The 55771-nt window shown below is 66.9% G+C and carries 53 protein-coding genes (1 of these 53 cut by a window edge); 29 read left to right on the top strand and 24 right to left on the bottom strand.

What is annotated here, in order from left to right:
- The 3 genes in view from ctaD to RN02_RS28130 are tightly spaced (at most 50 nt apart) and all read left to right on the top strand, a layout consistent with a single transcriptional unit that may run on beyond the window.
- Window positions 1–1561, top strand: partial view of a cytochrome c oxidase subunit I gene (ctaD, locus tag RN02_RS28140; RefSeq protein WP_009614691.1) — the 3' portion only. It extends 35 nt beyond the left edge of the window; 1561 of the gene's 1596 nt are visible here — the last part of the coding sequence; its start codon lies off the left edge, out of view; its stop codon occupies window positions 1559–1561.
- 50 nt (window positions 1562–1611) lie between these two features.
- Window positions 1612–2169 (top strand): cytochrome c oxidase assembly protein, encoded by a 558-nt coding sequence (locus tag RN02_RS28135; protein ID WP_043318505.1) that lies wholly within the window; start codon window positions 1612–1614, stop codon window positions 2167–2169.
- Window positions 2170–2188: 19 nt separating this feature from the next.
- Complete coding sequence (locus tag RN02_RS28130) at window positions 2189–3076, top strand: cytochrome c oxidase subunit 3 (RefSeq protein ID WP_043269956.1); 888 nt, start codon at window positions 2189–2191, stop codon at window positions 3074–3076.
- Window positions 3077–3174: 98 nt separating this feature from the next.
- Here the strand turns inward: RN02_RS28130 and RN02_RS28125 are convergent, their stop codons facing one another.
- Window positions 3175–3378, bottom strand: a complete 204-nt coding sequence (locus tag RN02_RS28125; protein WP_009614697.1) for a twin transmembrane helix small protein — start codon at window positions 3376–3378, stop codon at window positions 3175–3177.
- A 29-nt stretch (window positions 3379–3407) separates the two neighbouring features.
- Between RN02_RS28125 and RN02_RS28120 the strand changes: the two genes are divergently transcribed.
- The 10 genes from RN02_RS28120 (at window position 3408) to RN02_RS28075 (ending at window position 13492) form a co-directional block, all read left to right on the top strand.
- Window positions 3408–4184, top strand: a complete 777-nt coding sequence (locus RN02_RS28120; RefSeq protein ID WP_043318504.1) for an SURF1 family protein — start codon at window positions 3408–3410, stop codon at window positions 4182–4184.
- Complete coding sequence (locus RN02_RS28115) at window positions 4162–4728, top strand: hypothetical protein (RefSeq protein WP_043318503.1); 567 nt, start codon at window positions 4162–4164, stop codon at window positions 4726–4728. The genes RN02_RS28120 and RN02_RS28115 overlap by 23 nt, the downstream gene beginning before the upstream one ends.
- Window positions 4729–4765: 37 nt before the next feature.
- Window positions 4766–5839 (top strand): COX15/CtaA family protein, encoded by a 1074-nt coding sequence (locus RN02_RS28110; RefSeq protein WP_043318502.1) that lies wholly within the window; start codon window positions 4766–4768, stop codon window positions 5837–5839.
- A 28-nt stretch (window positions 5840–5867) separates the two neighbouring features.
- Complete coding sequence (gene cyoE, locus RN02_RS28105) at window positions 5868–6773, top strand: heme o synthase (protein ID WP_009614706.1); 906 nt, start codon at window positions 5868–5870, stop codon at window positions 6771–6773.
- A 239-nt stretch (window positions 6774–7012) separates the two neighbouring features.
- Window positions 7013–7648, top strand: a complete 636-nt coding sequence (locus RN02_RS28100; protein WP_009614707.1) for an SCO family protein — start codon at window positions 7013–7015, stop codon at window positions 7646–7648.
- A gap of 636 nt (window positions 7649–8284) precedes the next feature.
- On the top strand, window positions 8285–9403 hold the full coding sequence (locus RN02_RS28095) for a Re/Si-specific NAD(P)(+) transhydrogenase subunit alpha (protein ID WP_009614709.1): 1119 nt from the start codon (window positions 8285–8287) through the stop codon (window positions 9401–9403).
- Between the two features lie 62 nt (window positions 9404–9465).
- Window positions 9466–9786: an NAD(P) transhydrogenase subunit alpha gene (locus RN02_RS28090; protein WP_009614711.1), complete on the top strand. Its 321-nt coding sequence runs from the start codon at window positions 9466–9468 to the stop codon at window positions 9784–9786.
- 2 nt (window positions 9787–9788) lie between these two features.
- Window positions 9789–11240, top strand: a complete 1452-nt coding sequence (locus tag RN02_RS28085) for an NAD(P)(+) transhydrogenase (Re/Si-specific) subunit beta (protein WP_043318501.1) — start codon at window positions 9789–9791, stop codon at window positions 11238–11240.
- 190 nt (window positions 11241–11430) lie between these two features.
- Window positions 11431–12927 (top strand): acetyl-CoA hydrolase/transferase family protein, encoded by a 1497-nt coding sequence (locus RN02_RS28080; protein ID WP_043318500.1) that lies wholly within the window; start codon window positions 11431–11433, stop codon window positions 12925–12927.
- A gap of 358 nt (window positions 12928–13285) precedes the next feature.
- Window positions 13286–13492 (top strand): DUF1127 domain-containing protein, encoded by a 207-nt coding sequence (locus RN02_RS28075; protein WP_009614715.1) that lies wholly within the window; start codon window positions 13286–13288, stop codon window positions 13490–13492.
- A gap of 62 nt (window positions 13493–13554) precedes the next feature.
- On the opposite strand, the gene RN02_RS28070 is transcribed toward RN02_RS28075, so the two are convergent.
- From RN02_RS28070 to RN02_RS28015, 12 genes are read right to left on the bottom strand one after another with little or no spacing between them, the layout of a single operon-like run.
- The gene (locus RN02_RS28070; RefSeq protein WP_043318499.1) at window positions 13555–14706 is read right to left on the bottom strand and encodes a glycosyltransferase family 4 protein; all 1152 of its coding nucleotides are present in this window, start codon (window positions 14704–14706) and stop codon (window positions 13555–13557) included.
- Window positions 14707–15840 (bottom strand): glycosyltransferase family 4 protein, encoded by a 1134-nt coding sequence (locus RN02_RS28065; protein ID WP_043318498.1) that lies wholly within the window; start codon window positions 15838–15840, stop codon window positions 14707–14709.
- The gene (locus RN02_RS28060) at window positions 15824–17209 is read right to left on the bottom strand and encodes a glycosyltransferase family 4 protein (protein ID WP_043318497.1); all 1386 of its coding nucleotides are present in this window, start codon (window positions 17207–17209) and stop codon (window positions 15824–15826) included. The genes RN02_RS28065 and RN02_RS28060 overlap by 17 nt, the downstream gene beginning before the upstream one ends.
- Entirely contained in the window at window positions 17206–18459 is a 1254-nt protein-coding gene (locus RN02_RS28055; protein WP_043269935.1) for an ABC transporter ATP-binding protein, read from the bottom strand. The genes RN02_RS28060 and RN02_RS28055 overlap by 4 nt, the downstream gene beginning before the upstream one ends.
- Window positions 18459–19256, bottom strand: coding sequence for an ABC transporter permease (locus RN02_RS28050; RefSeq protein WP_043318495.1), 798 nt, complete (start codon window positions 19254–19256; stop codon window positions 18459–18461). Before RN02_RS28050 ends, RN02_RS28055 begins: the two co-directional genes overlap by 1 nt.
- Window positions 19256–20692, bottom strand: a complete 1437-nt coding sequence (locus tag RN02_RS28045; protein ID WP_043269932.1) for a mannose-1-phosphate guanylyltransferase/mannose-6-phosphate isomerase — start codon at window positions 20690–20692, stop codon at window positions 19256–19258. The genes RN02_RS28050 and RN02_RS28045 overlap by 1 nt, the downstream gene beginning before the upstream one ends.
- 3 nt (window positions 20693–20695) lie before the next feature.
- The gene (gene gmd / locus RN02_RS28040; RefSeq protein WP_043318493.1) at window positions 20696–21667 is read right to left on the bottom strand and encodes a GDP-mannose 4,6-dehydratase; all 972 of its coding nucleotides are present in this window, start codon (window positions 21665–21667) and stop codon (window positions 20696–20698) included.
- Entirely contained in the window at window positions 21664–22581 is a 918-nt protein-coding gene (locus tag RN02_RS28035) for a GDP-mannose 4,6-dehydratase (protein ID WP_043318492.1), read from the bottom strand. Before RN02_RS28035 ends, gmd begins: the two co-directional genes overlap by 4 nt.
- Before the next feature lie 60 nt (window positions 22582–22641).
- Window positions 22642–23523 carry a class I SAM-dependent methyltransferase gene (locus RN02_RS28030; protein WP_051878795.1) on the bottom strand — a complete coding sequence of 294 codons (882 nt, stop codon included), beginning with the start codon at window positions 23521–23523 and terminating at the stop codon, window positions 22642–22644.
- Between the two features lie 9 nt (window positions 23524–23532).
- The gene (locus RN02_RS28025) at window positions 23533–24705 is read right to left on the bottom strand and encodes an acyltransferase family protein (protein ID WP_043269926.1); all 1173 of its coding nucleotides are present in this window, start codon (window positions 24703–24705) and stop codon (window positions 23533–23535) included.
- Window positions 24702–26285 carry a glycosyltransferase gene (locus RN02_RS28020; protein WP_043318491.1) on the bottom strand — a complete coding sequence of 528 codons (1584 nt, stop codon included), beginning with the start codon at window positions 26283–26285 and terminating at the stop codon, window positions 24702–24704. Before RN02_RS28020 ends, RN02_RS28025 begins: the two co-directional genes overlap by 4 nt.
- A complete protein-coding gene (locus tag RN02_RS28015) occupies window positions 26282–27742 on the bottom strand; it encodes a glycosyltransferase (protein ID WP_043318490.1) in 1461 nt (486 codons plus the stop codon). The genes RN02_RS28020 and RN02_RS28015 overlap by 4 nt, the downstream gene beginning before the upstream one ends.
- A 513-nt stretch (window positions 27743–28255) precedes the next feature.
- On the opposite strand from RN02_RS28015, the gene RN02_RS34065 reads away from it, so the two are divergent.
- The 5 genes from RN02_RS34065 to RN02_RS27990 all read left to right on the top strand — a co-directional run bounded on the left by RN02_RS34065 (window position 28256) and on the right by RN02_RS27990 (window position 31627).
- Entirely contained in the window at window positions 28256–28471 is a 216-nt protein-coding gene (locus tag RN02_RS34065) for a DUF1127 domain-containing protein (protein ID WP_043269920.1), read from the top strand.
- A 95-nt stretch (window positions 28472–28566) separates the two neighbouring features.
- Window positions 28567–28884 carry a DUF2388 domain-containing protein gene (locus RN02_RS28005; RefSeq protein ID WP_043318489.1) on the top strand — a complete coding sequence of 106 codons (318 nt, stop codon included), beginning with the start codon at window positions 28567–28569 and terminating at the stop codon, window positions 28882–28884.
- A gap of 115 nt (window positions 28885–28999) precedes the next feature.
- A complete protein-coding gene (locus tag RN02_RS28000; protein ID WP_043269916.1) occupies window positions 29000–29293 on the top strand; it encodes a DUF2388 domain-containing protein in 294 nt (97 codons plus the stop codon).
- Between the two features lie 40 nt (window positions 29294–29333).
- Window positions 29334–29669 carry a DUF2388 domain-containing protein gene (locus RN02_RS27995; RefSeq protein WP_009614751.1) on the top strand — a complete coding sequence of 112 codons (336 nt, stop codon included), beginning with the start codon at window positions 29334–29336 and terminating at the stop codon, window positions 29667–29669.
- Window positions 29669–31627, top strand: a complete 1959-nt coding sequence (locus tag RN02_RS27990) for a DUF7844 domain-containing protein (protein ID WP_152623826.1) — start codon at window positions 29669–29671, stop codon at window positions 31625–31627. Before RN02_RS27995 ends, RN02_RS27990 begins: the two co-directional genes overlap by 1 nt.
- A gap of 361 nt (window positions 31628–31988) precedes the next feature.
- On the opposite strand, the gene RN02_RS27985 is transcribed toward RN02_RS27990, so the two are convergent.
- Window positions 31989–33005 (bottom strand): energy transducer TonB, encoded by a 1017-nt coding sequence (locus tag RN02_RS27985; RefSeq protein WP_009614755.1) that lies wholly within the window; start codon window positions 33003–33005, stop codon window positions 31989–31991.
- A gap of 66 nt (window positions 33006–33071) precedes the next feature.
- Complete coding sequence (locus RN02_RS27980; protein WP_043318488.1) at window positions 33072–34040, bottom strand: CobW family GTP-binding protein; 969 nt, start codon at window positions 34038–34040, stop codon at window positions 33072–33074.
- Between the two features lie 74 nt (window positions 34041–34114).
- Between RN02_RS27980 and RN02_RS27975 the strand changes: the two genes are divergently transcribed.
- On the top strand, window positions 34115–34477 hold the full coding sequence (locus RN02_RS27975) for a hypothetical protein (protein ID WP_043318487.1): 363 nt from the start codon (window positions 34115–34117) through the stop codon (window positions 34475–34477).
- Between the two features lie 261 nt (window positions 34478–34738).
- Entirely contained in the window at window positions 34739–35386 is a 648-nt protein-coding gene (locus RN02_RS27970; protein ID WP_043318486.1) for a gamma-glutamylcyclotransferase, read from the top strand.
- 1 nt (window position 35387) lies between these two features.
- Here RN02_RS27970 and RN02_RS27965 read toward each other — a convergent pair whose 3' ends face one another.
- Complete coding sequence (locus tag RN02_RS27965) at window positions 35388–35603, bottom strand: DUF3079 domain-containing protein (protein WP_009614763.1); 216 nt, start codon at window positions 35601–35603, stop codon at window positions 35388–35390.
- 188 nt (window positions 35604–35791) lie between these two features.
- Between RN02_RS27965 and RN02_RS27960 the strand changes: the two genes are divergently transcribed.
- Complete coding sequence (locus RN02_RS27960; protein WP_043318485.1) at window positions 35792–36373, top strand: alpha/beta hydrolase; 582 nt, start codon at window positions 35792–35794, stop codon at window positions 36371–36373.
- Between the two features lie 307 nt (window positions 36374–36680).
- Here RN02_RS27960 and RN02_RS27955 read toward each other — a convergent pair whose 3' ends face one another.
- The 4 genes from RN02_RS27955 to RN02_RS27940 all read right to left on the bottom strand — a co-directional run bounded on the left by RN02_RS27955 (window position 36681) and on the right by RN02_RS27940 (window position 42347).
- A complete protein-coding gene (locus RN02_RS27955) occupies window positions 36681–38225 on the bottom strand; it encodes a SulP family inorganic anion transporter (protein WP_052267908.1) in 1545 nt (514 codons plus the stop codon).
- Between the two features lie 176 nt (window positions 38226–38401).
- Window positions 38402–39118 (bottom strand): carbonic anhydrase, encoded by a 717-nt coding sequence (locus tag RN02_RS27950; protein WP_043269908.1) that lies wholly within the window; start codon window positions 39116–39118, stop codon window positions 38402–38404.
- Window positions 39119–39365: 247 nt separating this feature from the next.
- Window positions 39366–40427, bottom strand: coding sequence for a PA0069 family radical SAM protein (locus RN02_RS27945; protein ID WP_043318484.1), 1062 nt, complete (start codon window positions 40425–40427; stop codon window positions 39366–39368).
- 348 nt (window positions 40428–40775) lie between these two features.
- Window positions 40776–42347, bottom strand: a complete 1572-nt coding sequence (locus RN02_RS27940; RefSeq protein WP_052267911.1) for an inorganic phosphate transporter — start codon at window positions 42345–42347, stop codon at window positions 40776–40778.
- Between the two features lie 319 nt (window positions 42348–42666).
- Between RN02_RS27940 and RN02_RS27935 the strand changes: the two genes are divergently transcribed.
- Window positions 42667–45174, top strand: coding sequence for an EAL domain-containing protein (locus tag RN02_RS27935; RefSeq protein WP_043318480.1), 2508 nt, complete (start codon window positions 42667–42669; stop codon window positions 45172–45174).
- A 163-nt stretch (window positions 45175–45337) separates the two neighbouring features.
- Here the strand turns inward: RN02_RS27935 and RN02_RS27930 are convergent, their stop codons facing one another.
- Together RN02_RS27930 and prlC are read right to left on the bottom strand one after the other, a co-directional pair.
- Window positions 45338–45604: a YheV family putative zinc ribbon protein gene (locus RN02_RS27930; RefSeq protein WP_043269901.1), complete on the bottom strand. Its 267-nt coding sequence runs from the start codon at window positions 45602–45604 to the stop codon at window positions 45338–45340.
- A complete protein-coding gene (prlC, locus tag RN02_RS27925) occupies window positions 45604–47649 on the bottom strand; it encodes an oligopeptidase A (RefSeq protein ID WP_043318478.1) in 2046 nt (681 codons plus the stop codon). The genes RN02_RS27930 and prlC overlap by 1 nt, the downstream gene beginning before the upstream one ends.
- A gap of 78 nt (window positions 47650–47727) precedes the next feature.
- On the opposite strand from prlC, the gene RN02_RS27920 reads away from it, so the two are divergent.
- From RN02_RS27920 to siaD, 7 genes are all read left to right on the top strand, one after another.
- Window positions 47728–48270, top strand: a complete 543-nt coding sequence (locus tag RN02_RS27920) for a gamma carbonic anhydrase family protein (RefSeq protein ID WP_043269897.1) — start codon at window positions 47728–47730, stop codon at window positions 48268–48270.
- 114 nt (window positions 48271–48384) lie between these two features.
- Window positions 48385–48567 (top strand): hypothetical protein, encoded by a 183-nt coding sequence (locus RN02_RS34795; protein WP_407733109.1) that lies wholly within the window; start codon window positions 48385–48387, stop codon window positions 48565–48567.
- A 211-nt stretch (window positions 48568–48778) separates the two neighbouring features.
- Window positions 48779–49429, top strand: coding sequence for an HAD family hydrolase (locus tag RN02_RS27915; RefSeq protein ID WP_009614777.1), 651 nt, complete (start codon window positions 48779–48781; stop codon window positions 49427–49429).
- 212 nt (window positions 49430–49641) lie between these two features.
- Window positions 49642–51636, top strand: a complete 1995-nt coding sequence (siaA, locus tag RN02_RS27910) for a biofilm regulation protein phosphatase SiaA (protein WP_009614786.1) — start codon at window positions 49642–49644, stop codon at window positions 51634–51636.
- 9 nt (window positions 51637–51645) lie between these two features.
- Complete coding sequence (gene siaB, locus RN02_RS27905; RefSeq protein ID WP_009614787.1) at window positions 51646–52188, top strand: biofilm regulation protein kinase SiaB; 543 nt, start codon at window positions 51646–51648, stop codon at window positions 52186–52188.
- 25 nt (window positions 52189–52213) lie between these two features.
- Entirely contained in the window at window positions 52214–52594 is a 381-nt protein-coding gene (siaC, locus tag RN02_RS27900) for a biofilm regulation phosphoprotein SiaC (RefSeq protein WP_009614788.1), read from the top strand.
- A 4-nt stretch (window positions 52595–52598) separates the two neighbouring features.
- Complete coding sequence (siaD, locus tag RN02_RS27895) at window positions 52599–53396, top strand: biofilm regulation diguanylate cyclase SiaD (protein WP_009614789.1); 798 nt, start codon at window positions 52599–52601, stop codon at window positions 53394–53396.
- 308 nt (window positions 53397–53704) lie between these two features.
- Here siaD and RN02_RS27890 read toward each other — a convergent pair whose 3' ends face one another.
- Both RN02_RS27890 and RN02_RS27885 read right to left on the bottom strand, forming a co-directional pair.
- Complete coding sequence (locus RN02_RS27890; RefSeq protein WP_009614790.1) at window positions 53705–54808, bottom strand: GlxA family transcriptional regulator; 1104 nt, start codon at window positions 54806–54808, stop codon at window positions 53705–53707.
- Between the two features lie 363 nt (window positions 54809–55171).
- On the bottom strand, window positions 55172–55771 hold a 600-nt coding region (locus RN02_RS27885; protein ID WP_043318476.1), incomplete at its 5' end, for an L-serine ammonia-lyase.

Below are 55771 nucleotides of genomic sequence, written 5' to 3'. Positions count from 1 at the left end.
CGCCGGCGAGCACCACCACGGCCCGGCCAAGGGCCTGATGCGCTGGGTCCTGACCACCAACCACAAGGACATCGGCACCCTGTACCTGTGGTTCAGCTTCTGCGCCTTCCTCCTCGGCGGCTCCTTCGCCATGGTGATCCGCGCCGAGCTGTTCCAGCCGGGGCTGCAGATCGTCGAGCCGGCCTTCTTCAACCAGATGACCACCATGCACGGCCTGGTGATGGTGTTCGGCGCGGTGATGCCGGCCTTCGTCGGCCTGGCCAACTGGATGGTGCCGCTGATGATAGGCGCGCCGGACATGGCCCTGCCGCGCATGAACAACTTCAGCTTCTGGCTGCTGCCGGCGGCCTTCGGCCTGCTGGTCAGCACCCTGTTCATGCCCGGCGGCGGCCCCAACTTCGGCTGGACCTTCTACGCCCCGCTGTCCACCACCTTCGCCCCGCACAGCGTGACCTTCTTCATCTTCGCCCTGCACATGATGGGGATGAGCTCGATCATGGGCGCGATCAACGTGATCGCCACCATCCTCAACCTGCGCGCTCCGGGCATGACGCTGATGAAGATGCCGCTGTTCGTCTGGACATGGCTGATCACCGCCTTCCTGCTGATCGCGGTGATGCCGGTGCTGGCCGGTTGCGTGACCATGATGCTGATGGACATCCACTTCGGCACCAGCTTCTTCAGCGCGGCCGGCGGCGGCGACCCGGTGCTGTTCCAGCACGTGTTCTGGTTCTTCGGCCACCCCGAGGTGTACATCATGATCCTGCCGGCCTTCGGCGCGGTCAGCGCGATCATCCCGGCCTTCAGCCGCAAGCCGCTGTTCGGCTACACCTCGATGGTCTACGCCACCGCCTCGATCGCCTTCCTCTCGTTCATCGTCTGGGCGCACCACATGTTCGTGGTCGGCATCCCGCTGGTGGGCGAGCTGTTCTTCATGTACGCCACCATGCTGATCGCCGTGCCCACCGGGGTGAAGGTGTTCAACTGGGCCTCGACCATGTGGCAGGGCTCGCTGACCTTCGAGGCGCCGATGCTGTTCGCCGTGGCCTTCGTCATCCTCTTCACCATCGGCGGCTTCTCCGGGCTGATGCTGGCCATCGCCCCGGCGGACTTCCAGTACCAGGACACCTACTTCGTGGTGGCGCACTTCCACTACGTGCTGGTGCCCGGGGCGATCTTCGGCATCTTCGCCTCGGTGTACTACTGGATACCCAAGTGGACCGGGCACATGTACGACGAGACCCTGGCCAAGCTGCACTTCTGGCTGAGCTTCATCGGCATGAACATGGCCTTCTTCCCCATGCACTTCCTGGGGCTGGCCGGCATGCCGCGGCGGATTCCGGACTACAACCTGCAGTTCGCCAACTTCAACATGGTCTCGTCCATCGGCGCCTTCCTGTTCGGCACCACCCAGCTGCTGTTCCTGTTCATCGTCATCAAGACCATCCGCGGCGGCAAGCCGGCCCCGGCCAAGCCCTGGGACGGCGCCGAAGGCCTGGAGTGGACGGTGCCCTCGCCGGCGCCCTACCACACCTTCAGCACCCCGCCGGAAGTGAAATGAACCGGCACCCGCGGGAACGGCCCTGGCCGTTCCCGCAGGAGGGATAGAACATGAGCGACGGCAATATCGAGACGCGCAAGCTGGTCACCCGCCTGCTGCTGGTGGTGGTGGCCATGTTCGCCTTCGGCTTCGCCCTGGTGCCGATCTACAACGTCATGTGCAAGGCCCTGGGCATCAACGGCAAGACTTCCGGCAGCGCCTACCAGGGCGGCCTCCAGCAGGTGGACATGGCGCGCCAGGTGAAGGTGGACTTCGTGGCCAACAACAACATCGACATGGTCTGGGAATTCCGCCCCGAGAGCGAAATGATCGTGGTGCATCCCGGGGCGGTGAACCAGATGCTGTTCGTCGCGCAGAACCCCACCAACAAGCCGATGACCGCCCAGGCCATCCCCAGCATCGCGCCCTCCACGGCCGCGCGGTACTTCCACAAGACCGAGTGCTTCTGCTTCACCCAGCAGGTCCTGCAGCCCGGCGAGCGCATCGAGATGCCGGTGCGCTTCATCGTCGACCGCGACCTGCCGGCGGATGTCCACCGCATCACCCTCGCCTACACGCTGTTCGACATCACCGCACGCAAGCCACCGGTGGCCAGCAACGACCGCTGACCGGCCCAGGAGAACAAGAATGGCAACCCACGATCCCTACTACGTTCCCGCCCAGAGCAAATGGCCGATCATCGCCACCATCGGCCTGCTCACCACGCTGTTCGGCGTCGGCACCTGGATGAACGACTACAGCGCCGGCAAGGAGGCCTCCCACGGGCCCTGGATCCTCTTCGCCGGCGGGCTGATCGTCGCCTACATGCTGTTCGGCTGGTTCGGCAACGTGATCAAGGAGAGCCGCTCCGGCCTCTACAGCCCGCAGATGGACCGCTCGTTCCGCTGGGGCATGAGCTGGTTCATCTTCTCCGAGGTGATGTTCTTCGCCGCCTTCTTCGGCGCGCTCTTCTACATCCGCCACTTCGCCGGGCCCTGGCTGGGCGGCGAGGGCCACAAGGGCATCGCCCACATGCTCTGGCCGCAGTTCCAGTACACCTGGCCGCTGCTGAGCAACCCGGACAACAAGCTGTTCCCGCCGCCCAAGGAAGTCATCGAGCCGTGGAAGCTGCCGCTGATCAACACCATCCTGCTGGTCACCTCCAGCTTCACCGTGACCTTCGCCCACCACGCGCTGAAGAAGAACCACCGCGGCCCGCTGAAGCTGTGGCTGGCGATCACCGTGGCGCTGGGCGTGGCCTTCCTGTTCCTGCAGGCCCACGAGTACCACGAGGCCTATAGCGAACTGGGCCTGACCCTCGGCTCGGGCATCTACGGCACCACCTTCTTCATGCTCACCGGCTTCCACGGCGCCCACGTGACCATAGGCGCGCTGATGCTGAGCATCATGCTGATCCGCATCCTGCGCGGGCACTTCGACGCCGAGCACCACTTCGGTTTCGAGGCGGCCAGCTGGTACTGGCACTTCGTCGACGTGGTGTGGATCGGGCTGTTCATCTTCGTGTACGTGCTTTGAGGAGGCACGCCCTGTAGGAGCGAGCTTGCTCGCGAACCAGCCCCGCTGCGGAGTCGTTCGCGAGCAAGCTCGCTCCTACGAAGAGCAAGAGCAGGAACTCAGAAGGTAGCGGAAGTGACCAACTGCCCGGAGTAGAAGCCCCAGGCGACCAGGGCGAGGGTGAGGGCGGCGAGGATGACCCGCACGGTAAGGGCGTTGACCACACGGGAACCGTGGCCCTCGTCCTTGACCAGGAAGAACAACCCGCTGAACAGGCTGGCCACGGTGGCCAGCAGCAGAACGACGATCGCGGCCTTGAGCATGACCTGGCTCCGATTGCTGAGGGGGTAACTTGCAGTATAGCCAGCACGCCATCGACTCCCGCCCGCGCCACGGCGTGGCGGCGGTCTTCCGGCCGGGCCTGGCGCCGACCCTGGTGGTCCTGGCGCTGCTCCCGCTGCTGGTGGCCCTGGGCTGCTGGCAGCTTTCCCGCGCCGCCGAGAAACGCGTGCTGCTGGCCGCCGCCGAAGCGCGCCGCGAGGCCGCGCCCATCCCCGCCGCGCAGCTCGAACGCCAGGCCAACCCCGCCTACGTGCGGGTGCGCCTGCAGGGCCGCCTGGACGCCGAACATACCCTGCTGCTGGACAACCGCACCCGCGACGGCGCCGCTGGCGTCGAGGTGCTGCAACCCTTCCATGACAAGGCCAGCGGCCTCTGGCTGCTGGTCAACCGCGGCTGGCTGCCCTGGCCCAACCGCCGCGTGCCGCCGGCCTTCGACACGCCCGCCGGCGACCTGCTGCTCGACGCCTGGGCCTACGTCCCGCCGCCCGGCGGCCTGCAGCTGGCCGATGCGCGGCAGCAGGCCTGGCCGCAACTGATCACCCGCGTCGACCCGGACGCCACCTGGCAGGCCCTGGACCGTAACGGCCTGGCCCTGGAGCTGCGCCTGGAACCGGGCGACGCCGCCTTCGAGACCAACTGGCCGGTGGTCGCCATGGCCCCGGAACGCCACACCGGCTACGCCGTGCAGTGGTTCGCCATGGCCACCGCCCTGTTCGCCCTCTACCTCTATCTCGGCATCCGCCGCGCACGGGAGAAGCCCGCCCATGACCAGCCTGACCCTCGATGAAACCCAGCTGCGCCGCCGCAACCGCGGGCGCCTGCAACTGCTGCTGATCCTCGCCGTGGTATTCGGCCCGATGCTGCTGGCCACCGGCATGTACAAGTTCCGCTTCTGGGTGCCGGAAAGCCGCAGCTACCACGGCGAGCTGATCGCCAACGGCAGCACGCCCGCCGACCTGGGCGTGCAGGCCGACGCCGCCAGCGACCGCTGGCAACTGCTGGTCACCGCCCCCGCCGCCTGCGCCGCCGACTGCCAGCAACTGGTGTACCTGGCGCGGCAGATCAACATCGGCCTGAACCGCGACGCCAACCGCGCCGAGCACGCCCTGGCCGCCGCCCAGGCGCTGCCGGCGGAATTCCAGGCGCAACTGGACAAGGACTACCCGCGCCTGAAGCGCTACGCCCTGCAACCGGCCGCCGGCGAGCAGGCGCCGCAGCTGTGGATAGTCGATCCCCACGGCAACCTGGTGCTGCGCTACGCCGCCGGCGCCAACGGCAAGCAGATCCTCGGCGACCTGCAACTGCTGCTGAAGCTCTCCCACATCGGCTGAGCGCAGGCCACGACAACGACAAGAACGGGGGCTGTGCATGACGAACACACCGCGTAAACCCGGCTTCTACGTCGCCGCCTTCGCCACCGCCCTGGCGCTGGTGGTGGTGCTGCTCGGCGCCTACACCCGGCTCACCCACGCCGGCCTGGGCTGCCCGGACTGGCCCGGCTGCTACGGCTTCATCCACGTGCCCAGCAGCGAGGCGCAGCTGGCCCACGCCGAGCAGCACTTCCCCGAGGCCCCGGTGGAAGCGCAGAAGGGCTGGAACGAGATGATCCACCGCTACTTCGCCGGCACCCTGGGCCTGCTCATCGCCGGCCTGGCCGTGCACGCCCTGCTGCGCCGCGGCCGCGACGGCCAGCCGCTGCGCCTGCCGTTGCTGCTGCTGGGCGTGGTGATCGCCCAGGCCGCCTTCGGCATGTGGACGGTGACCCTCAAGCTGTGGCCGCAGGTGGTCACCGCGCACCTGCTCGGCGGCTTCACCACGCTGTCGCTGCTGTTCCTCCTCGCCCTGCGCCTGTCCGGCGCCGTGCAACCGCTGCAACGCGCCGGCGCGCCACGCCGCCTGGCGGCCTTCGCCCTGGCCCTGGTGGTGCTGCAGATCGCCCTGGGCGGCTGGGTGAGCAGCAACTACGCGGCGGTGGCCTGCATCGACCTGCCCATGTGCCACGGCCAGTGGTGGCCGCAGATGGACTTCGCCAACGGCTTCCACCTGACCCAGCACATCGGCCCCAACTACCTGGGCGGGCAGCTCGACAGCGACGCCCGCACGGCCATCCACATGACCCACCGCATGGGCGCCTTCTGCGTGGTGGCGGTGCTGCTGGTGCTGGCCTGGCGCATGCAGCGCGTCGGCCTGATCTACCCCACCGCGCTGATGCTACTGGCGCTGTCGCTGCAGGTCGGCCTGGGCATCAGCAACGTGCTGCTGCACCTGCCGCTGCCGGTGGCGGTGGCGCACAACGGCGGCGGCGCCTGCCTGCTGCTGAGCCTGGTGCTGGTCAACTACCGCCTGCGCGCGCCGGTCAGCGTCGCCAAGGTCGCTGCGGCCGGCAGAGCGCGCGCACTGCCGGCGCTGGAGCGGCCGGTGGCCTATCCCTCGCAAGGCTGAACCCCCTTCAACGAACGGAGAGTCGAACATGGCCAGCGTACTGAGCGGCACCCGCAGCCAACCCGGCTGGCGCGATTACCTGGAGCTGACCAAACCCAAGGTGGTCCTGCTGATGCTGATCACCTCGCTGATCGGCATGCTGCTGGCCACCCGCAGCGGCGTGCCCTGGACGGTGCTGCTGTTCGGCAACCTGGGCATCGGCCTGTGCGCCGGCGCGGCGGCGGCGGTGAACCACGTGGTGGATCGGCGCATCGACTCGATCATGGCGCGCACCCACCGCCGCCCGCTGGTGGAAGGGCGGCTCTCGCCCAGCGTGGCCCTGGGCTTCGCCCTGCTCCTGGCGCTGGCCGGGATGAGCCTGCTGCTGACCTTCACCAACGCCCTCACCGCCTGGCTGACGCTGGCCTCGCTGCTGGGCTACGCGGCGCTCTACACGGGCTTCCTCAAGCGCGCCACGCCGCAGAACATCGTGATCGGCGGCCTGGCCGGCGCCGCCCCGCCGATGCTCGGCTGGGTGGCGGTGACCGGGCACCTGTCGGCCGAACCGCTGCTGCTGGTGCTGATCATCTTCGCCTGGACGCCGCCGCACTTCTGGGCCCTGTGCCTGCACCGCAAGGACGAGTACGCCAAGGCCGAGATCCCGATGCTGCCGGTAACCCACGGCGAGCGCTACACCAAGCTGCACATCCTGCTCTACAGCCTGGTGCTGTTCGCCGTGAGCCTGATGCCCTTCGCCATCCACATGAGCGGGCTGGTCTACCTGCTGGCCGCACTGGCCCTGGGCGCGCGCTTCCTCGACTGGGCCTGGGCGCTGTACCGTGACAGCAAGCCCCATGCGGCCATCGGTACCTTCAAGTACTCTATCGCCTACCTGTTCCTGCTGTTCATCGCCCTGCTGGTGGACCATTACCTGCCCATCCACATGGCGCTGTAACAACCGGGTTCGCGAGCATTTCCGGGAAGCACGGCTTTTCGTAGGATGGCGTTGAGCGAAGCGATACCCATCAGCACGACCGCATGGGTATCGCAAGCTCAACCCATCCTACGAAGAGCATCTCGGCGCATGACAGTTGCTCCTACGAAAAGCCCCCGCAGGACCGACCTGCAGGAGCGAGGAGGCGCCTAGCCCTTGCTCGCGAACGCCCCTCGACCTCTCCCGACCACGAGAACCCCATGTCCCGAGTCAACAAGACCGTCCTCATCCTGGTAGCCATAGTCGCCGTCATCCTCGGCCTCACCGTGCAGAAGGTGCTCACCGAGAAACACCGCCTCGACCCCGCCGCGCTGCTCGACGCCGGTATCGTGCTGCTGCCGCAGAGCCGCGAGGTGCCGGCGCTGACCTTCCAGGACCAGGACGGCAAGCCGTTCGACACCGCCAGCCTCAAGGGCCGCTGGAGCCTGCTGTTCTTCGGCTACACCTTCTGCCCGGACGTCTGCCCCACCACCCTGGCGCAGCTGCGCGAGCTGCAGGGCAAGCTGGCCCCCGAGGCGCGCGAAAAGCTGCAGGTGGTGTTCGTCAGCGTCGACCCGCACCGCGACACCCCGGCGCGCCTGAAGGAATACCTGGGCTTCTTCAACGCCGGCTTCCAGGGCCTGGTGGGCAGCGACGAGGCCATCCAGAAGCTGGCCAACGCCATGAGCATCCCCTACATCCCGGCCGACACCAGCAAGCCCAACTACACCGTCGACCACAGCGGCAACCTGGTCATCATCGGCCCGGACGGCACCCAGCACGGCTTCATCCGCGCGCCGCTGAACAACGCCAAGCTCGCCGAACAGCTGCCCAAGGTGCTCGCCGACCAGGGCTGAGCCATTCGCCGGCGCGCAGCCGGCCCATTCACCGCGCTGCTTTGTCGCAGCCAGGCAACGGCCACCCTCGGGTGGCCGTTCTTTTTTTTCATCACCCGCCTGCACAGCCTTGGACTAGTCTGTTTTTCAAGGTCTGCCCCGACGCCCGCCCGAAAGCCAGGAAACATGCGCCGTGAGGCTGTTGCCAGGGATTTTCTGACTCTGTAGTCAATGTAAAAAATCTGCTACGGAATTCCAGCCATCAGTGATCACTCATATTTCGGATTAAAAACATTAATTAACACCTATAGATACGCCTGAGGCAGGATTGACGGGCCTCTCACCGGGTTGCCGGGGGTTCTGATGAGCAAACATTCACACCAGGGATAGCGTTTTCCCCCGGTCACAATAGGCAATTAGGCTAAAAGCCAGGGCGCACGCGCCCCTTGCCGGGACGGGGGAACTACGGGTCCCAACGTGACTTGTAGTCCTTTTTCAGTACTACTTCAGAACTTCTTGCCGACCCAGTGGCTCGATTGCACAATGCCGACGCCCAGCGGGTTCTGGACCCGCCCTTTCGCGGCATGCGTTGCCAGTTCGACAACCCGGCCGCCTTCCGGCGCCGGACTACTCAAGGATCACGCAGGAGATTTGTGAGTGCAGATCGGTGTCCCTCTCGAGACCCATGCCGGTGAAACACGGGTCGCCGCCACCGCTGAAACCGTCAAGAAACTGGTTGGCCAAGGCCACCAGGTGATCGTTCAGAGTGGCGCCGGTATCAATGCCTGTCAGCCGGACAGCGCCTACGAGGCCGCCGGGGCGAAGATCGGCTCCGCCGCCGACGCCCTGGGCGCCGAACTGGTGCTCAAGGTGGTCGCCCCCAGCGCCGAGGAACTGGCGCAGATGAAGCCGGGCGCCGTGCTGATCGGCATGCTCAACCCCTTCGACAACGACAACATCGCGCGCATGGCCGAACGCGGCATCACCGCCTTCGCCCTGGAAGCCGCCCCGCGCACCTCGCGGGCGCAGAGCCTCGACGTGCTGTCGTCCCAGGCCAACATCGCCGGCTACAAGGCGGTGATGCTCGCGGCCAACCACTACCCGCGCTTCATGCCCATGCTGATGACCGCCGCCGGCACCGTTAAGGCCGCCCGCGTGCTGATCCTCGGCGCCGGTGTCGCCGGCCTGCAGGCCATCGCCACGGCCAAGCGCCTGGGCGCGGTGATCGAGGCCTCGGACGTGCGTCCGGCGGTGAAGGAGCAGATCGAATCCCTCGGCGCCAAGTTCGTCGACGTGCCCTACGAGACCGACGAAGAGCGCGAGTGCGCCGAAGGCGTCGGCGGCTACGCCCGCCCCATGCCGGCCTCGTGGATGGAGCGCCAGGCCAAGGCGGTGCACGAGCGCGCCAAGCAGGCCGACATCGTCATCACCACCGCGCTGATCCCGGGCCGCAAGGCGCCGACGCTGCTGCACGAAGCCACCGTGCAGGAGATGAAACCGGGCTCGGTGGTCATCGACCTGGCCGCGGCCCAAGGCGGCAACTGCCCGCTGACCGAAGCCGGGCAGGTGGTGGTCAAGCACGGCGTGACCCTGGTCGGCCACACCAACCTGGCCGCCATGGTCCCGGCGGACGCCTCGGCCCTGTATGCGCGCAACCTGCTCGACTTCCTCAAGCTGACCCTCTGCGCCGAAGGCTTCAAGGTCAACCTGGAAGACGACATCGTCGCCGCCTGCCTGATGTGCCGCGACGGCCAGGCCGTGCGCAAGAACGGCTGAGCCCTCCTTAATAAAGAAGAACCCGCCGGGCTTCTGCCCGGCCTAGAGACCGGTGAAAGACGATGGAAGAAATGCTGATCTCCCACGGGATCTACAACCTGATCATCTTCGTGCTGGCCGTGTACGTCGGCTACCACGTGGTATGGAACGTCACCCCCGCCCTGCACACCCCGCTGATGGCGGTGACCAACGCCATCTCGGCGATCGTCATCGTCGGCGCCATGCTGGCCGCCGCCCTGACCGTCACCCCGCTGGGCAAGATCATGGGCACCCTGGCCGTGGCCCTGGCCGCGGTCAACGTGTTCGGTGGCTTCCTGGTCACCCGCCGCATGCTGGAAATGTTCAAGAAGAAAGCGCCGAAAGCGCCGGCGGAGAAGCACTGACCATGAGCATGAACCTCGTCACTCTCCTTTACCTGATCGCCTCGGTCTGCTTCATCCAGGCCCTGAAGGGCCTGTCGCACCCGACCAGCTCGCGGCGCGGCAACCTGTTCGGCATGGTCGGCATGGCCATCGCCGTGCTCACCACCGTGGGCCTGGTGTTCAAGCTCGGCGCGCAACTGGCCGAGGGCGGCAACGCCGCCGCCGGCATCGGCTACATCCTGGTCGGCCTGCTGATCGGCGGCAGCGCCGGTTCGATCATGGCCAAGCGCGTCGAAATGACCAAGATGCCCGAGCTGGTCGCCTTCATGCACAGCATGATCGGCCTGGCCGCGGTGTTCATCGCCATCGCCGCCGTGGTCGAGCCGCAGTCGCTGGGCATCGTCCAGCACCTGGGCGACACCATCCCCACCGGCAACCGCCTGGAGCTGTTCCTCGGCGCGGCCATCGGCGCCATCACCTTCTCCGGTTCGGTGATCGCCTTCGGCAAGCTGTCGGGCAAGTACAAGTTCCGCCTGTTCCAGGGCGCACCGGTACAGTTCGCCGGCCAGCACATGCTCAACCTGGTGCTGGGCCTGGCTACCCTGGGCCTGGGTCTGGTGTTCATGTTCACCGGCAACCTCGCCGCCTTCGCCCTGATGCTGGCCCTGGCCTTCATCCTCGGCGTGCTGATCATCATCCCCATCGGCGGCGCCGACATGCCGGTGGTGGTGTCGATGCTCAACTCCTACTCCGGCTGGGCCGCGGCGGGCATCGGCTTCTCGCTGAACAACTCGATGCTGATCATCGCCGGCTCCCTGGTCGGCTCCTCGGGCGCCATCCTCTCGTACATCATGTGCAAGGCGATGAACCGCTCGTTCTTCAACGTCATCCTCGGTGGTTTCGGCGCCAGCGCCGACGACGCCGGCCCGGCTGGCGCCAAGGAAGCCCGCCCGGTGAAGTCCGGTTCGGCCGACGACGCCTCCTTCCTGCTGACCAACGCCGACAGCGTGATCATCGTCCCCGGCTACGGCCTGGCGGTGGCCCGCGCCCAGCACGCGCTGATGGAGCTGGCGGAGAAGCTGACCCACCGCGGCGTCACCGTGAAGTTCGCCATCCACCCGGTCGCCGGGCGTATGCCGGGCCACATGAACGTGCTGCTGGCCGAGGCCGAGGTGCCCTACGAGCAGGTGTTCGAGATGGAAGACATCAACTCCGAGTTCGGCCAGACCGACGTGGTGCTGGTGCTGGGCGCCAACGACGTGGTCAACCCGGCGGCGAAGAACGATCCGAAGTCGCCGATCGCCGGCATGCCGATCCTCGAGGCCTACAAGGCCAAGACCGTGATCGTTAACAAGCGCTCGATGGCCAGCGGCTACGCCGGCCTGGACAACGAACTGTTCTACCTGGACAAGACCATGATGGTCTTCGGCGACGCCAAGAAGGTCATCGAAGACATGGTCAAGGCCGTCGAATAACGACAGCCGTCGATCCACGAGGCACCGGCCGCGCGCCGGTGTCTTGCTTTGCCGCAAAGGAAAACCCTCTGGACTTTGGTAGTAAGGAAGGCGGTGGCGGGGCGGTTTTTCGACCTTGGTATAAGGGCGAAAAATCGCCGAATCCCTAGACTGGCCGCCTTGCACTCCCTATAAAGCCTGAGGTTTTTCCATGTACCGTGATCGCGTGCGCCTGCCTTCCCTGCTCGAGAAGGTGATGACTGCTGACCAGGCCGCAGCCCTGATCCAGGACGGCATGACCGTCGGCATGAGCGGCTTCACCCGCGCCGGCGAAGCCAAGGCCGTGCCGGAGGCCCTGGCCCAGCGCGCCAAGCAGCAGCCGCTGAAGATCAGCCTGATGACCGGCGCGAGCCTGGGCAACGACCTCGACAAGCACCTGACCGAGGCCGGCGTGCTGGCCCGGCGCATGCCCTTCCAGGTCGACAGCACCCTGCGCAAGGCGATCAACGACGGCTCGGTGATGTTCATCGACCAGCACCTGTCGGAAACCGTCGAACAACTGCGCAACCACCAGCTCAAGCTGCCGGACATCGCGGTGATCGAAGCCGTGGCCATCACCGAGCAAGGCCACATCGTGCCGACCACCTCCGTGGGCAACTCGGCCAGCTTCGCGATCTTCGCCAAGCAGGTGATCGTCGAGATCAACCTGGCGCACAACACCAACCTGGAAGGCCTGCACGACATCTACATCCCGACCTACCGGCCGACCCGCACGCCCATCCCGCTGACCAAGGTCGACGATCGCATCGGCAGCACCGCCATTCCGATCCCGCCGGAGAAGATCGTCGCCATCGTCATCAACAACCAGCCCGACTCGCCCTCCACCGTGCTGCCGCCGGACAGCGAGACCCAGGCCATCGCCAACCACCTGATCGACTTCTTCAAGCGCGAAGTGGACGCCGGCCGCCTGGCGAAGAACCTCGCGCCGCTGCAGGCAGGCATCGGCAGCATCGCCAACGCGGTGATGTGCGGCCTGATGGAATCGCCCTTCGAAGACCTGACCATGTACTCCGAAGTGCTGCAGGACTCCACCTTCGACCTGATGGACTCGGGCAAGCTGCGCTTCGCCTCGGGCAGCTCCATTACCCTGTCGAGCCGCCGCAACGCCGACGTCTTCGGCAACCTGGAGCGCTACAAGGACAAGCTGGTGCTGCGCCCGCAGGAAATCTCCAACCACCCCGAGGTGGTGCGGCGCCTGGGCATCATCGGCATCAACACGGCGCTGGAGTTCGACATCTACGGCAACGTCAACTCCACCCACGTCGGCGGCACCAGGATGATGAACGGCATCGGCGGCTCGGGCGACTTCGCCCGCAACGCCCACCTGGCCATCTTCGTCACCAAGTCCATCGCCAAGGGCGGCAACATCTCCAGCGTGGTGCCCATGGTCAGCCACGTCGACCACACCGAGCACGACGTGGACATCCTCGTCACCGAACAGGGCCTGGCCGACCTGCGCGGCCTGGCGCCGCGCGAGCGCGCCCGGGTGATCATCGAGAACTGCGTGCACCCGTCCTACCGCGACGCCCTGGCCGGCTACTTCGAGGCCGCCTGCCAGCGCGGCGGGCACACCCCGCACATCCTGCGCGAAGCCATGAACTGGCACATCAACCTGGAAGAACGCGGCCACATGCTCGCCGCCAGCTGATCCGGCATCCCCGGCGGGCCATTCCACAAAGAATGGCCCGCCAGGGTGGACAGTCGGAAAAAAACCACGTAAAAACACTTCCGAACAGTTTTTTATCCCACAGCGACTGTTCCACTTCTCCTACTGCCATCCCCGGCAGGCCTGCTGAAAATCCTCAATCCCCCGCCGCCTGTGCACCACAATGGAGCGCAGCGGTACAGTTCGCCCCAAAATCGCCATTACAGTTCGCTGAAACAATTCGCTGACGCTATTTAATTCAAGGCAACTGTACCTATCGCGGCTGACCAAAAAGTCAGAAGATACTCCTCAACAACTTCCGCAACCCCACTACCCGCCAAAAGCGGGAAGGACGAAAATCATGGAACGTACCCTCGGTTCCGCCACTGTCAGCAACATCCGTTCTTCCTCCACCGCCCACCGCAGCCTGGTCGGCACCGTCCGCCTGTGGCAGCGCCGCATCGAGAGCCGCCGCCAACTGGCCCGCCTCGACTCGCGCCTGCTGGCCGACGCCGGCATCAGCGAAGCCCAGCGCTACGCCGAGCTGAACAAGCCGTTCTGGAAGTAAGCGGAAGCGCTGAACTGTCAGGCGATAGATAGACAGTTCGAAACTGTACTGGTGAAAGGCCGCTAGATTGAGCGGCCTTTCTGCTTTTCCAGGCCCGGATCGGCGAACAGCAGTTCCCGATACAGACCGGCCCAGCGCCGTCCCATGGTCTCGGCGGTGAACAGTTCCTCGTAGCGCGCCTCGGCCTTCCTGCCCATCTCGGCTGCGCTCTCCGGGTGCTCCCATATCCAGCGCATCGCCTCGCGGAACGCCTTCGGCTGGCTGGGCGGCACTACCAGCCCCGTCACTCCCTGGATATTGATGTAGCTGGTGCCCGTCCCGATCTCGCTGGAAATCATTGGCTTGCCGTACATCGCGCCTTCCAGCAGGGAAATGCCGAACGCCTCCGAACGCAGGTGCGAAGGAAACACGATGGCGCGGCTCAGTTGCAGCAGCGCCACCTTGTCTACCTCGCTGACCCGCCCCAGGAAGCGCACGTGGCCTTCCACTCCCAAGGCGGCGGCCTGCGCCTTCAGCTCGGCCTCCAGCGGCCCGGCGCCGACCACCACCAGCGGGTAGCCGGTCCCCTGGATCGCTTCCAGCAGGATGTGCAGGCCCTTGTAGTAGCGCATCACCCCGACGAACAGGAAGAAACCCTCTCCCACCCGCTGGCGCCAGCCGTCCAGGCAGTTCGCATCGGGCTGTGGATAACCCGTCTTGTCCAGCCCGTAGGGAATCACTTCGGTCTTGCCCGGGAAGCGCCGCAACACCTCGCTGGTGGCCAGGTAGTTGGGCGAGGCCGCCACTATGCGGTCGGCGCAGCCGAGGAAGCCGTTCATCAGCGGCTGGTACAGCTTGAGCAGATGGCGCTGGCGGACGATGTCCGAGTGGTAGGTCACCACCATCGGCTTGCGCACCCCGGACAGGAAATGCACCAGGTCCATGAACGGCCAGGGGAAGTGGAAATTGATGATGTCGGCCTCGGCGGCCAGGGCACGGAAGCGCGGCAGCACGCTGTAGGAGAAGCCCGTCGAGGCCAGTTGCAGGTCCAGGCGCGCACGGTGCACCCGGTGTCCATCGACCTCCACTACCGATGGTTCGGGATTGGCGCTCAAGGTGAGCACCTCGTTCTCGATGCCGTGGGCCTCGCCGCTGCGGCAGAGCTGGTTGATCACCTGTTCGATCCCGCCCACGGAGTCGGGCAGGTAGGTCTTGAAGAAATGTAGAATGCGCATTCAGCCTCCCATGGCCTGGCGATAGGCCTCGACGGTGGCGCGGGCGCACGCCTGCCAGCTGAAAGCCCCGGCGCGGTCCAGCCCCAGGCGCCGCAGACGTGCCCATTCGTTCCCGTCCTCCAGCAGCCGCTGGATGGCATCGGCCATGCCCTGCTCATCCTGTGGCTCGACGAAACAGCCGGCCTCGCCGGCCACTTCCGGTAGTGACGAGGTGCGCGCCAGCACCGTAGGCACGCCGCTGGCCATGGCTTCCAGCACCGGCAGCCCGAAGCCCTCGTAGAGCGACGGGAACAACAGCAGGCGCGCGCCGGCGAGCACGCACGCCAGGGTGTCGTCGTCCAGGTAGCCGAGCAGGCGCACCTGGCCGCCGGCCAGCGCCACGGCCAGTTCCGCGTCCAGCTGTTCCTGGCGCCAGCCGGCCATGCCGGCGATCAGCAGGGGATAGCGCTCGCGCAGCGCCGGCGGCAACAGGGCATGGGCGCGCAGGGCCTGCTGCAGGTTCTTGCGCGGTTCCAGCGTACCCACGCAGATCAGATAGCCCCCAGCTTCCAGAGCCAGTGGCGCCAGTACAGTTCGCAACTGTTCCGCCGTGCGCGGCCGGAAGCGCGGCGCACACCCCAGGGGCGCGACCATCACCCGCTCCGCCGGCAGGCCGAAATACGCACGCAGCTCCTCGCCGACGAAGTGCGAATCCACCAGGATGCGCCCGGCCCGGGCTACGCCTTCTCCGACACGCCGCTCGATCTCCGCCAGGCGGTCACGCGGCTGGGTCTGGGGATAGCGCACATGGGTCAGGTCATGCACCGTCATGACCATGGGGCCGTCGAACTCCAGCGGCCACAGGCTCGGTTCGTGATACAGCTGCACATCCCGCTCGCGCAGGCCCCGGTCGAAGCGCTGCTGCTCCAGCCAGCGGCGGATCCGATAGGCGCCCGGCACCCGCCTGGCCGCGGCACTCCAGCGCGAATAGCCCGGCAACGCCGCCCGCGGCAGCACCTGCGACCAGCCCCAGCCATGGAAATAGTCCAGACCCACGCCGGGCTGCTCGCCCAAGGCCTGCGCCAGCGCCGCCACGTATTGGCCGATGCCGGTGCGCGGGGCCTGGAGGATGCGGGTGTTAAGCGCAATTCGCATCGACTCGTCCAGCCTGGGTGACGGGCAGCGGCGCAACATCCCGCATCGTGCGTTCGAGCAACTGCAGGCTGGCCTCGCGCCAGCCGATCCAGCGCCATTGCGCCAGCGAGCCCGCCGCCGGGAAGCGCCCGCTGGCCTCGTAAGCCTCCACCAGCCGGGCCAGGCTCGCCGGGTCGTCCAGGTCGAAGTAGGCCATGAAGTCCTGGCCGATCTCGCGGAACACGGGGATATCGCTGGCCATCACCGGCAAGCCACGCTGCATGGCCTCCACCAGCGGCAGGCCGAAGCCCTCGGCGTGGGAGGGAAACACCAGCGCGCGCGCCTTGGCGTAGGCGTATTCCAGGCCCGTATCGTCGAGCCGGTTGAACATGAACAACTGGCGATTCAGGCGCGGATGACGGTGGATGGCGCCAATGAGGTCCTCGCTCTTCCAGCCGATCTTGCCGATGATGCACAGGCGCGCCTGCGAGCCCGCGGCCCAGAGCTGCTCGAAGGCCCTGAGCAGGTAGGCGTGATTCTTTCGCGGCTCGATGGTGCTGACCATGAGATAGACCGGCGCACCGGACTCGAACACCTTCACCAGCGCCGGATCGGGCTTCTGCTCCTTCTCCACCTGGTCCAGCTCGGAACCCAGGTAGAAATGGTCGAACAGGCGCTTCTGCGCCTCTTCCGCCCCCAGGCGGCGGACTACCTCGGCCCGGACCTCGTCGCGGATGGTTTCGGAGATGGCGATGAAACCATCGGCGGTGCGCACGACCCAGTCGAACCAGCGGTCGAACACCCGGGTCAGCCCGGCATCGCAGAACTGCGAGTGGGTCAGCGGGATCAGGTCGTAGATGACCGATACGATGCGGATTCCCTTCGCCTTCATGCTTTCGGCCAGGGCGTAGAAATCCACGTGCCAGGACGAGTCGAGCATCAGGAACACGTCGCCCGGACGGATCTCCAGGGGCACCGAGCGCTGCCGGACCATGCCCTGGCAGCGTTCGAGCCAGAGCAGCGTGCGCAGTGGCAGCGTCATGCTCAGGCTTCCCAGTTTCCAACCCCAGAACAGTGCACGCCTGGGCGTGCCGCCGGCAGCCAGGCCCAGCTTGCCCACCAGCCAGGAGTGCACGCCCCAGAAGCGCAACCTGGCATGGTCGAAATCGTGGATCAGGCGGCGCATCAGGCTCGGCTTGCCGGGCGTCTTGGGCGGGATCAGCTCCAGGACCTGCTTGAGCTGCCCGTCCTGCATGATCACCGGGATGCATTCGACATCGCCCTGGCGCCCCTCGAGGTGCTGGACGATGCTGCGCACGACGCGCTGAATGCCCGAGTTCAGGTCCGGATGCTCGTAGACATAGGTACATTCGATCAGCAGGCGTTTCACGACAGGCTCCGGTCCGGAATGGGGGCTGCGGCTCGTTCGACCTCCAACTGGGCGCCGAGCCAGGAATAGCCGATGAAGTTCTCCCGGGTGCTGTTGACCACGTGGAAGATCATGGCGCAGTCGGTCCACTCGTAATTGCCGTCCAGGTGGGAGTCCAGGCGCGAGATGCTCAGCGACACCGAGTAGTTGCCGGTGCCCAGGCGCACGGGGAAGGCGTAGCGGTAGACCACCCGTTCACCTGCCTTGAGATGCTCCTGCGCCTGTTCCAGGCGATGGGAGTTGATGCCGTACATGGCTTGGCCGAGACGGTCCTTGAGCATGAAGCCGAGGACCAGGCGGTCGATGTCGGCCTCGACCCGCACCGTCACCTCCAGCACCACTTCCTGGCCGACCTCGACCACCTCGATGGACCGGCCCTGGGCGTCGAGCAGGCGCACCGACTCCATCACCGCCTCGCCGCTGCCGGAGATGGTGCGCGCCTTGCCGTGGGCCAGCATCTCCTGGCGAACCATCTGGTTGAGGCCGTTGCCCATGCGGGCGTGGTAGTAGTCCATGACCATTTCCGGGTCGCCCTGCTTGGCCACCCGGCCGAACTCCAGCAGCACCGCGCGATCGCAGATCGACTGGATGGCGAAACGGTCGTGGGAGACGATCAGCAGCGTGGTGCCGTCGCGGCGGAAGCTGCGGATGCGCTCGAAGCTCTTGTGCTGGAAGTAGGCATCGCCCACCGACAGCGCCTCGTCGACGATCAGCACGTCGGGCCTGCGTGCGGTGGCGACGCTGAACGCCAGGCGCATCTGCATGCCGCTGGAGTAGGTGCGCACCGGCTGGTCGATGGCTTCACCGATCTCGGCGAAAGCCTCGATCGACGGCATCAGCGCCTCGATTTCCTCACGCTGCAGGCCCAATAGCTGCGAGGCCATGTAGACGTTCTGGCGACCGGTGAACTCGGGGTGGAAACCCATTCCCAACTCAAGCAGCGCCGAGACCAGCCCACCGACCTCGCAGTGCCCGGTGGTGGGCGCGGTGGTGCCGGTGATGATCTTCAACAGCGTGCTTTTGCCCGCGCCGTTGGAGCCGACGATGCCCACGGCCTCGCCCGGCTGGATCTCCAGGTCGATGTCCTGCAGCACCCAGCGCTGCTGGTGCCGCGGCTGGCCGCCAATGCTCAGCCATTCGCGCAGGCGCGCCCAGCGCGAGGGGTATTGCCGGTAGGCCTTGCCCAGGTGATGTATGCGGATCTGTCCCATCAGAGTTCGTCCACCATTTCGCCCGAGCGTCGGCGGAAAAGCGCCAGCGCCAGGCCGCACAACAGGATGCCGGCGACGGCCAGCGGGAGCAGCTGCGCCCAGTCGGGCCAGCGGCCGTAGAGGAACAGGTTCTGGTAGGACTGGATCAGCGCCGTCATGGGGTTGAGCTGGATCGCGTGGCGGATCGGCTCCGGCAGGATGGCCAGCGGGTAGACGATGGGGGTGAACCAGAACCAGAACTGCACGACTATCCCGAACATCTGCCCGACGTCGCGGAAGAACACGTTGAGCAGCCCTAGCAGCATGCCCAGCCCCGCCGCGAACATCAGCTGCAGCACCAGCAGCAGCGGAAAGGCCAGCAGGGCGACGCCCGGCAGGCGCCCGGTGATCAGCAGGAAGCCGCAGAACAGGCCGAAGATGATCGAGAAGTTGAGCAGCGAGTTGAGCAGGCTCACCAGCGGCAGGCAGATGCGTGGGAAGCTGAGCTTCTTCAGCAGGTTGGAATTGTCCAGGAACATGGTGAGGCTGCGCGACACCACCTCGGAGAACAGGCCCCAGGTCAGCAGGCCGGAACACAGGAAGACGCTGTAGGCCAGCCTGTCGTCCACCCCGGGCAGGCGCGTGCGCATCACCTCGGAAAAGATCACCGTGTAGACCAGGATCATTGCCAGCGGGTTGAGCACCGTCCAGGCCACCCCCAGCAACGAACCCCGGTAACGCGTTTCGAACTCGCGCCTGACGCTGCCGAGGATGAACCCCCGGTAGTGCCAGGCGCCTTTCAACATGCTCAGCGACATCAGACGACCCTGCCGTAGACATCCTCGAAACGGACGATATCGTCCTCGCCCAGGTATTCCCCGCTCTGCACCTCAATCATCACCAGATCGATGACACCGGGGTTTTCCAGCCGATGCTTGTGGCCGGCGGGGATGTAGGTGGACTCGTTGCTATTGACCAGCCGGACCGACTCGCCGTTGGTCACCTTGGCCATGCCCTGCACCACGACCCAGTGTTCGCTGCGGTGGTGGTGCATCTGCAGCGACAACGAGGCATTGGGCTTGACCACGATACGCTTGATCTTGAAGCGCGACCCTTCCTCCAGGACCGTGTAGGTGCCCCAGGGGCGGTTCACGGTGCGGTGCAGCCGGTAGGCCTGGTTTTCGCTGTCCTTGAGCTGCTTGACCACCTTGCGCACGTCCTGGGCGCGGTCGGAGCGGGCGACCAGGATGGCGTCCGCGGTCTCGACGATGACCAGCCCCTCCACCCCCACGGTGGCGATCAGGCGCCCCTCGCTCTGCACGAAGTTGTCGCGGCTGTCGACGAAGATGGCGCTGCCGGCGGCGCGGTTGTTCTGCGCATCCGGCTCCACCAGCGCGCTCAGCGCGCCCCAGGAGCCAATGTCGCTCCAGTCGAAGGTCGCCGGTACCACCGCCACCCGCTCCGAGCGCTCCATCAGCGCGTAGTCGATGGATATGTCCTCCAGCACGCCGAAATGTTCCGCGGGAAGCTCCTGCTGCAGGAAGCTGCCCACCTCGTCGGGTTGGCTGGCCATCTGACACTCGATTGCCTTGGCCAACAGCTCCGGCGCGTGTCGTTCCAGTTCGCCGAGGCAGGTGCCGACGGTGAAGCAGAACATCCCCGAGTTCCATAGGAAGCCGCCAGTGCTGACGAAGCCCTGGGCTGTAGCCAGGTCCGGCTTCTCGACGAAGCGCCTGACCCGGCTGCCGCCCCGCTCGTCGATGGCGTCGCCCATCTCGATGTAGCCGAAGCCGGTTTCCGGCGTCGTGGGCACTACGCCGAAGGTCACCAGGAATCCCTCTTGCGCCAGGGCACTGGCGTGTTCTACGGCGCGGGCGAACGCCTCGGTATCGCGGATCAGATGGTCGGCCGGCATCACCAGCATGGTCGCCTGGTCGCCGTGCCGGGCACGCAGGGCGAGCGCCGCCACGGCGATCGCCGGCGCCGTGTTGCGGCCCATGGGTTCGAGGATGAAATGTCCACGCTGGTCGAGCTTGGCGGCCTGGAAATGGTCCTTGCTGTGGAAGAAGTAGTCCCGGTTGGTCACCGTCACGATGTCGCCGTCGGCGGCGAGCACCCCAGCCGCCCGCCGGTAGGTCTTCTGCAACAGCGACTGGCCATCGGGCATCGCCATGAAGGGCTTGGGCGCGCCTTCGCGGGAGACCGGCCACAGGCGCGTGCCTGCGCCGCCGGAGAGAATCACGGGAATCAGCATGGGTTACTCCTTGCCAACCCGGCGCAGGTCGGCGTCAACCATCATGTGGATGAGGGATTCCAGACTGGTCTTCGGGCTCCAGCCCAGCACGCGCTCGGCCTTGGCAGGGTTGCCGAGCAGCACATCGACTTCCGCGGGGCGGAAGAACGCGGGGTCGATCACCACGTGGTCCTGGTACTTCAGGCCGACATGGTCGAAGGCGATGCGGCACATTTCCCGCACGGTGGTGGTCACGCCGCTGGCCACCACATAGTCATCCGGCTTTTCCTGCTGCAGCATCAGCCACATGGCTTCGACGTAGTCGCCGGCGAAGCCCCAGTCGCGCTTGGCGTCGATGTTGCCCAGGCGCAGTTCGTCCTGCTTGCCGAGCTTGATCCGCGCTACCGCGTCGGTGACTTTACGGGTCACGAACTCGATGCCACGCAGCGGCGATTCGTGGTTGAAGAGGATGCCGCTGGAGGTGTGCAGGCCGAAGCTCTCGCGGTAGTTCACCGTGATCCAGTGGCCGTACAGCTTGGCCACGCCATAGGGGCTGCGCGGGTAGAAGGGCGTGTTCTCGTCCTGCCGCTCGGCCTGGATCAGGCCGAACATCTCGCTGGTGGAGGCCTGGTAGAAGCGTGTCTGCGGGCTGAACTGGCGGATCGCCTCGAGCAGGTGGGTGACCCCCAGGCCATCGACCACGCCGGTGGTGATCGGCTGGTCCCAGGAACTGCCGACGAAGCTCTGCGCCCCCAGATTGTAGATCTCGTCGGGCCGGCTCTTGATCACCGCACGCTGGATCGACGAGGCATCGGCCAGGTCGCCGTCCAGGTATGCCAGCTCGGGCTCGATGCCCAGCTCGCGCAAGCGCCAGCGGGTATCGGTACTTCGGCGAGCCACCAGTCCGTGGACCTTGTAGCCTTTTTCGAGAAGCAGTCTGGCGAGATAAGCGCCGTCCTGACCGGTAACGCCGGTAATCAGTGCAGATCTTGTCATTCTTGTAACACCCGTGATTCCCAGTCCGACAGAATCGTCGTCAGGGTTTGTCTTATCGTTATGTTCGGCATCCAGCCCGTCGCCTCGTGCAGCTTCCGATAGCTACCGCACACTCGGCGTTGTTCCGCCCGCCTCATGCGGGTGGGGTCCTGAATCAGTTCGATGTCGATATCCGCCAGGTCGGCCAGTTCCAGGATGAGTTCGCGGATCTTCCGCTCCCGTCCGGAGCAGACGTTGTAGACCTCGCCGCCCTCGCCCCTGTCCAGCAGGGCGAAATACGCTTCCAGCACATCCTGCACATCCAGGAAGTCCCGGGTGACGTCCACGTCGCCCACCTCCAGCCGGCGGGCCTGCAGGCCCTGGCGCATCCTGGCGATCTGGCGCGCCGCGCTGGCCAGTACGAAGGCGTCCTTCTGGCCCGCGCCGACGTGGTTGAACGGGCGCGCCACCAGGCAGCGCCAACCTTCGGTGTAGCCCCACTGGCGACACAGCAGCTCGGCGGACACCTTGCTCACCGCGTAGGGGTTGCGCGGCCTCGGTTGCAATTGCTCGTCGATGGGCAGGTTGGCCTCTTCCACCTGCCCGTAGACATCGCCCGAGCTGACATACAGGAAACTGCCCCCGAAGCCGGCACGCTGCAGCGCCTGGAGCAGGTTGAGCGTGCCCAGCAGGTTGACCTCGAAGGTTGCCGCGGGGTTGCGGAAGGCCTCCGGCACGAAGGTCTGCCCGGCCAGGTGAATGACGGCATCCGGCACCTCCTCCGCCAGCACCGCGTCCAGCGATGGCGGGCTCAGCAGGTCGAAGGGCGCATCCCCGACGAGGCGCCACGCGACGTCGCCACCTTCGGCGAGGCGGGCGCGCAGATGGCTCCCGACGAAGCCCCCCAATCCGGTTACGAACAGTTTCCTGGTCAATATGTCCCTCCTTGCTTGTTGTTGTCGGGACCGCACGACGGGCTCTACGCCCGTCTTGCGTCATCGGGTTACCTGTCGCATTCCGTCCATTCGGACGACTCCTGGCTTGCGCGCGATGATCACCTGGCTCTTGGGCATCACCTCGTCCAGGGCAGCCTTGACCTTCTGCCCCTGGGGCAGCGAAAGCAGGGCGCCCCAGGTCCTGTCCCAGTGCTCCAGCAACGGATGCCAGGGCGGGGATAGGGTCGGCTGGCCGCTGGCCCAGTAGAAGAACCACCATAGCGTCCGGTAGAAGCCGTAGGTCGTACGCCGTTCCACCTCCAGCCCGGCTTCGCGCACCAGCGTCTCGAAGCGCTCGCGCTCGAAGATGTGGATATGGTTCGGCTGCTGGAAGTAGCTATCCGGGGCGATGCCCTGCTGCGCCTTTTCGCCGAACGCATCCGGCACTGTGAGCAGGAACAGCGAACCGGGGCGCGCCACCCGTACCAGCTCGGCGAGGAAGCGTGCGGGGTCCTCGACGTGCTCCAACACCTCCATGGCGATGACGCGATTGACCCGACCGTCCTCCAGTGGGATCGGATTGGCGTCCGTCACCAGCGGATGCACCGCCCGTGCGGCTGTCTCGCGAACCCGGGCCACGGCCGTATCGACGCTCGACTGATTGATGTCGGCGACGAAGATTTCCGCCCCCTGCCGCCCCGCGAAGAGCGTGAAACCGCCATCGCCACAGCCGATGTCCAGCACCGAATCGTCGGCGCCGATCGGGAAGCCCTCGATCAGCTCGCCGGTGTCGTTCCTGAACCAGCCACTCAGGGACATGTCGACCAGGCCCACTGGCACTGGTGCTTCGGCGGTCTCGACCGGCCTTTCGGGCACAGGCGGGACCGGCGGCGCCACGGCGGCATCCGGTGTCTGTAGCAGTCTCTTCAAGCGATGCAGCATTGGCGCTCCTTATGAATTCGTCGATGCCGGTTCGGTAAAAGGCAAGGTCTCCCGAGGCGTCGTGGACGCTCGCGAACCAGAGGTCAGCCGCACGCCGAAGCGGCGTAGCGGCGACTCCACGAATCGGAAGTTGAGTTCGGCCAGGCCTGCGATCAGCAACCAGGACACGGGCAACGCGATGGCGAGGTAGGTCAGGCTACTCGTGCCACTGTTGCCGAGCAGCCGATGCTGCAGCTCGCGCATCAGCAGATAGACTGGGACGTGGATCAGGTAGATGGCGTAGGAACGGCTGCCCAGCCAGAGCATCACCGCACGCAACCAGCGGACCCGACAGAAGAGCCCCAGGTCGTACGATGCCAGCCAGACCAGGAGTAACGACAACAGCGCTACCAGGCTGATCTCGAAGGTGAAGTAACCCCGCGCCGGCTTTCCTAGCACCAGCATTGCCGTCACGCCCGCTAACAGCGCGAGACTGGCCAGAAACGGTACCTTGGCGAGCCGCTCGGGCCTGAGCCGCTGGTACAGACCGCTACCGCTGGCCATCGCCAGGAGCACACCAAGCAGCAAGGCATCGGTACGGAAGGCCATGAGCCAGAGACCTCGAAACTGCAGCATCTGCACCAGGACCAGGACGATCAGCACCACGGGCAATGCGCGCCGGCCGACGAACACCAGCAGCAGCGGGAACAGCAGATAGAACTGCTCCTCCAGCGACAGGCTCCAGTAGACGAAGCTGACGTAGAAATCGCAGCGCCCGAAGCAGGAGGCGAACCGTACGTTGGCGTAATTCAGGACCCCCGCCAGTGTTGCGTCCAGGTTGCTCCCGAGCTTGCCGAACACGCCACTGTCGTTGAACTGCCAGACGAGCAGCAGGATGATCGCCAACCATAACCAGGCCGAGGGCACCAGGCGCCAGAAACGGCGGATCCAGAAGACCTTGACCACTGGCCAGGCAGCGCTCCAGCTGCTCTGACGCGCCAGTTTCGGCAGTAGGTTGCGGGCAATGACGAAGCCGGAGATGGCGAAGAACAGGTCGACGCCGAAGCTGCCACCCAGATGGAGCATCGGCCAGGGAAGGCTTGGGGCGTCGAGCGTCGTCAGTGAGCCATTGAGGTGCTGGAAGGCCACCATCAACACTGCGCAGGCCCTGAGGACTTCGATGTCACCGATTCTCTGGTTCATTGCAGCGCACTCGCCATCGGGCTTGCCATGCCCTCGGCTCGCGCCGAGGCAGCCGCAAGGAACGGCGCCAGGCGCTCATTCACCGCTCGCCTGGAGCAGTAACCCTCCATGCGCTGCACGGCCCTTTCCGCCATGGCCCGGTACTGTTCCGGCTGCTCGTGGAAGGTGCGATAGGCATTCCTGTATGCGGCAACCAGCGAAGTCCAGTCGATCTGTTGCCGACAGGTACGGATCGCCGAGCGCGGATCGTGCGGCCAGGCGGTGGCTTCCGCCCAGCTGTCCACCACGAACGCCACGTCCTCGTCGATGTAGTCGCTCATGCCGGAGTGTGCGGGGGCGATCGCCGGCTTGCCACAGGAGAGGAACTCCATCAGCGGCAGGCATTGTCCCTCGCCGAAGGAAGCGTTCACCACATAGTTGGTGGCTGCCATCAACGCCTGGTAATCGGCGTCTTCCAGATAGCCATGCAGTAGCACGATGCGGCAGCGGAACGCGGGCAGGCGCGCCATGCAGCGGGCCATTGCAGTCATCGCCGAGCAGTATTCGCGGTGGGTCAGCTTGAACACCAGCGCGGCATCGGGGCTGTCGGCGAATGCCGCGCAGAAAGCGCTGATCAGATCTTCCCAGTTCTTGCGGCCGTCGTAAGGATTGAACACTGTGGTGAAGATCACGCCTTGCAGCTCAAGATCGAAGGGCGCCGGCTCGAATAGTACGCGCTGGGGGAACGGGTCCTGCTCGGCTTCGGCGACTTCGACGGGCTCGCCGACATCTGGCGCGGTCGCCACCGAGCGCCGCAATAGCTTGCGCAGCCCGGCCTTGGCGGATTTCGGCAGTAGGTCCCGTACCACCAGCAGGTACCAGGCCGCCAGGTAGCGGCGGTGAACTTTCAGCCAGCCCTCCCAGGACTCGACCCGTGGCGTTGCTGCAGGCTCGGGCCGGGCGGGCGGCGTCGCGTCAGACAAACCTTCCTGCTCGACAGGAGGTGTCTCGCCCTTGAACAGCAGATGCCAGCGCTCGGGGTCGGCATGCAGGAACGACTGCAGGTCCAGTTTCCAGCTTTCGAAAACCACACCGTTGCCGCGTATCGATTGGCGCCCGGTCGCCATTGGCAGCGCGCGCAGCGCCGCGAAGGAATCCCATACCGGCGCCGGCACCGAGAGCATCGGGTAGGTGGCGTGCAGCACCTTGCGCGCCGCTGCCACCGTCGACTGCGAGTGAGTGATCGCCTGGCCGAACTGGCGCAACATGAACGGCCAGTCCTGGGTGAAGTCGCGCAACCAGACCTCGTGGGGAATGCTGTCGAACTCCCAGGCGAACACCGGGATGGTCGGGCACTCCAGGTTCGCCTGCGTCTTGTGCGGCGGCGAGAAGCTCAGGAACACGCAGGCCTGCCCGCGTTCGCGGCTTTCCCGGTAGAGCGGGTCGACCTCCACCCCCGGGTCGCTGACCACCACCACCTCGCCCAGTTCGCGCAGTGCCGGCAGGAACTCCTTGAGGACGAAGTAATAGCTGTACTCCGGTGCGCCGAGGCTGTTACGGATGGTGGAAGCGTTCGTTTCCGAGTAGACCAGGATCCTCATGAACCGGCCCCCACCTGAAGTGCCACAGGCTGGGCATCGGTACGTCGCGGCGCGAGGAACTGTCGCCAGTTGTCGGCCAGCCGTGTCCGGTCGCAGCGCTCCCTGGCGGCCTCCCGCGCCGCTCGCGAAAGCTGCCGGTAACGTTGCGGATTCTCCATCGCCACGGCGAACGCGCGGGCGAACACCTCGCACATCGAGGTCCAGTCGAGGCGGTGGTCACGCAAGTGCAGGCGCTTATCGGCATCCTGCACCCAGTAGGCAGGCTGCTCGGCGGAGCGGATGAGGAAGGGGTGGTCGTCCCCGATCCACTCACACAGCGCGCTGTGGCGAGGCGCCAGCACGGGCCGGCCGGCGCTCATGAACTCCTGCACGGTGAGGGCGGAGCCCTCGCTCTGCGCGGGGTGCACCAGATAATGGCTGGCCGCGACCAAGCGCGCGTACTCGGTGTCTTCCAAGTGAGCATTGATCACCACCACGCGGCACTGGAACGGCGACAGGCGCGACAGGTTGGTGAGCATCGCTATGCGTCCGGAGGACAGGTTGCTGTGGGTCAGCTTGAAAACGAGGGTGGCATCGGGCTGATCCCTGAAGGTCCAGCAGAAGGCGGTGAGCATTTCGGTCCAGTTGCGGGACGGGTCCTCGGCGCTGAGCACGCAGGTGAAAATCACCCCGTGCAGCCGTACCTTCTGTTCGATGGCCGGCAAGCAGCCATCAGGCACCTGCCGAGGCGGCGCTGGCATTGCCGCGGCAGTAGGCCGTGGCCGCAGCAGTTCGACTACGGCCTCGTTCCACCAGTCCCGCAGCAAGGTCCGACTGATAGCCAGGCGCCGCCGCCAGGCCAGTGGTTGCGCGGCGGCAACAGGCGCTTCCTGGGTCAGCGGAGACGAGGAAGGCGGCTCGACACGGGCCAGTCCGTCCACGCACAACCCGATCGATGGGCTGTCCAGCAGTTGTCCACGGAAATCCAGCGTACGCGGGGCCAGCGAGATGCTGAGTCCTTCGTCCGGGGCCAGGGCGGCGAACCGCTCCCAGGGTTGGGCGGCGCTCACCAGGACGGGGAAATCGTTGCCCATCAACGTGCGGATGGCGTCGGCCGCCTGCTGGCTGAAGGTGATCACACCCTCGCTACGCGCCAACGGCGCTCGCCAGGTTGCAGCCTCGGGCGGCAGGTCCGCGAAGGCCCAGGGAAAGACGTAGAAACAGGGGCAGCCAGGCTCCACGGCCTGGGACAGGGGCAGCCCGAAGTGGCACAGCACCACGGGGCGGCCTGCCTCCCGGTAGTTTTGGCAAATGGCACGCAAGTCGGCATCCAGGCCCACCCCGACCGGTTCCCCGATCGCGTTCAGGACGGGCCAGATCGCTCGCTTGAGAAACTGTATCCCTTGTCCAGGTACCCCCAGAACATCGGAAGGATCCAGTCCTTCGCACAGACTCCGAACGAGAATGATCGTTTTCATCGTTGTTTTCAGCAACCTGACAGCAGAGAACCATTGTTGTTATTGAATGTTTGGTGCCGAAAAATCCGGCCACGCACAGGGTCTCTTCGCTACCAGTCAGACCAAATCGCGACATCCTGCCGCAGCCTGGCAAGACTGTGTACACGCTCTAAAAAGCCATTTCGCACCGTCTAATTCAAGGCTTTTGTAGTGAAAGTGCAAATTACTGACAGATATGTCTGGCAGATAAGGCCATGGCGGAGCGTCTTCTACACAACCACAGCTAATAGTGACTGGCGAGTCATTGCGACGGACGACAACTTCCGGACTGTCGTGTGCGAATGCCGAGCGAAGGGTCGCTCCTGCCACGAATGTCGATCCCCAGCGCCGCAAGGGACCCACACAGCGACGCTGGAACGCAACAGTACAGATGATCTCGGACGTGCAGGTGTATCGATCGTCGAGTCGATACCTGTGTCTGGCGGCGGCGCCTCATCGGCTGGATGCTGTTCTTCCGCCAGGGAGAGCAGACAGATGGACCGTAACCACAGCCACCGTGTTCCGCACCTCGACATCACCCCGACGCCATGCCGCGTATCGATCAAGCGCCTCATGGCGGTGCTACGGCATTGCCTGCAAAACGCCCGCACCCGCCACCAGCTCGCCCAGCTCGGCGAACGCGAGTTGGCCGACGCCGGAATCGACCGTTGCCAGCGCGAGCGGGAACTTTCGAAACCTTTCTGGCGCTGAGCGGCTGGCCGCCGGGGGCGGGCTCCGCTAGTCTGCATCGGTAGCGCGCGGCAGCTTTGGCCGCGCGGTTTCATCTCGACTGGGAGTGTCCATCCATGAATCGTCTGCGCCTGCTTACCGCCGCCGCCCTGCTCACCTGCGCCAGCGGCGCCTTCGCCACCAGCTTCATCGTCACTACCGATGCGCTGGTCGGCGCCACCAAGGCCACCTCCGACGGTACCACCGACATCACCAACTCCTTCCGCGACGACAAGATCGTCCTGGACGCCCGCGACGACGCCGCCACCTTCGTCGCCACCGACGGGCAGGTGCGCGGCGCGCATCTGGAAGCGGCGCTGCGGCACATTCGCGGCAAGCTGCCGAGCCTGGCCGCCAACGACCTGCAGCTGGCCCAGGCGATCCTGGTCATCTGACTTCCCCCTCGGCCCGGAGACGCTTTTTCAGAGCGTCTACCGGGCCTGCGAGGCTGGCTCTTGCCGGCACATTCCGTTAGCCTTGTCGGCTGTGCTTTTCCGATCGCCATAGCCCATGCGCAGCCTCCTATTCCTGCTCACCGGCCTCTGCCTGGCCACCCCCGCGCTGGCCTTCGAACAGACCACCATGTTCGTCGCCGGCAGCAGCTACGTGACCAGCAAAGTCACCAGTACGCCTTTCGAGAACAAACTGCTCGGTGCCGCCCGCGATGATGCCGCCAGCTACATCGCCACCGACGGCCGGGTGCGCGGAGCGCGCCTGGAACAGGCGTTGCGCTGGCTGCGCAAACAGCACCCGGAGCTCGCGGCGAACGATCGGGAACTGGCCGAAGCCATTCTTGCCCAATAGTCAGTCGTGAGCAGCGCCCGCTGCCGTTTCGGAGACTCCCATGCGCCTCAGCTCGATCCCCAAGAGCCCCCTGATCCTCGGCCTGCTGCTGGCCGCCTGCGCCTCCAGCGCCCAGGCCCAGTCGGTCATCCGCCTGTTCAACATCACCACCAACGCCATCGGCCGCAGCGTGGACTTCACCTCCGACACCACCACCTCGATCCGCGACATGAAGATCGTCCGCGAGGCCCGCGACGACGCCGCCAGCTTCGTCGCCAGCGAAGGCGCCATCCGCGGCGCGCAGCTGGAAGCGGCGCTGAAGGTGGTCCGCGAGAAGGTGCCGGACGCGCGCGACGCCTCCGACCAGCAGCTGGCCGAAGCCATCCTCGCTCTGTGATCCCCCGCGGCCGCCGCGCTCTGGCGGCACTGGGCCTGCTCGCCGCCGTCGGCGCCCGGGCCGATCTGCGCCTGGAGCTGCTGCCCGACGGCCTCGCCCCGGCGCAGCGCCAGGCCAGCCAGCAGCTGCTGGATGACGTCCGCCAGGCGCTGCCGCCACTCTTCGTCCAGGCCCTGGACCGCCGCGTCGAGGTTCAGTGGCGCGACGACCTGCCGGGCAACGGCATGGGCCAGGCCCTGCGCCCCGGCGCCATCGCTCTGAACCGCAAGTACCTGGCCGCCCTCGCCGACGGCAGCGCCGCCACCCTCAAGACCGGCCGCAGCCACGGCACCCTGCGCCGCGAACTGCAGGCCACGGTGGTCCACGAGCTGACCCACCTGTACGACCGCGGCCGCCTCTGGCTGCCCGCCGAGGCCCGGCTGATCCAGCGCTGCACGCGCCAGCAGGGCAGCATCGGGCGCATCGGCGAGGGCGCCGAGTGCCGCGGCCAGGCCAACCGCCGCTTCACCCTCTCCGACGACCCGCGCCTGCTCGACCTCGCCGGCTGGCCGCAACTGGCCGGCAAGCGTGGCCAGCGCGAGCACGACAACCGCTTCGTCCTGCGCAGCCCGGACCGCTACGAGCTGAGCAACCCGCGCGAGTTCGTCGCGGTGAACATGGAGTACTTCGTCCTCGACCCCAGCTACGCCTGCCGCCGCCCGGCGCTGTACCGCTACTACGCCGAGCGCTTCGGCGAGCGCCCGCAGCGCCAGGCCTGCGAACAATCCTTCGCCTACCTCAACGCCGGCCGCGACTTCGGCCGCCAGCCGCTGGGCAGGCTGGACCCGGAGCGCGTCTACGAGGTCGACTACCTGCTGGCCGAGGCCAACGACCAGTGGGTGAGCCGCTGGGGCCACGCCATGCTGCGCCTGGTGGTGTGCGCCCCGGGCCGGCCGCGCGGCCCGGATTGCCGGCTGGACCTGGACCAGCACCTGGTGCTGTCCTACCGCGCCTTCGTCGGCGACCTGCAGCTGTCCAGCTGGGACGGCCTGACCGGTTCCTACCCGTCGCGGCTGTTCGTCCTGCCGCTGTCCCAGGTGATCGAGGAATACACCAAGATCGAGCTGCGCAGCCTGGCCTCGATCCCGCTCAAGCTCAATCGCCAGCAGATCGACGAGCTGGTGGAACGGGCCATGCAGGTGCACTGGGGCTACGACGGCAACTACTACTTCATCTCCAACAACTGCGCGGTGGAAACCCTCAAGCTGCTGCGTAGCGGCATCCCCGACCCGCGCCTGCAGGACCTCGACAGCATCACCCCCAACGGCGTGGTGCAGATCCTGGAGAACCGCGGCCTGGCCGACGCCAGCGTGCTCGACGAGCCCAAGCGCGCGCTGCGCCTGGGCTACCGCTTCGACTCCTTCCGCGACCGCTACCAGGCGATGTTCGAGGTGCTGCGCCAGCGCCTGGACATCCCCCAGACCAAGGTCGAGGACTGGCTGGCCCTGCCCGCCAGCGAGCGCCGCGCCTGGTTCGACAAGGCCGACCTGCGCGCCAGCGCCGCCATGCTGCTGCTGGAGCAGGCCTCGCTGCGGCGCCAACTGCAACTGGCCCAGGACGAGCTGAAGCGCCTGTACCTGGGCCACCGCGATGACGCCCGCGCCGATCCCAAGCTGGTGGCGGCGGGCAAGACGCTGCAGCAGATCCTCGACGACAGTGGCTTCCTCAGCCAGCCGGCGGAACTGCTGGACAGCGGCTACGGCCTGCCGCAGCCGGGCGAATCGACGCGCCTGGAACAACAGACCCAGGCCCGCCAGGCGCGCCTGCGCCAGCTCAGCGATAACCTCGACCAGGAGGTCCGCGCCCTGCTGGAGCCGGAGCGCCGCGAGGAGTTGCAGGCGCTGGAGGCCAACCTCAAGCAGCTCGGTGCGCACCTGCGGGCGCTGCATAAGGCGGCGGGTGGGTTCGAGTTGCCTTGAGGGGCTGTTTCTGTAGGAGCGACTGCGCCAAAGCGCTTTTCGTAGGATGGGTTGTTCTCGCAGGAGCGAGCTGTGCTCACTTGCGGGTTCGGTGCATTGGTTTGACTTTGTTCCCTCTCCCTAACCCTCTCCCTGAAGGGAGAGGGGACCGTTCGGTGTGCTTGGATGTTCTGAAGTCAGCCGGCGGCACCGTTGGTTTCCGACTGAAGCCATTCCTCCTCTCGGCACGGACTAGCTCCCTCTCCCTTCAGGGAGAGGGCTGGGGAGAGGGGCTCTTCAGGACACACAACCCCACCCGGCAGAACTCAACACAAACAAAAAACGCGCCCGAAGGCGCGTTTCTCATCAACCGAAGAACCCCTCAACGGCGCCCCTCCAGCTTGAAGTAGAAGACCTTGGTCGCCTGCCGCGCGACGATCCGGCCGCCGCTGATGCGCGGCTCGAAGCGCCAGGTGTCCATGGCCTGGCGCACGGCGTTGTCGAACATCCGCGGCGGCGAGGAGTCCAGCACCTGGATGTCGTCGATGCGGCCGTCGGCGGTGATGGTGAACAGCACTTTCACGTGGCCTTCGATGCCGCGGCGCTGGGCCATCAGCGGGTACTTCGGCGAATCCATGCGCAGCGGCTTGATGTCGCTGTCGTTGAGGCTGCCGGTGGGCAGGCCGGCCGGGCCCTGGGTGCCGGTCGGGGCGGCCTGGGCGCCCGGGGTGCTCTGGCCCACGGTCGGCGCGGCCGGAGGCGGCGGCGGGGCGGGCGGCGTCGGCTCGGCCTGGGCTTGCTCGGCCGGCTCGGGTTCGGGCTTGGGTTTCGGCTTGGGCTTGGGCGCCTTCTTCGGCACCGCCTTTTCCACCGGCTTGGGCTTGGGTTTCGGCGGCTCCGGCTTGGGCGGCTCGACCACCGGCTCCGGCGGCGTGGGTTGCGGCGGCTGCGGCTCGGGCGCGGCGGCCGGCGGCTCCTTCACCGGTTCGGGCTTGGGCGGCAGCTGCACCACGCTGACCTGCATGGTCGGCACTTCGCCACGGCCGAGGTTGAGCTCGTCGGGGCTGGGCACGGCCCAGACCAGGCCGGCGACCACGGCCAGGTGCAGCACCACGGACAGCCCGGAAGACTTCCACCAGCCCGCCTGCTGGGGCGGCTGCTCCGCGTCTTCCACGCCCTCCACGGGCGCGGCGTAGGGGATCAGCAGTTCGGCGACGGGAACTTCCTCGTCGCGGCGGGCGCCGGAGCAGTCCACCAGACGCAGGTTGGCTTCATTGCCACGCTGGGCGCTGACGCAGGGCAGCGAGAGTCCTTCGTCGCTGTCGGAAGACGAAGGAAGTTCCGCGGCGGACGCGACGAGAGTGGAACTCGCCGGCGAGCGCGATTGCGATGGCGACATGGGAGAAGCCTGTGGAGAAATGACAGAATCTGATAATTATTATCATTCGCCCCGGGTATGGCAACCTTATTGGCCATCCGGCAACCAGGCACAGGTCAACATTTGCTGCTGCAGCGCCTGCGGATCCTGCTCTTTGGCGAAGATCAGCTCCAGCCGATTGTCCCGCCGCCAGGCGCTGGGCTGCCAGGGTTCGGCGCCCGTCACCCGGTTGCAGGCCTGCCAGCCGCCCTCGCAGTGCAGCACCGCCTTGGCCCGCAGCAAGCCGTCCAGGCCGGCCAGCCAGGCCTCCAGCGCCGCGCGGCGGAAGTGCCAGTCGGCGTGCAGGCGCCAGCCGACGGCCTGGTGTCCACCGTCGCTGTGCACCTGGCGCAGGGGCGCGGCACGGGTCAGCAGTACCGGTAGTTCGGCCGTGGGGGCTGGCAGTTCCACCGCCGCGGCCGGGTCGAACGCTGCGACGAACGGCAGGCTCGCGAAGGGCAGGCGCCCCTGCTCGGTCCACACCAGCGGCAGCGCCGGCAGGCTGGCTTGCAGACGCGCGCGGGCCGCCTCATCCAGGGCTTCGCTCTTGTTCAGCACCAGCAGCGCGGCATCGGCCAGGGCGTCCTGCTGCGCCTCCGGCAGTGAAGCCCCGGCTGCCAGCGCCGCGGCATCCAGCACCAACAGCAGCGGCTGCGGCGCCAGCACGCCGCGCCAGGGCGCCTCGCCCAGCTGGCGCAGCAGGGTACGCGGGTGGCCGAGGCCGGAGGGTTCGATGAACAGCCGCTGCGGCCGCGCCTTGCGCAGCAGGCGGGCGAGGCCGACCTGGAAGGGCGCGCCGTTGACGCAGCACAGGCAGCCGCCGGCAACCTCGCCTATGGCCACGCCGTCGGCGTCGGTGGCCAGCAGTGCGGCGTCCAGGCCGACCTGGCCGAATTCGTTGACCAGCACCGCCCAGCGCTCGCCAGGCGGACGCTGGGCCAGCAGGTCGCGGATCAGGCTGGTCTTGCCGGCGCCCAGTGGGCCGCCGATCACATGGGTGGGAATCTGTTCGAGCATGGCGCCATGTTGCCGCCTGACGCAGGCCGGGAAAAGCGCTAGAGTCGGCCCTTCGCTCAAAGGACCCCGTTTTCATGCGTCTGCCGGCCCTGTTCCTGTCGTCCTGCCTCGCCCTGCCAGCCCTTGCCCACGCCGAAGCCTGCGTGGTGCACAGCCGCGGCAAGAACCTCGACGTGAAGGTCTGCCAGCAGAACCGCAGCATCCCGGCGAAGCTGTTCCACGAGGGTTTCTGTCAGCCGCAGCTGAAGGACCAGCAGGTCGAGGTGACCTACGCCGAGGCCTGCCCAAGTGGCGCCTTCGGCGTCTGCAACAACGCCCAGGTGCCCAACAGCCCCTACCGCCAGGACATCCACTACTACGGCGTGGCCAGCGACGCGCGCTTCCTCCAGCCGTTCTGCGAAAGCCAGAGCAAGGGCCAGTGGCAGGCCGGCAAGTGACCGTCACGCGCCTGTCATGGGCGTCTGTTCTACTGCTGGTCGGGTACCTCACACCCACTGGCGCCCCACGCCAGCAAAGATCTTGGTGATAGGGCCGCCCCGCGCGGCCCTCTTTTTTTCCGGCTCTTTTCCCGCGTTTTTGCCATCCGGACCGGCGGTATCGCCGTTCGTCCGCGCAAAGGTGTCTTGCGCAGCCGCCCCTTCTGTCAGAAGGTCACATCCGCTAAGTTTTCAGAGCGTGAGGTACCTTGGGGGTTACGCATGAGCACGTCTATGAACCTGGACGGCCCCTTCTATCCACCGGCGCTAGGGGCGCCGGAACGATTCAGCGCGGAGCAGTTGCGCGCCTCGCTGGAAATCACCATGGCCGAGCACGGCGGCGGCGCCGTCTGGCTGTTCGCCTACGGCTCGCTGATCTGGCGCCCGGAGTTCCCGGTGGCCGAGGCCAGCCGTGCGCGGGTGCACGGCTACCACCGTGGGCTCTACCTGTGGTCGCTGACCCACCGCGGTACCCCGGAGATGCCCGGCCTGGTGCTCGGCCTGGACCGCGGCGGCTCCTGCGCCGGCTTCGCCTACCGGCTACCCGACGACGGCCTGGACGCCAACCTGTTCGCCCTCTGGCAGCGCGAGATGCCCTACGCCTCCTACCGCCCGGAATGGCTCAGCTGCCGCCTGGAGGATGGCCGCCGGGTGCGCGCCCTGGGCTTCGTCCTCGAACGCCACCTGCCCAGCTACGCCGGCTCGCTGCCGGACAGCGTCGTGCAGCGCGTGTTCGACAGCGCCCAGGGGCACTTCGGCACCACCCGCGAATACGTCGAGCAGACGGTCAGCGCGCTGCGCGCCTGCGCCATGCCCGACCTGAACCTGGAGGCCCTGCTGGCGCGCTGCTGCGCCAAGGCCAGCGGCTGAGTCAGGGCGTCGGCTGGCGCACCTCGATCGGTTGCGCCGGCGTCTCGTCCAGCCCCCAGTCTGACCCATCCGCCCAGTCCTCGCCGAAGGTCTCGATGGGGTGCTGGGTGCGGCTGGAGCCATTGCCGCAACCCATGGCCGAGGCCGGGCAGTAGCGGTCGCAGCCCCAGCAGATGCGTTCGGGGTGGGCGGGGTGCAGGGGGAATTTCTTGGCCATGGAGGTTCGCCTGAAGGGAGTGGGCCCAGCTTCGATTCAACGCCTTCCGGCGCCCTTCATACTTGTCGCGAATCAAGAAGTGCGGGAATAAGCAAATGCAGAATAAGCAAAGCATTTTTTATTCCTTAATTTATTGACGAAGCCCGCCTACACTGCCTCCCCATGACGACTTTCAGGGGGATGAACCCATGCGCAGCGAACGCGTCCGCTATGTCCTGGTGCCCGGCTGGCACGGCTCGGAGGACGAGCACTGGCAGAGCCACTGGCAGCGCGCGCTGCCCAACGCCTCGCGGGTGGAACAGCGCGACTGGGTGACGCCGCGGCATGTCGACTGGGTCGCCGAACTGGACCGCGAGATCCGCCGCCAGCCCGGTCGCGTGGTGCTGATCGCCCACAGCCTGGGCTGCGTCACCGTCGCTTCCTGGGCCCGCCGCGCCGGGCCCAAGGCCCTGGCCCAGGTCTCCGGAGCCCTGCTGGTGGCGCCCGCCGACGTCGAGCGCGAGACCTGCCACGCGGCGCTGCGCAACTTCGCCCCCATCGCCCTGGACGCCCTGCCTTTCCCCAGCGTGCTGGTGGGCTCGGACAACGACGCCGCCTGCAGCCCGCAGCGCGCCCTGCAGCTGGGCCGCGCCTGGGGCGCCGAGACGCTGATCCTGCCGGATGCCGGGCACATCAATGTGAAGTCCGGCCACGGGGCCTGGGAAGCCGGCTACCGTCACCTGTTCCGCCTGCAGTACCTGATCGACCAGCGCGAACGCCGCCGGGCCTGAGCGAGACGGAATGTAGGAGCAACTGTCTTGCGCCGATGTGCCCTTCGTAGGATGGGTTGAGCTTGCGATACCCATGCTGCCGTGGTGATGGGTATCGCTTCGCTCAACACCATCCTACGAAAAGCCGTGCTTCCCTGGAGGTGTAGGCGGGCCCTGCCCGCGATTTCGCGCGCAGGGCGCGCTCCTGCATGGGAATGGTGCTCGGGCTTGCCCCCTCCCGGAGGGAGAGGGGACCGCAGGCTCCGAGGCGGATCTCATCCGCGATCCGGCTGTCATGCGTGTCGCGGCATGACAGCAGAAACCCATCCTACGAACCTGCCGCTCCCGCCTCGCGCCGTGCGCGGCCTTCGAGGCGGCGGCGCAGGCCGTGGCTTTCCAGGCTCAGCCGGCAGCCCTTGGCCGCCGCGGCGCGGCCCCAGTCCTCCAGCAGCTCCATGCAGGCGTGGTCGATGTAGCGCAGGTGCTGCAGCGGCACGTGCAGCGTGGTGCCCGGCTTCACCTGGTCCAGCAGGCGTGCCAGCTGCGGTACCCGCAGGAAGGTGGCGGCGCCCACCAGGCGCAGCTCGGCTTCGTCGCCGGCGCCGTTGTAGTGCAGGCTGGCCTTCAGCCGTGCGGCCTTCAGCGCCAGCTTGAGCAGGGTCAGGGCGAAGCCCACCAGCACGCCGGTGAGCAGGTCGGTGAGGACGATGCCCAAAGCCGTGGCCAGGTACACCAGCGCCGGCATCCGCCCGTAGCGCAGCAGGCCGGTGAGCGCCTTGGGATCGGCCAGCTTGAGCCCGGTGTAGACCAGCACCCCGGCCAGGCTGGCGATGGGGATCTGCCGCAGCAGCCCGCCGAGCAGGGCGACGAAGGCCAGCAGCCAGAGGCCGTGGAGGATGGCGGACAGTCGGCTGCGGGCGCCGGCCTGCACGTTGGCCGAGCTGCGCACGATCACCCCGGTCATCGGCAGCGCGCCGAGCAGGCCGCAGATCAGGTTGCCGACGCCCTGGGCGGACAGCTCACGGTCCATGTCCGAACGCGGCCCCTGGTGGATGCGGTCCACCGCGGCGGCGGAGAGCAGCGTCTCGGCGCTGGCGATGAAGGCCACCGCCAGGGCCGCCAGCAGCAGCTCGGGTTCGGCCAGGCGCAGCAGGTCGGCCGGGCGGACCCAGTCGATGGCCTGGCTGAGCTGTTCCGGCACTTCCACCCGCAGCACGTCCATGGGCAGCGCCAGGCTCGCCAGGGTCGCCGCGCTCACCCCGAGCAGGGCGCCGGGCAGGAAGCGCAGGCGCGCCGGGCGGAAGCGCTCCCAGCCCCACATCAGCGCCATGGTGCCGAGGCCCAGGGCCAGGGCCTGCGGGCCGTTGCCCAGCGAGGCGGCGAGGGCGCCGGGGAACGCCAGCAGGTTGTCCAGCCCTGATGCCTGTGGCTGGAGGTCGAGCATCACGTGGACCTGCGACAGCACGATGAGGATGCCGATGCCGGCGAGCATGCCGTACACCACCGCCGGCGCGGTGACGCGGAACCAGCAGCCCAGGCGCAGGCGCCCGGCGACCAGTTGGATCAGCCCGGCCAGCAGCAGGATCGGCCCGAGCATGGCCATGCCGTGGCTGCGCACCAGTTCGAAGACCAGCACCGCCAGGCCCGCCGCCGGCCCGCTGACCTGCAGCGGCGAGCCGGCCAGCAGGCCGACCACCAGGCCGCCGACGATGCCGGTGAGCATGCCCTTGGCCGGCGGCATGCCGGAAGCGATGGCGATACCCATGCACAACGGCAGGGCGACGAGAAAGACCACCACCGAGGCCAGCAGGTCGCGGGGCAGGTTGTCCTTGAGGGCGCGCAGGGGCGCGTGAAGGGGTTGGGGAACGGGCATGGCGCTTTCCTCCTTGGCTTTTTCGGGCGCGAGAAAGCCCACGACGCCGGGTCAGCGGCATCGACACGCGCAGGTTGTCAGGCCGCGCCGGCGGGCCGGCGCGGGGTTCGGGCAGGTGTCAGGTCAGGAAGCGGGCACGGCTGTCGTTGTGGAGGTGGGCGCCGTGCCCGTGAGGGTCAGGATTGCGAGTAGCGCGGGCGCGGCGTCGCCATGGGCATCGGGCCTTCGCCGTCCAGCGGGCGGAAGTGGCCCACCTCGGCGTCGTAGGCCTTGATCTGGCTGGTCTCGATGTCATAGACCCAGCCGTGGATGAACAACTGCCCGCTGGCCAGGCGCGCGGCCACCGAGGGGTGGGTCTTCAGGTGGTCGAGCTGGGCCACCACGTTTTCCTCGGTGAGGATGTCCAGGGTGTCGTGGCTGGCGCAGCCGCAGTTCTGCTCGACCACCGTCTTGGCCACTTCGGCGTGGCGCAGCCAGGCCTTCACCGTGGGCATGCGCTCCAGCGTCTGCGGGTCGAGCACGGCCTTCATGGCGCCGCAGTCGGAATGCCCGCAGACGATGATGTGCTGCACGCCCAGGGCCATCACCGCGAACTCGATGGCGGTGGACACGCCGCCGTTCATCTGCCCGTAGGGCGGCACCACGTTGCCGACATTGCGGGTGACGAAGAGGTCGCCCGGCGAGCTCTGGGTGATCAGTTCGGGGACGATGCGCGAATCCGCGCAGGTGATGAACATGGCGCGCGGGTTCTGCGCATGGGCGAGCTTCTTGAACAGCGCTTCCTGTTGCGGGAAGACCTCCTGGCGGAACTGGCGGAAACCTTCGACGATGCGCCGCAGGGCCTCGTCGGCATTCTCCGTGATGTGCTCCTCACCGTGCGATTTGTCGTTCATTGCATGAGCCTCGAAGAGTGACGATGGATTTTTCCCATGCTTGCCGACGTTTCGCACATGGCGAAAAGACACAAACGTTGGGAAATGATGTTCGTGACCGTTTGGTCATCCTGTCGGCAACCCTAGACAAGGAAGATTAATCAAAAATTAAATAAACGCTCTATCTCGCACGTTACAGACATCTTTAAGGCAAGATCGCCGATGATGCCGACAAGCTATCATGGCCCGATGATGTGAATGCGCCGCCTCAGAACAGGCTCATCTGTGCCCGCGGAACCTGGAACAGCGAGCAGTCCAGCCCACCGTAGTCGCGGCGGTCCAGCCCCAGGCGGCGGGCGGCCAATTGGAAGCGCTTGGCCAGCAGTTCGGCGAACACGCCTTCCCCGCGCATGCGCGTGCCGAAGCGGCTGTCGTAGTCCTTGCCGCCGCGGCTCTGGCGGATCAGGCTCATCACGTGCTCGGCGCGGTCGGGGAAGTGCGCCTGCAGCCATTGCTGGAACAGCTCGGAAATCTCCAGCGGCAGGCGCAGCAGGATGTAGCCGGCCGAGCGCGCGCCGTTGTCGTGGGCGGCTTCCAGCAGGCGTTCCAGCTCCATGTCGTTGACCATCGGGATCATCGGCGCCAGCACCGCGCTGACCGGCACGCCGTGCTCGTGCAGGGTGCGCATGGCGCGCAGGCGCGCGCCGGGGCTGGCGGTGCGCGGCTCCATGATGCGCTTGAGCTCGTTGTCCAGGGTGGTGAGGCTGAAGGCCACGCTGACCAGGTTGAGGCTGGCCAGTTCGCCCAGCAGGTCGAGGTCGCGCAGGATCAGCGAACCCTTGGTGATGATGTGCAGCGGGTGGCGGAAGCGCAGCAGGATTTCCAGCGCCTGGCGCGTCAGGCGCTGCTCGCGCTCCAGCGGCTGGTAGGCGTCGGTATTGATGCCCAGGGCGATGGGCCGCGGCACGTAGCCGGGCTTGCTCAGCTCCGCCTCCAGGCGCTCGGCGAGGTTGGTCTTGGCGATCAGGCGCGTCTCGAAGTCGATGCCCGGCGACAGGTCCCAGTAGGCGTGGCTGGGCCGCGCGAAGCAGTAGATGCAGCCGTGCTCGCAGCCGCGGTAGGGGTTGATCGAGCGGTCGAAGCCGACGTCCGGCGACTGGTTGCGGCTGATCACCGTCTTCGCCTGCTCCATCCGCACCTCGGTGGCGCGGCAGGGCGGCGCCTCGTCCTGGTACCAGCCGTCGTCCTCGGCCTCGCTGCGGGTCGGCGCGAAGCGGTTGTGCGGATTGCTGGCGGTGCCGCGGCCACGCGGCGGCAGGGGAGAAGACATGGGTGGGCTCCAGAATTTACTGTATATAAATACAGTATTCCCATGCGAATGACAGCCCCCGCCGATGGATGGCTGGGCGTAGGGCGAATAACCGTTCGCGGTTATCCGCCGTTTGACCATGGCCCCAGGCCCCCTGCGGAGCCAAACCCGAAGCCCCGCCTCAAGGCGCTCCGAACCCGACATCGGGTTGGGCAACGGCGTACAACCGCGAACGGTTGTGCGCCCTACGAATGGTGATGGGTATCGCTTCGCTCAACCCATCCTACGAGGGTGTTTCTCCCGCATCCCGTAGGAGCGGATTCATCCGCGATGCCGCCGGCAGGGCCGGCGCTCATGCCATCGCCGACCTCAGATCAACGCCCGCAACGACCAGTACAGCAGCGCCGCCAGGCAGATCGCCGCCGGCAGCGTCAGCACCCAGGCCAGCAGCATGTTGCGGATGGTCTGCCATTGCAGGCCGCTGCCGTTGGCGGTCATGGTCCCGGCGACGCCGGAGGACAGCACCTGAGTGGTGGACACCGGCAGGCCGTAGATGTCCGCCGCGCCTATGGTGAGCATCGCGGTGAGCTGCGCGCTGGCGCCCTGGGCGTAGGTCAGCGGCTGCTTGCCGATGCCCTCGCCGACGGTGGTGACGATGCGCCGCCAGCCCACCAGGGTGCCCAGGCCGAGGGCCAGGGCCACCGCCACCTTGACCCACGGCGGGATGAACTGGACGGTGTCCAGGCTGCGGTCGCGCAGGGCCTGCAGGGTGCTCCAGGTGTCGACGTCGAAGACCTGCTCGGTGCGGTCGAGCTGGCGGATGGTCTCCACGCTCAGGTACAGCTCGTTGTGCAGCGCCAGCACCTCGTCGTCGGGCAGCCCGCTCAGGTCGTCGTGGCCGCGCAGGCGCGCGCCTATGTTGTGCAGTTGCGCGGCCAGCGCCGGCAGCACCTCGGGGGTCAGGCGCTGCTCGCTCTGGTAGTCCAGCAGCACCCGGCGCGGGGCCGTGGGGATGTCTTCCGGGGCCAGCCGGCGCAGCTGCAGTTCGGCCCGGTGCGCCAGTTCGCGCAGTTGCTGCACCTGGGCCGGTGCCTGGCCGCGGTCGACGGCGAAGCTCAGCGGCATCAGCGCGGCGAGGATCAGCATGATCAGGCCGATGCCCTTCTGCCCGTCGTTGGAGCCATGGGCGAAGGACACCCCGGTGCAGGTCAGCACCAGCAGCGCGCGGATGCCCAGCGGCGGCGGCTGGCGCCCCTGGGGCGCGCTGAACAGCGTCTTGCGCCGCGCCACCGCGCGCATGCCCAGCAGTAGCAGGCCGGCGCCGAGGAAGCCCAGCAGCGGCGACAGCAGCAGGGCGTAGCCGACCTTCTGCAACTGCTCCCAGGCGCTGCCGTCGATGCCCAGTTCGCCGCTCAGCACGCCGTGGGCCAGGCTCACGCCGACGATGGAGCCGATCAGGGTGTGCGACGACGACACCGGCAGGCCCAGCCACCAGGTGCCGAGGTTCCACAGGATGGAGGCGCCGAGCAGGGCGAAGATCATCGCCAGGCCGGCGGCGCTGTCCACCCGCAGCAGCAGGTCCAGCGGCAGCAGGGTGACGATGCCGAAGGCCACCGCGCCACTGGAGAAGAGCACGCCGAGCAGGTTCCACAGCCCCGACCAGCCCACCGCCAGCTGCGGCGGCAGGGCGTTGGTGTAGATCACCGTGGCCACCGCGTTGGCGGTGTCGTGGAAGCCGTTGATGAACTCGAAGCCCAGGGCGATCAGCAGCGCCAGGGCCAGCACCAGCAGGGTGCCGCTGGGGCGCAGCTGGCCGCCCTGGGCGAGGATGTCCAGGGCCAGGTTGCCGAAGGTGTAGACCAGGCCGCCGCCGAGCAGGAGGAAGAACAGCACTTGCCCGGTGGGCGTGGCCACTTCCTGCAGCACCGGGTTCACCGGCATGCGCGAGACGCGCGTGGCGCGCAGGGACTGGAGCAGGTGGTAACGGTCAAGCACGTCCGTTGTGCTCCCTGTCGGGGACTGTGGTGTCGGGGGCGGGGCGAGGGGGCACTGGCGGCTCCTTCCTGCAAATGCCTAATAGCCTAGTCCGCCGGGCGGCGCTGCGGTTCTCCAATGTTTCCGAGATAGGCGCCCCAGGCGATATGTCAAATGGCTATTATCCGTGCCGGTCTTTCAACCACTACGCTTTCCTGGTGGGCCACCCGAGGGCACTGTCATGCAGGAAGAAAGCCCAAGTGCGTTTCCGAGATGGATGCCAGCAATGCCCTACGACCAGCTCCCGGATGTCTTCGCGCAGATTCTCGAACAGGCCATCGATGGCGTGGTGGTGCTGGACGAGCACAACCGCGTGCTGCTGTTCAACGCCGCCGCGGAGCGCCTGTGGGGCTATTCCCGCGAGGCGGTGCTGGGCCAGGACGTCGGCCTGCTGCTGCCCCGGGAGGTGCGTCCGCGTCTGGACGCCAGCCTGGACACCGAGGGCATAGTCGGCAGCCGTAGCGAGGTGCCGATGCGCTGCCGCGACGGCAGCCGGCTGTGGGGCTCGATGTCGATCTCGCACATCGAGTTCGACGGCAAGCGCCTGCTCGCCGCCTTCGTCAAGGACTGCACCCTGCAGCGCCGCCAGCGCGAGCAGATGGACGTGCTGTCGCTGGCCGCCAACGAGACCGACAACGCAGTCATCGTCACCGGCCGCGAGGGGCGCATCCTCTACGTCAATGCCGGCTTCAGCCGCATGTTCGGCTGGAACGCCGAGCAGGCCCAGGGGCGCTACCCCTCGGAGCTGCTGCAGGTGCCCCAGGCCAGCGTGCGGCGCTGGCGCCAGGCCGGCGCCGGGCTGTTCCGCAGCGAAGAGCTGGTGCGCGACCTGATCGGCCGGCCGCTGTGGTGCTCGGTGGTGGCCAACCCCATCCTCGACGCCCGCGGCCAGCCGGTGAACTCGGTGATGCTGCTCACCGACATCACCCACACCAAGCTGCACGAAGTGCTGCAGAACAAGGTGCTCGACGCCCTGGTGCGCGAGCGCCCGCTGGTGGACGTGATGGACCTGGTGTGCCGCGAGGTGGAGCGCATCGCCCCGGAGGTCAAGGCCTCGATCCTGCGCGTGGACGCCCAGGGGCGCATGCACCCGCTGGCCGCGCCGAGCCTGCCGGAGGCCTTCTCGCAGTCCATCGAGGGCGCGCGCATGGGCCCCCATGCCGGCAGCTGCGGCACCGCGGCCTACCGGGGCAAGGCGGTGATGGTCAGCGACATCGCCAGCGACCCGTTGTGGGACGACTATCGCCAACTGGCGCTACCCCTGGGCCTGAAGGCCTGCTGGTCGAGCCCGATCAAGAACAGCGAGGGCCGCGTCATCGGCACCTTCGCCTTCTACTACGAGCAGTGCCGCGGCCCGGACGAGCTGCACCTGCGCCTGGTGGACGTCAGCCTGCCGCTGTGCGCCCTGGCCCTGGAGCGCGAGGAAGCCCGCGCGCACATCCGCCAACTGGCCTTCTACGACACCCTCACGGGCCTGCCCAACCGCAGCCTGCTGCTGGCCGAGGCCGAGCAGGCGATGACGCGCATCGAGAACGACGAGGCGGAAATGGCGGTGCTGTTCATCGACCTGGACCGTTTCAAGCAGATCAACGATTCCCTCGGCCACCCGGCCGGCGACGAGCTGCTGCGCCTGGTGGCGGCGCGCCTGCAGGAGGTGGTGCGCGAGCAGGGCCTGGTGGGGCGCCTGTCGGGCGACGAGTTCGTGGTGGTGCTGCCGTACTGCGGCGGCCTGCTCGCCTCGCAGATCGCCGAGCGCATCCTCGCCCGCCTAGCCCTGGCGCACCGGGTGGGCGGCGTCAGCCTGATCACCCTGGCGAGCATCGGTATCAGCCTGTTCCCCAGCAACGGCCGGGACATGGAGACGCTGCTGCACCGCGCCGACATCGCCATGTACCAGGCGAAGAACGGCGGGCGCGGCAGCTACCGCTTCTTCAGCGAAGAGATGAACCAGCGCGCCCAGGAACGTCTGGCCCTGGAAAGCGCGCTGCGCGAGGCCGTGCAGCGCCAGGCGCTGAGCCTGCATTACCAGCCCCAGGTGCGCCTGGACGACGGCCGCGTGCACGCGGTGGAGGCCCTGGCCCGCTGGCGCCACCCGCAACTCGGCGCAGTGGCGCCGAACCGCTTCATCCCCCTGGCCGAGGAGTGCGGCATCATCGGCGAACTCAGCCAGTGGGTGCTGCGCGAGGCCTGCCGGCAACTGGCCGACTGGCGCCGGCGCAGCATCCACATCCCGGCGGTGGCGGTCAACCTGTCCCCCGCCGACTTCCGCGACCCCGACCTGCCGACCCGCCTGCAGGACCTGCTGCAGCGCAACGGCCTGGCCGGCACCGACCTGGTGGTGGAAATCACCGAAGGCATGCTGCTGGACAACCACCCGGCGACCCTCGACATCCTCCGCGCCGTGCATGGCTTGGGTGTACGCCTGTCGATGGACGACTTCGGCACCGGCTATTCCAGCCTCGGCTACCTGCACCGCCTGCCGATCAGCGAACTGAAACTCGACCGCAGCTTCGTCGCCGAGCTGAACGCCGGCGCGGCGGCGCAGGCGCTGACCGACGCGGTGATGAACATCGGCCGCAGCCTGGAACTGATGGTGGTCGCCGAAGGGGTGGAGGACGAGGCGCAACTGGAGCTGCTGCGCCGGCAGGGCTACCCGGTGGCCCAGGGCTACCTGTTCTCGCGGCCCTTACCGGCGGCGGCGCTGGAGGAGTGGTTGGTGAGGCGGGGCGCGTAGGAGCAACCGTCTTGCCGGCTGCGCCGAGGTGCTTTTCGTAGGATGGGTTGAGCTTGCGAAACCCATGCGGTGGCGGTGATGGGTATCGCTTCGCTCAACACCATCCTACGGGCCCTGGGGGAGAGGGCGCTCTAAACCCCCAGCACCAATCCCCCCAGCAACCTCAATCCTTCTTCTTCAGCTTCGGATTAGGGAAAAACTGCACCCCCTGCACCTTCGGATCAGCCGGCTTCTTCAACGCGCTGGCATTGACCCGCGTAGCCAACTCCTTCGGCACCGACTGCCCCTGGGCATTGAGCGTGTCGGCGTAGCCGCAGGCCACGCACTCGCGGTGCGGCACGCCGTCCTCGTCCCACATCAGGATCTTGTCCTGCTCGCTGCAGGCCGGGCATACCGCGCCGGCGATGAAGCGCTTCTTCACCTCGGCCATCACGCAGCCTCCCCGGTCAGGCCGGAATGGCGCAGCAGCGCGTCGATCGACGGCTCGCGGCCGCGGAAGGCGACGAACAGCGCCATCGGCTCCTGGGAGCCGCCCTTGGCCAGGATGGCCTCGCGGAAGGCGGCGCCGGTCTGCGGGTTGAACACGCCTTCTTCTTCGAAGCGCGAGAAGGCGTCGGCCGACAGCACTTCCGCCCACTTGTAGCTGTAGTAACCGGCCGCGTAGCCGCCGGCGAAGATGTGCGCGAAGCTGTTGGCGAAGCGGTTGTACGCCGGTGGGCGCATCACCGCCACCTCGTCGCGCACGCCGTTGAGCACGTCGAGCACGCTGCGGCCGTCGCCGTGGCTGGTGTGCAGTTCGAAGTCGAACAGCGAGAACTCCAGCTGGCGCACCATCATCAGGCCGGACTGGAAGTTCTTCGCCGCCAGCATCTTCTCCAGGATGTCCTGGGGCAGCGGCGCGCCGGTCTCGTAGTGGCCGGAGATCAGCGCCAGGCCCTCGGGCTCCCAGCACCAGTTCTCCATGAACTGGCTGGGCAGCTCCACCGCGTCCCAGGCCACGCCGTTGATGCCCGAGGCGCCGGCGTGCTCGACGCGGGTCAGCAGGTGGTGCAGGCCATGGCCGAATTCGTGGAACAGCGTGGTCACTTCGTCGTGGGTGAGCAGCGCCGGCTTGCCGTTCACCGCCGGGGTGAAGTTGCACACCAGGTAGGCGACCGGGGCGACCAACTGGCCGGCGGCGTCGCGGCGGCGGTCGCGGGCGCCGTCCATCCAGGCGCCGCCGCGCTTGTTGGCGCGGGCGTAGAGGTCGAAGTAGAAGCGCCCGACGTGCTGGCCGTTCTCCTCGATCTCGAACAAGCGCACGTCCGGGTGCCAGCGCTCGAAGTCATGCAGCTCGCGGATCTGGATGCCGTAGAGCTTCTGCACGATGGCGAACAGGCCGGACAGCACCTTGTCCACCGGGAAGTACGCACGCAGCGCTTCCTGCGACACGCTGTAGCGCGCCTCGCGCAGCTTCTCGCCGTAGTAGCCGGAGTCCCAGCTCTGCAACTGCGCGCAGCCCTGTTCGGCGGCATAGGCCTTGAGCTGGTCGAGGTCCTGCTGGGCGTAGGGCTTGCTGCGCACCGCGAGGTCGCGCAGGAAGTGCAGCACCTGCTCCGGGGATTCGGCCATCTTGGTCGCCAGCGACAGCGCCGAGAAGTTGGCGTAGCCCAGCAGGCGCGCCAGTTCCTGGCGCAGGTCGAGGATTTCCTGCATCACCGGGCCGTTGTCGTTCTGCCCGGCGTTGGGGCCCTGGTCGGAGGCGCGGGTGCAGTAGGCGGCGTAGACCTCTTCGCGCAGGGCGCGGTCGTCGGCGTAGGTCATCACCGCGAAATAGCTGGGGAACTCCAGGCTGATCAGCCAGCCGTCCAGGCCCTTGGCCTGCGCGGCCTGCTGCATCTGCGCCTTGGCCGAGTCGGTCAGGCCGGCCAGCGCCGCCTCGTCGGTGACGTGCTTGGTCCAGGCCTGGGTGGCGTCCAGCAACTGGTTGGAGAAGCGGCTGCCCAGCTCGGACAGGCGCGCCTGGATTTCCGCGTAGCGCTTCTGCTGCTCGGCCGGCAGGTCGATGCCCGACAGGCGGAAGTCGCGCAGGGCATGTTCCAGGATGGTCTTCTGCGCCACGTCGAAGTTCGCCGCGGCGGGGCTGGCGGCCAGGGCCTCGTAGGCCTTGAACAGCTCGCGGTTCTGGCCCAGCTCGGTCCAGTAGGCCGAGAGCAGCGGCAGGCAGCCTTCATAGGCCTCGCGCAGTTCGGCGCTGTTGCACACGGCGTTGAGGTGGCTCACCGGGCTCCAGGCCGCGCCCAGGCGCGCATGCAGTTCGTCCATGGCCAGCACCAGGCCGTCCCAGCTGGGGTTGGCGCCCTGTTCGGCGAGGATGCGCGCAATGCCGGCGCGGTTGTCGGCGAGGATCTGCTCGATGGCCGGCTTCACATGCTCGGGGCGGATGGCGGAGAAGGGCGGCAGGTCGTAGGACTGCAGAAGGGGATTCGCGCTCACGGTGGCAACCTTGGCTGAGGAAACACCCGGCCATCTTAAATACAATCGACGGCATCCGCAGCCTGAAGGAAAACTATCGTGGCCATACGTTCGTATCAGGGTAAAACGCCGCAACTCGGCGAACGCGTCTTCGTCGACCCCAGCGCCGTGCTCATCGGCGACATCGAAATCGGCGCCGACAGCTCGGTGTGGCCGCAGGTGACCATCCGCGGCGACATGCACCGCATCCGCATCGGCAACCGGACCAGCATCCAGGACGGCAGCGTGCTGCACATCACCCACGCCGGCCCCTACAACCCCGACGGCTTCCCGCTGACCATCGGCGACGAAGTGACCGTCGGCCACAAGGTCCTGCTGCACGGCTGCAGCGTTGGCAACCGCGTGCTGGTGGGCATGGGCTGCATCGTCATGGACGGCGCGGTGATAGAAGACGAAGTCATCCTCGGCGCCGGCAGCCTGGTGCCGCCGGGCAAGGTGCTGGAAAGCGGCTTCCTCTACGTCGGCAGCCCGGCGAAGAAGGCCCGCCCGCTGAGCGACAAGGAAAGGTCCTTCTTCGCCTATACGGCCGGCAACTACGTGAAGCTGAAGGACCAGCACATCGCCGAGGGCTATGCCGAATAAGGTAATAGGCCGCGCGGAGACGATTGGGCACCGGTCTGTTTGTACGGCAATGAGACGAGCAGGAATGCTCTTCCGAGTGTCCAGTGCTTTTTAGCTGCCTACACGGCAGTGAAGATGGACACCGTCGACGGCATCCGCACTTACATTTTCTTAGCTGCCTACGCGGCAGTGAAGGACGAGTACGGCATGACGCGCCAGAACGTGAATTTCTTAGCTGCCTACACGGCAGTGAAGGATGACCTGGGCGCGGTCTGTCATGTCCTTGATTTCTTAGCTGCCTACACGGCAGTGAAGTAGAGATATTACTCCTCAACCCCCTGACTTCCCACGAGAAAGCACCCTATACACACGCATAACCCTTTTTTCAGGGGCCTCTCCAAGCCATTGATTTTCATGGGACTCGCAAGAGGCTCCAGAAAAAGGGTAGGAAGTCATTGCATGGGCGTTTGGTAGGTACGGAGGCCAGTTGTATGCTTCCGGTTCGATTCTTCCTGCCGCAGCTTCGCCCATGCACTACCAGAACATCCTCTTCGACCTCGACGGCACCCTCACCGACCCGCGCGAGGGCATCACCCGTTCGATCCAGTATGCCCTGGCGCAGCTGGGCATCGACGAGCCGGACCTGCGCCGGCTCGAGCACTTCATCGGCCCGCCGCTGCTGCAGTGCTTCATGAGCACCTATGGCTTCGACGAGGCGCGGGCCTGGGAGGCGGTGAACCATTACCGGGTGCGTTTCAAGGACACCGGGTTGTACGAGAACCGGGTGTTCGACGGCGTCGGCGAGTTGCTGGCGCTGCTCGGCGGCCAGGGCCGCACGCTGTTCATCGCCACCAGCAAGCCCACCGTGTTCGCCGCCGAGATCGCCCGGCACTTCGATTTCGCCCGGCATTTCAAGGTGATCTACGGCAGCGAGCTGGACGGCACCCGCACCAACAAGGTGGAGCTGATCGAGCACCTGCTGCGCCTCGAAGGCCTGGACCCGGCGCAGACGCTGATGATCGGCGACCGCAAGCACGACCTGATCGGCGCGCACCGCAACGGCCTGAGCGCCGCCGGCGTCGGCTACGGCTTCGGCAGCCGCGAGGAGCTGCTGGCCGAAAGCCCGGCGCACTACTTCGCCAACCTGGGCGAACTGCACGCAGCCTTCGCCGCCGGCTGAGGCGCAAGACCCCGGGAGGACCGCCTCCCCGCGCTGCAACGGGGCGCCGTGGCGGCGGGGGAAATCGCGTCTAGAATGAGTCAGTCGGATGACGTCAAAAATATGGCAAATAGCCATTAATTTGCATTGCCTGGGGAAAGGCTCGCCTGCACAATTGCGCTTTCGCCAAAAGAACGACACTGACTCGGCGAACGGGATTTCTGGGGACAGCCATGGCGGCACGATGGGGATTGCGCGGCAAATCGGTGGTAGCGCTGTTACTGGCCTGCGTTCTGGCGTTGGTTCCCGCGGTGCTGCTCGGCTGGAAGGCGATGGAGGACATCCGTACGCACTTCGGCCTGGCCTATGCGAAGAACTTCACCCTGCTCAACCAGCAGAAGATCCTCGCCCCGGTGATCCGCGAGCTGTCGCTGTCGCGGCGCCTGGCCGAGTCGGTGGTGACCCAGGACTGGCTGCTGGACGAGAGCAGTTCCGAGCGGCGCACGCGCTTTTTCCGTGAAGCCGACGGTTACCGTGGCGACCAGGGCGAGTATTCCTACTTCGTCATCGTCGACTCCTCGCTGCACTACTACTTCAACGACTCCACCTCGCCGCTGTCCAACGCCCCGCGCTACACCCTCAGCCGCGACGACCCGCAGGACGCCTGGTACTTCGCGACCATGGCCAGCGACAGCCCCTACAACATCAACGTCAACTACGACGCCAAGTTGCGCGCCACCAAGGTCTGGTTCAACGTCCAGGTCATCGCCGGCAACCACAAGGTTGGCCTGGCCGGCGGCGGGCTGGACCTGACCGCCTTCCTCGACCAGTTCATCTCGCGCCGCGAGCCCGGGGTGACGCCGATGATCGTCGACGCCGACGGCGCCATCCAGGCGCACCCGGACCGCAAGCTGATCGCCCTGAGTTCCGGCGCCGGCACCGCCGGGAACGATGGCCACCGGGTCTTCGACCTGCTGGCCAGCGACGAGGAACGCAAGGGCCTGCGCCAGGTGCTGGACGACGCTCAGGCGCACCCGGGCGAGGTGCGCACCTTCTGGGCCACCCTCGACGGCAAGCGGCAGCTGCTGGCCACCGCGTACATTCCCGAGCTGCGCTGGCACGTGCTCAGCGCCGTCGACCTGCACGCCGCGCAGGTGCTCGACAGCCGCTGGATCTGGCCGCTGGCGGGCACCCTGCTGGGCCTGCTGGCGCTGCTGCTGATCGGCTTCGCCTACACCGTCGAGCTGCTGCTGCTCAAGCCGCTGCGCGGCCTGCGCCAGTCGGCCAAGGCGATTGCCGCCGGGCAGTACGACAACCCGCTGCCCAAGTCCCGCGGCGACGAGATCGGCGAGCTGTCCGACGCCTTCGCCAGCATGGCCAACCAGGTCCGCCGGCACACCGAGGACCTGGAGGACAAGGTACGCCAGCGCACCCAGGCCCTGGAGCAGGCCAACCGCGAGATGGCCGCGGCGCAGAAGAAGATCGGCGATTCCATCGACTACGCCAGCCTGATCCAGCGCGCCATCCTGCCCGACCGCCAGCTGCAGTCGTCCCTCGGCCAGCACCATTTCGTGCTGTGGAAGCCGCGCGACGTGGTCGGCGGCGACTTCTACATCTACCGCGAAGGCAGCGAGGACAGCCTGATCGGCGTGGTCGACTGCGCCGGCCACGGCGTGCCCGGCGCGCTCATGACCATGCTGGCGCTGGCCGCCATCGACCACGCCATCGACAGCGTGCAGAGTCACGACCCTGCATCGATCCTGCGCGAGACCGACCAGGTGATGCGCGGCATGATCGGCCAGGAGCGGGTGACCCAGGCCCTGGCCACCAACATGGATGCCGGTTTCGTGCGCGTCGACCACGGCCGCCGGCTGCTGCACTTCTCCGGGGCGAAGATCTCGCTGTTCGCCAGCAATGGTGACGAGGTTCGCGAATACAAGGGCGGCCGTCGCGCCATCGGCGACAAGCGCCAGGGAGAGTACGAGAATATCCAGCTGCCGCTGGAGCCGGGCTGGACCTTCTACCTGTGCACCGACGGCTTCCTCGACCAGGCCGGTGGCGAGCACGGCTTCGGTTTCGGCAACAGCCGCTTCGCCGAACTGCTGCGCCGTCATTCACGTCTGCCATTGGCCGAGCAGGCGCGGGTGTTTGCCGCTACCCTGGCGGACTATCAGGGCGAACGGCCGCAACGCGACGACATCACCATCCTGTCCTTCCGATTCGAGTAGGAGTACGCCATGGAGACACTAGACCTGTTGGCCATGCGTGAAAGCTACACCCGACAACGCATCCTGCTGTGCTTCAACGGCCCGATCTCGCGCAGCCTGATCGAAGAGATCGGCCACGCCCTGCGCAACTACATGCAGGCCGAGCAGGCGCACCCCAGCGAGGCCATGGACGTCTTCGCGGTCTACATCGAGATGACCCAGAACATCCGCCACTACGCCACCCAGCGCGGCTACGGCGACCAGGACGCCTCGGCCACCGTGGCCATCGCCCGCGACGACGACGGCCACTACGTGGTGTCCGCCGGCAACCTGGTGGAGCTGGCGGACGGCCGCGAGCTGGTGCGCAACATCGAGGCCATCGCCGGGCTCGACAAGGCCCAGCTCAAGGCGGCCTACAAGGAGCAGCTGCGCCGCCCGCGCGATTCCGGGGTCAGCAGCGGCGCCGGCCTGGGCCTGCTGGACATCGCCCGCAAGTCCAGCATGCCCTTGCAGACCTCCCTTACCGAACAACCCGATGGGCGCGCGTTCTTCAGTCTGCGCGCCGTGATCTGACCACGCGTTTCAGGAATACAAAGGTATGAGTGACCTTCACATCAGCGGCACCCAGTCCACCCCGTCGATCCACGGTGACTGGGAAGCCGGCGTCCTGGCCATGCAGGGCGACTCCTATCCCGAGAACTCCTACGAACTCTTCGGCCAGGTGATCGAATGGGTGGAACGCTTCCTCGCCGGGGAGCAGCGCCCGCTGGCACTGGACCTGCGTCTGCTATACCTCAATACCAGTTCGATCAAGGCGATGATGGATATCTTCGACCTGCTCGAGGAAGCCCACCGCAACGGTCGACAGACCCAGGTGAGCTGGCACTACGACCGCCGCAACGAGCGCGTCGCCGAACTGGCCGAGGAATTCCGCGAAGACTGTAGCTTCCCGTTCGTCATACAGCCCTACGACGAGTGATGCCATGAACAGCGAACGCGAGCTGGACCTGTTGATCGAGGAGCTGCTGGCCGACCCGCAGTATTTCGACCATCCGCTGCGCGAGGCGCTGTTCCTCAAGCACCAGCAGTCCCTCGACCAGCTCGCGCGCCTGGAGCGCATCGCGCGGATTTCCGACGGTTTCCAGTCGATGGCGCGGGCACAGAACTCGACGCTGTCCGAGCGCTACCACAAGCAGTTGCGCCAGCTGGAGAAGGTGGCGCGCATCTCCGACCGCTACCAGAACATGATGCGCGACCTCAACGTGGCGCTGCGCGAGGCTTCCACCCACGACCCGCTGACCGGCATCGGCAACCGCCGCCTGCTGATGGAGCGCCTGCGCGAGGAAAGCGAGCGCGCCCAGCGCAGCGGCAAGCCCTACGTGCTGGTGATCCTCGACATCGACCACTTCAAGCAGGTCAACGACACCTGGGGCCACGAGGTGGGCGACCGCGTGCTGGTGGAGATCGGCTGCACCATGCAGGCCGCGCTGCGCCAGTACGACCTGTGCGGGCGCTGGGGCGGCGAGGAGTTCCTCCTGCTGCTGCCGGAAACCGCCATGGCCGACGCCGACCAGGTGATCGACCGGGTACGCCAGGACATCCGCTCGCTGGCCGTGCGCGTGGGCACCGAGGCGCTGTCGGTGACCGCCAGCTTCGGCGTGGCCGAATACCGCCTGGGCGAGAGCTACTCGCAGACACTCAGCCGGGCCGATGCGGCGCTGCTGGAAGCCAAGCGCAGCGGGCGGGACAAGTGCGTGGCGAGTGCTGTGACGAGTGGTTGAGCTGACGGGTTTTCTGTAGGAGCGAGCTTGCTCGCGAACGGTGCTTGCCGGTCGCATGAGTGTCTCAGGTTACCTCCATTCCCTCTCCCCAGCCCTCTCCCTGAAGGGAGAGGGGGCTTGTCCGTGCCGAGAGAAGGCATGGCTTCGTCCTGATACCTACGGAGTTGTCGGCTAACGCCAGAACAACCGTTTCTGCCCAACGGTCCCCTCTCCCTTCAGGGAGAGGGTTAGGGAGAGGGGCGGAGCCAATCCCAGGTACCAAAGCGACAGGTGAACCCCCATCGCAATCACCCCACCGCAAAAAAACCTCAAACCCTCACACTGGCAAAGGTCGACTCCCCCTGTGCCTGGCTCAGCGCCGAGATCGCCGAGGAGTGCGGCATCAGCGCCAGGTCCTGGGGTATCGGCATGACCATCACCGGCTGGCCTATCGGCTGGCCCTGGCGTTCGTCGCGTGGCGGGATGCCGAAGTATTCGCGGTAGCACTTGGAGAAGTGCGGGGTGGAGACGAAGCCGCACACCGAGGCCACCTCGATGATCGACATCGAGGTCTGCTTGAGCAGCTGGCGCGCGCGGATCAGGCGCAGCTTCAGGTAATAGCGCGACGGCGAGCAATGCAGGTACTTCTGGAACAGCCGCTCCAGCTGGCGCCGCGAGACGTTGACGTAGACCGCCAGTTCGTCGAGGTCGATCGGCTCTTCCAGGTTGGCTTCCATCAGCGCGACTATTTCCTGCAGCTTCGGCTGGTTGGTGCCGAGCATGTGCTTGAGCGGCACGCGCTGGTGGTCCTGCTCGTTGCGGATGCGCTCGTAGATGAACATCTCGGAGATCGCCGCCGACAGTTCGCGGCCGTGCTCGCGGCCGATCAGGTGCAGCATCATGTCCATCGGCGCGGTGCCGCCGGAGGAGGTGTAGCGGTTGCGGTCGATGGAGAACAGGCGGGTGCTCATGGCCACCCGCGGGAAGGCTTCCTGCATCGCCGCCAGGCATTCCCAGTGCACGCTGCAGTCGTAACCGTCGAGCAGGCCGGCGCGGGCCAGCGCCCAGCTGCCGGTGCACACCGCGCCGAGGCGGCGGCCCAGGCGCGCCTGGGTCTGCAGGAAGCTCACGTGCTCGCGGGTGACGCTGCGCTGGATGCCCACGCCGCCGACCACGATCAGCGAATCCATCGGCGGGGCGCCGTCGGTGCTGGCGTCGGGGGTGATCTGCAGGCCGTCGCTGGCCCATACCTGGCGGCCGTCGAGGGTGAGGGTGTGCCAGCGGTACAGCTCCCTGCCGGAGAGCTGGTTGGCCATACGCAGCGGTTCCACCGCCGAGGCCAGGGAGATCAGGGTGAAGTTGTCCAGCAGCAGGAAGCCGATGGACTGCGGAGCTCGGTTTTGCGGGGGAACTCCGGGGTTGAAAGCATTCATGATGCTCGATCTCCTCACGCTAGTCACGGTTGCCCCTGAGGGGCTTTCTTATGCTTGTTTTCTGCCTGGGTGACCCGCAGGTCACCGTCGCTTCCAAGAGCAAGGCAAATGCCGTGCCTATGTTGATTGGGCGTTCAATAAAAAAGAAAAGCGCCTGGGAACGGCGCTTTTGGGAGCTTGGATGCGACCCCTGACATGTCGCAAACGCCTATGGGGCGTGGCCTCTGGGGCATTTGGTAGCACTCGGCCCGTGGCTGCCGAGTGCCAGCATTTTCCGAAAGTAACGCTTGTCAGACCTGTCCGATAACGACGCGACGCTGCGCCAAAAGGTGGCGTCGGGCGCGCGGAGTGAGCAAAAGAGGGTCAGCACTCGATGATGCTGACGGCCAGGCCGCCGCGGGAGGTTTCCTTGTACTTGTCGTGCATGTCGGCGCCGGTGTCGCGCATGGTGCGGATGGCCTGGTCGAGGCTGATGAAGTGCTGGCCGTCGCCACGCAGGGCCATCTGTGCGGCGTTGATGGCTTTCACTGCGGCGATGGCGTTGCGCTCGATGCAGGGCACCTGGACCAGGCCGCCGACCGGGTCGCAGGTCAGCCCGAGGTTGTGCTCCAGGCCGATCTCGGCGGCGTTCTCGACCTGTTCGGGCGTGGCGCCGAGCACTTCGGCCAGGCCGGCGGCGGCCATGGCGCAGGCCGAACCGACCTCGCCTTGGCAACCGACTTCGGCGCCGGAGATGGAGGCGTTCTTCTTGCACAGGATGCCCACCGCGGCGGCGGCGAGGAAGAAATCCACCACGTCCTGCTCGCTGGCATCGGGGTTGAAGCGCATGTAGTAGTGCAGCACCGCCGGGACGATGCCGGCCGCACCGTTGGTGGGCGCGGTGACCATGCGCCCGCCGGCGGCGTTCTCCTCGTTGACCGCCAGGGCGTAGAGGTTGACCCACTCCATGGCGCTGAGGGTGGA

The organism is Pseudomonas sp. PI1 (assembly GCF_000812405.1).
GTDB lineage: Bacteria > Pseudomonadota > Gammaproteobacteria > Pseudomonadales > Pseudomonadaceae > Pseudomonas > Pseudomonas citronellolis.
This window is presented reverse-complemented; position numbering and strand designations above follow the sequence as displayed.

What these genes read in the sequence shown, in the direction of transcription:
- RN02_RS28090 (WP_009614711.1), top strand. Translation starts at nt 9,466, where the DNA reads ATGGAAGAAATGCTGATCTCCCACGGGATCTACAACCTGATCATCTTC.
- RN02_RS28125 (WP_009614697.1), bottom strand. Translation starts at nt 3,378, where the DNA reads ATGCTCAAGGCCGCGATCGTCGTTCTGCTGCTGGCCACCGTGGCCAGC.
- RN02_RS28075 (WP_009614715.1), top strand. Translation starts at nt 13,286, where the DNA reads ATGGAACGTACCCTCGGTTCCGCCACTGTCAGCAACATCCGTTCTTCC.
- RN02_RS27935 (WP_043318480.1), top strand. Translation starts at nt 42,667, where the DNA reads ATGCCCTACGACCAGCTCCCGGATGTCTTCGCGCAGATTCTCGAACAG.
- RN02_RS28045 (WP_043269932.1), bottom strand. Translation starts at nt 20,692, where the DNA reads ATGCTGATTCCCGTGATTCTCTCCGGCGGCGCAGGCACGCGCCTGTGG.
- RN02_RS27960 (WP_043318485.1), top strand. Translation starts at nt 35,792, where the DNA reads ATGCGCAGCGAACGCGTCCGCTATGTCCTGGTGCCCGGCTGGCACGGC.
- siaA (WP_009614786.1), top strand. Translation starts at nt 49,642, where the DNA reads ATGGCGGCACGATGGGGATTGCGCGGCAAATCGGTGGTAGCGCTGTTA.
- RN02_RS28135 (WP_043318505.1), top strand. Translation starts at nt 1,612, where the DNA reads ATGAGCGACGGCAATATCGAGACGCGCAAGCTGGTCACCCGCCTGCTG.
- cyoE (WP_009614706.1), top strand. Translation starts at nt 5,868, where the DNA reads ATGGCCAGCGTACTGAGCGGCACCCGCAGCCAACCCGGCTGGCGCGAT.
- RN02_RS27975 (WP_043318487.1), top strand. Translation starts at nt 34,115, where the DNA reads ATGCGTCTGCCGGCCCTGTTCCTGTCGTCCTGCCTCGCCCTGCCAGCC.
- RN02_RS28130 (WP_043269956.1), top strand. Translation starts at nt 2,189, where the DNA reads ATGGCAACCCACGATCCCTACTACGTTCCCGCCCAGAGCAAATGGCCG.
- RN02_RS27985 (WP_009614755.1), bottom strand. Translation starts at nt 33,005, where the DNA reads ATGTCGCCATCGCAATCGCGCTCGCCGGCGAGTTCCACTCTCGTCGCG.
- siaD (WP_009614789.1), top strand. Translation starts at nt 52,599, where the DNA reads ATGAACAGCGAACGCGAGCTGGACCTGTTGATCGAGGAGCTGCTGGCC.
- RN02_RS28015 (WP_043318490.1), bottom strand. Translation starts at nt 27,742, where the DNA reads ATGAAAACGATCATTCTCGTTCGGAGTCTGTGCGAAGGACTGGATCCT.
- RN02_RS27965 (WP_009614763.1), bottom strand. Translation starts at nt 35,603, where the DNA reads ATGGCCAAGAAATTCCCCCTGCACCCCGCCCACCCCGAACGCATCTGC.
- RN02_RS28050 (WP_043318495.1), bottom strand. Translation starts at nt 19,256, where the DNA reads ATGTCGCTGAGCATGTTGAAAGGCGCCTGGCACTACCGGGGGTTCATC.
- RN02_RS28100 (WP_009614707.1), top strand. Translation starts at nt 7,013, where the DNA reads ATGTCCCGAGTCAACAAGACCGTCCTCATCCTGGTAGCCATAGTCGCC.
- RN02_RS28020 (WP_043318491.1), bottom strand. Translation starts at nt 26,285, where the DNA reads ATGAGGATCCTGGTCTACTCGGAAACGAACGCTTCCACCATCCGTAAC.
- RN02_RS28110 (WP_043318502.1), top strand. Translation starts at nt 4,766, where the DNA reads ATGACGAACACACCGCGTAAACCCGGCTTCTACGTCGCCGCCTTCGCC.
- RN02_RS28025 (WP_043269926.1), bottom strand. Translation starts at nt 24,705, where the DNA reads ATGAACCAGAGAATCGGTGACATCGAAGTCCTCAGGGCCTGCGCAGTG.
- RN02_RS28085 (WP_043318501.1), top strand. Translation starts at nt 9,789, where the DNA reads ATGAGCATGAACCTCGTCACTCTCCTTTACCTGATCGCCTCGGTCTGC.
- RN02_RS28055 (WP_043269935.1), bottom strand. Translation starts at nt 18,459, where the DNA reads ATGGGACAGATCCGCATACATCACCTGGGCAAGGCCTACCGGCAATAC.
- RN02_RS27915 (WP_009614777.1), top strand. Translation starts at nt 48,779, where the DNA reads ATGCACTACCAGAACATCCTCTTCGACCTCGACGGCACCCTCACCGAC.
- gmd (WP_043318493.1), bottom strand. Translation starts at nt 21,667, where the DNA reads ATGACAAGATCTGCACTGATTACCGGCGTTACCGGTCAGGACGGCGCT.
- RN02_RS27945 (WP_043318484.1), bottom strand. Translation starts at nt 40,427, where the DNA reads ATGTCTTCTCCCCTGCCGCCGCGTGGCCGCGGCACCGCCAGCAATCCG.
- RN02_RS27950 (WP_043269908.1), bottom strand. Translation starts at nt 39,118, where the DNA reads ATGAACGACAAATCGCACGGTGAGGAGCACATCACGGAGAATGCCGAC.
- RN02_RS27980 (WP_043318488.1), bottom strand. Translation starts at nt 34,040, where the DNA reads ATGCTCGAACAGATTCCCACCCATGTGATCGGCGGCCCACTGGGCGCC.
- siaB (WP_009614787.1), top strand. Translation starts at nt 51,646, where the DNA reads ATGGAGACACTAGACCTGTTGGCCATGCGTGAAAGCTACACCCGACAA.
- RN02_RS28000 (WP_043269916.1), top strand. Translation starts at nt 29,000, where the DNA reads ATGCGCAGCCTCCTATTCCTGCTCACCGGCCTCTGCCTGGCCACCCCC.
- RN02_RS27930 (WP_043269901.1), bottom strand. Translation starts at nt 45,604, where the DNA reads ATGGCCGAGGTGAAGAAGCGCTTCATCGCCGGCGCGGTATGCCCGGCC.
- siaC (WP_009614788.1), top strand. Translation starts at nt 52,214, where the DNA reads ATGAGTGACCTTCACATCAGCGGCACCCAGTCCACCCCGTCGATCCAC.
- RN02_RS28065 (WP_043318498.1), bottom strand. Translation starts at nt 15,840, where the DNA reads ATGCGAATTGCGCTTAACACCCGCATCCTCCAGGCCCCGCGCACCGGC.
- RN02_RS27970 (WP_043318486.1), top strand. Translation starts at nt 34,739, where the DNA reads ATGAGCACGTCTATGAACCTGGACGGCCCCTTCTATCCACCGGCGCTA.
- RN02_RS27940 (WP_052267911.1), bottom strand. Translation starts at nt 42,347, where the DNA reads ATGCCGGTGAACCCGGTGCTGCAGGAAGTGGCCACGCCCACCGGGCAA.
- RN02_RS28070 (WP_043318499.1), bottom strand. Translation starts at nt 14,706, where the DNA reads ATGCGCATTCTACATTTCTTCAAGACCTACCTGCCCGACTCCGTGGGC.
- RN02_RS28030 (WP_051878795.1), bottom strand. Translation starts at nt 23,523, where the DNA reads ATGCTGCATCGCTTGAAGAGACTGCTACAGACACCGGATGCCGCCGTG.
- RN02_RS27955 (WP_052267908.1), bottom strand. Translation starts at nt 38,225, where the DNA reads ATGCCCGTTCCCCAACCCCTTCACGCGCCCCTGCGCGCCCTCAAGGAC.
- RN02_RS28080 (WP_043318500.1), top strand. Translation starts at nt 11,431, where the DNA reads ATGTACCGTGATCGCGTGCGCCTGCCTTCCCTGCTCGAGAAGGTGATG.
- RN02_RS27890 (WP_009614790.1), bottom strand. Translation starts at nt 54,808, where the DNA reads ATGAATGCTTTCAACCCCGGAGTTCCCCCGCAAAACCGAGCTCCGCAG.
- RN02_RS27995 (WP_009614751.1), top strand. Translation starts at nt 29,334, where the DNA reads ATGCGCCTCAGCTCGATCCCCAAGAGCCCCCTGATCCTCGGCCTGCTG.
- RN02_RS34795 (WP_407733109.1), top strand. Translation starts at nt 48,385, where the DNA reads ATGGACACCGTCGACGGCATCCGCACTTACATTTTCTTAGCTGCCTAC.
- RN02_RS34065 (WP_043269920.1), top strand. Translation starts at nt 28,256, where the DNA reads ATGGACCGTAACCACAGCCACCGTGTTCCGCACCTCGACATCACCCCG.
- RN02_RS28005 (WP_043318489.1), top strand. Translation starts at nt 28,567, where the DNA reads ATGAATCGTCTGCGCCTGCTTACCGCCGCCGCCCTGCTCACCTGCGCC.
- RN02_RS28115 (WP_043318503.1), top strand. Translation starts at nt 4,162, where the DNA reads ATGACCAGCCTGACCCTCGATGAAACCCAGCTGCGCCGCCGCAACCGC.